Below are 54,759 nucleotides of genomic sequence, written 5' to 3'. Positions count from 1 at the left end.
TGGCGGCCTCATCCGTGGTGCCAGGCCCATCGATAATGCCGATCGCGCGCAGCTTCTGCGCCAAGCCATCGAGCGCCGTGGCCACCGCCTGAGTGGCCGTATGCCCCGGCGCGATCAACAGTCGCGGCTGGGCGTTAAACAGGCTTTTGCCATCGAGCAAGGCCTGTAGGCCAGTGCGCTTACCGGAAGCCAGAACCCCGCCAATGATCGCCGAGGTTTGCAGCGCCGCGTCTTCCAGCTTCGGCACACCGATGGCGACGATCACTGCCTTGGCCTTGGTGTAGATCGCCTGACAGGCCTTGGTGATCGCCGAATCGGGACCGAAGGCGGCAATGGCTTCGCGCTCGGTGGTGATCAACTTCAGCTCGCCGGCCAGTGCCGTACCGCCGCCGAGGATGCCCGGGGTGAAGGTGTCGCACAGGCCGATAATGGAAGACGACGGCAAGGAAATGGTGCGCGCCCCGGTTTTGATATCGGTGGTTGTGACGCCGTGAAAAAAACTCATAAGGCCAATCTCCAAAAAGCAAACAACCGCGTCCGGCGCGGTTGTCTGCACAAACAAAAACGCCCCGACAATGCGGGGCGCTCAAGGCGGTTGAATCAGGGGTTAGGCAGCGTTGCCGACCCCGGCGATGCTTTCGCGGATCTCTGCGATAGCAGCGTCAGTCAGCGCCTCAGCAGCGTCGTGACTGGTGGCCTTGAGCACCCTTTGCTTGCCCTTCAGGCGGGCCGCGCGGATCGCATACAGCGCCGACTGCCAGGCATCAGCCTCGGCAATGATGCTGTCGGTCGCGGCTTGCGGCTCCAGCTCGGCCGCATCGGCCCAGGCCTGCACCGAGGGCGGCATGGCGCCGGCATAACCGGCAGCGGCAAAGGCCTTGGCCTCGGCAGCGGCGCGCTCATACTCCAGGGCGCGCAGCGAGTCGCCCAGCACCGCACGACGAGCCACGTCGGCCGCCTGGTCAATTTGCTGCGCTGCAACAATCAGCGCAGCCGCCAACGGCAAGGCCAAAAAGGAAAAGCCCACATAGCTTTGGCCGCCATGTACGACGTTGATGTTTTGCAATTGCATAAAGTGCGCTCCGTATCAGCGGGGTTAAATGGTGACCAGATTGGTGGTGATTTGCGTCAGCGTGTTGGTGGCAGTGCCACCCGGCGAGCCCACGGTGCTGACATATTTACCCGCCATATCGCTCGGGAATGTCACCTGAAAGCAGCCAAGCGCCAGAGAAGAAACCGACAGACCAACCAGCGCGCCGTAAAAGTCCGCCGCCTTGGTCACCACTACCGTCTGCAACATAACCCCCACCGCCGGCGGCAAGGAGGAGGACGAGTTGGTCTTGATAAAGCTGTTGATGCGGGTCAGGGTCGGAACCGGCAACACACCCGCCACCGATGGCAACACAATGTCGATGTTACGAAACTCGACATTGTTGGCCTGGCTGTAACAGATAAAGCCCGCGAGCTGTGTAGCCCCATCCGTGCCTTGGTAATACTGCGGTCGGAATTTTGGCGTGATGCCCGACGACACCGCATAGATACCGTAAATCAACAGATAGGCGCACATGACCGGGATGTTCGCGGCCATCGGGTAGTCATTCATCAAGAAAACCGTGCACTGACCGCTCGACGGCGTCGAAGACATCGCCTTGCCGATGGTCTTAAATGGTGCGGCGACAGTGGTGCCGGCATTGGTGTCAAGGCCGTTGACCGGGTCCACCCACCAGGCGCGGGACGTTTCAGGGGCGGCGGCAATCGCCGCGTTAACCGCCGCCGTGATTTCGTTTTTCTTGCCGTTGAACGTGGCAATAAGGTCGGATGCAGCCTTGGTTAGATCAGCAATTACAGATTCGAGGCTCATAGGGTCAAGCTCCTAAGGTTGTTTTGGCGAAAAGGTTTTGCAGGGTGATTAACCCCGTGGCATTGGCCGCGATGGCCGTCAACAGGCTGTCGCGGTCAGTGTCCTGGCGCTGCTCGGCGGCCCGCATGCGGTCCATCAGGTTGAGGATCTGTTGGCCTTCCAACTGGTGCAGCTTGTCCTGGCTGTCGAGCGCGTCTTGCTGTTTAACGCTGCGCAGCATTCCGGCAATCTGCGCCGTAGCCAGCGCGGCCAGCTCGGCCGACAGCGTCAGGTTCAAGCCCGCGCCGGTCGAGGTGATGGTGACGCTATTGGCTGGCAACGCCGTCAGCGACAAGTCGTAGGCCAGTAGCAACTCGGCGTTGGCCGACTTGTAGGTCAGCGCCTCGGTGGGGTGCGACCAGACCGCCAACAGCGTGCCGTCCGACAGCAGAAAGCCCACCTCACGCGCCCAATAGGCCTTGGCATCGTCGGCCACCGCCGTGACGTGAATCAGGGTGTCACTCAGGCGCTGACCATCGGAAATGGCGTATTTCGCCACCTGGGCGCGCAAAGCGGTCTGCGTGTTGACCGGGCTATAGCCCGTGGTGCCCACCACGATATGGGTGATTTCGGCCGCCACACCGGTGTTGTCGGCGCGCCAGATGGCGGCCAACCCGGCCTTGGTGATCAGGGGTTGTAACGGGGTACTCATACGAGAACGGCCTCCATAGTGGCGCGAACAACGATACGGGTGCGGTGCGCGTTAGCGACCGCAAAACCCTGCTCTGCATGGATGGGAACGCCTAACAGCTCGGCGCTTAGATGAATCACACAGCGGACGCTGGACGCGTTGGCCAACCCCAGGGCTGACTCGGCGGTATCCATCGGCACGCCTTGGGCTTCCAGCGTCCGGCGGTCCAGTTGCCGGGTCTGGCTGGCATTGGCCAACCGCAACCCCCCGTCAAACCGTGCGCCGACCTTGAGCGTGTAGTGGCTGCGTTCGTTCTTCGTGGCATCGACCAGAGCGCGCAGTCGTTCGAACAGTTGCGGGGACAGAATCGACCCTTCGCCGCCCCGGTTGTCGTTGGCCCAGGCGATCAACTGGAAGGTGTAAGGCACCGCGCCGGGGATTTGCGTCCACTCCTTGAACTCGGCTTTCACCCCGACCGCCTTCAGCACGCGGCGCACCGCACCGACCGTGCCCTTGCGCTTGTGCACCGGAATCGACTCACGAATCAGCGCGCGCTGCTGCTCTTCGGTATCGGCGGCCTCCCAGCCTTCGACCGACATGGCCCAGGCCAACCACGGCAAGAAATCCACCGGACAGCGCGCCGAGTCGGCCACGCCACGGATAACTTCCGGGTCGATTCCCAAGTCACAAGCCGTGGCCAGCGCTCGTTCCAGCGGCGTGCTGTTCAGCGGTAACAGCCGGCTCATGAGACGACCGCTCCAGTGACCTTGATCGAGGTGCAGTTCGGGTAATGCCGCTTATCGCAAATCACATCCGCCGTGGGCTGCGTCAGCAACACCCGGCGCACGCCCGAAACGTGCAAGGCGGCATAGATCGCCGACAGCGACATTTCGCCCTCTAATTCCCGCGCCGCCTTCACCGCCGTCGCCAGGGCGGCATTGGCCGCCGCCAGCACCACCACCGAAGACGGACCGTCTAACAGCTCCAGAGCGGCGACGATGCTGAAGTTCGTCGGCTGCCCAAGCTGGCTGCGCGGCCGGTCCGTGATTGGGCGCACATCTTCGGCCGAGAGCGCCGTTTGCACCGTGGCCACCAGGGCCGCCGGCTCGACGGTGCTTTCAAATGTCGGCAGCACCGCCAACGACACATCGCCCGGCAATGGATTGCTGAGGCCGGCCGCGTAATCACACACCAGGACAATCGCCCCGAGAGGCAACTGATCGCGCAGCGCCTGACTGATCTCCGCCGCCTTGAACGTCGGGGAGTCCACCGAGATATTGGCCACGTTGGCCGACGCGCTCAGGCCGTGAAACTCATACGCCCCGCGACTGCCCGCTACCGAGAGGCCTTCCAATGAAAGCTGAGTGCGGTACAACAGCGCATCGTCTTTTTCCATCAGCTTCGGAATCGGCGGGAATGCATCAGGGTCCGCTTCGGTGATCGTTAAGCGCTCGACACCGTAGTCAGCTGCGCGATTGTCCAGATCCGTGCCCCGCGCATAGGCCAACAAACTGGACTTCGCCGCATCGTTGATGCGCGCCCGGCTCATCAGTTTCTGATAGGCCGCGACTTCCAGCAGCTTTACAACCGGGTCGGACTCCAGCAACGCCGTCCAGTTATCGCCCATCTGAAACCGGAAATCGGCCAGCACTTCCTGATAGATGTCTTCAAAATCCAGCGGCTCCAGCACATCCGGCGCCGGCAGCGCCGACAGGTTGACGACGCTCATACACTCACCTCCAGCAAGACACCTTCACCGAGGTATTCGCCGCTAATTTGAATATTGATTGCCCCATTCAGAACGGACAGCACGCGCACGCGCTCCAGCCGTAAGCGCGGCTCCCAGCGCCCCAACGCCCTCGCTACCTCGGCCTGCACCGCACTTTTCCAACCTTCGTTAACCGGCATGTCCACAAAGCGGCGGATCGTGCTGCCGTACTCCGGCCGGTATCGGCGACTTCCCAGCGGCGTGCCCAAGATGTCCGCAATGGACTGCCGCAGATGCTCGACGCCGGAAATGAGCAGGCCTGTATGGCGGTCCATTCCAATCATCTAAATCACTCCCTCAGCGGTTGGAACTCTGGGTTGGCCCGCAGAAAGCTGACGGCTTGGGTATCGGAGGACAGGACCTGTACAACGCCCTTGGCCACCGACAACGTTCGGCCATTTTCGGGAATGATCAGGGTGCGCGAGGTGTACACCTGGTCGCTGAAAGTCAGTTGCCGATCCGGCACGGGTTCAGCGACCGCCGGCACCTCGGCGGTAGGATTTTCGAGTTTGGCCATGTTTTCTCCAGGCATGAAAAAGCCCGCACTGGGCGGGCTGTCGAGGATTGAAATTAATGCGTGTGATGGTTGCTGTTGCCGCCGGCATCAATGATTGCGCCGGCACTGGTGATGCCCTTCGTGACGTGTAACGCACCGTCGATAGTGACTGCCGCTTTCAGGTTGATGTTGCCGGTGGTCACGTTGACGGCGCTGTCCGTTACGACCACCTCCGTGCTGGCAACTTTGATGGTCACCGTGCCGCTCGGCAGAGTGATGCTGTAGCTCTTCGCCTGCCAGTCGTAGATCAGCGAGCCGCCATCATCAAAGCGCCAGACTTCGACGTGGTCGCGGTTATCTGGTGGTGCGCCGGCATTACCGTACAAGCCCGGGATGAAGGTGCCTTGCGACACGTCACCGCTGGCACTGACCAACGTCCCCTGCTCGCCCATCGACGGCGCCCGCCAGTGCCTGGCCTTGCCAGCGGCGATGCTGTGCCAGCGCACCCAGGCGCTGGTCCACTCTCCATCCGAGACGCGACACGCCGGCGGGGAGGCGGCCAAGTCCAGACCGACCACATAACAAGCCTTGACCACTCCCGCGATCATGCGGTCATGCTGGGCGCTCGCGTAGCCGCTCACAATTCCGCCACCTGGACAAAGTCCTCTTTGGGGTCGTCGTTGAAGCCAACCCACAGCGAGCCCGGCGGCTGATCAGGCCAAGGCCACTCCTCAACACCGAGGTAAACCTGCTGAGTCCATTCCACCAGCCAGACGGTGTAGCCATCCAATGCCGGCTGGGTCCAATCCTGCAGGGCCTGAACGAACTCCGCCGGCTCGACCTCCAGCCCCCAGGTCTGTGCCCGCAGTATCACGGCGAGCTGGGTGGCCAACTGCACGGCCTGCTGCTGATGAAGAAGCTGGATCGGGTCAACGATGATGCGCGCCTCGAACTTGCACACCAGTGTCGTTTCGCCCGTGCCGATGTCGGTGCCCGGTTCAATCTCGGCCAGTTCCAGAAACACCGCCGGCAACGCAATGCGGTCTTGGATGTTCGGCCAGGCACTCACGGTCTGAACCCCCGGCAGATGAGTCGCCAGGTGCTGCTCGACCGCCAAGTAAAGCTGGTCCAGGCTAAAAGGTTGATCAGCCATTAAGCGATCCTCTTGAGGTACTTCTGCAGCTCAAAGTTGAGCTCCTGTTTCAGGATCTCCAGCAAGCGTTCATCGGCCTTTTGTACCCAGCTTTCAAAGTGCGGACGGGCTTGCTCCAGAGACACTTTGGCCTTGGCCAACGGAAAGCGACTGCCGTTTTCCGCGACCCACCCCGAACTCGGCCCGTGACCGGGTGACACCGTGCTATCGGGGTAATCGTCCGCGTTGAAATGCTTGCTCGCGGTGCGAATCCAGATGTCCGGCTTGTTGCCGTATACCTTCTTCAGGAACGCGCCCTGGTAACGCCGCCCCGCCACCGATACGCCGCTGCCGGTCTGCCGTGCGCGACCGATCCGGCTGGACTCGATGGCATTCAAACCAAACCAGAGCTTGCCGCTCGCTGCCCCGCCGGACACCGGGTAACTGCGCAAGCGTTGACGCACCGCCGCGACGGCGATGCGCTCCTGTCGACTGACAGCCCGGGCGATGTGCGTGCGCAACCACCCCAACGTTTTGTTGATCGCACGTCGGTGCGCAGTGGCTGCAGCCTTGGGCACCAACTTGGCAAAGTCCTGAAACGCCTGAAGGTCTGCGGCCGAAGACTGGATGGAGATCATCCCGCCGCCGGCCGAGGGTTTGAAATGGCTACCGACGCTCATGGGCGTAACCTCAGGATCAAGGCGACCAGACCGTCGCCGCTCGGCTCCAGCTGCAGCAGATCGTAATCGCCGCCGCCATCCAAGGCAGGCAAATCGATGCTGACCAACAGCCCACGAACAAGGCCCTGCGAATCGCTGACACGGATCTCGAACCGAGGCTCACGTAAGCCGGTGTTCAGCTTGCCGAGTTTCGGCTGCAACCAGGGCGCGGCAAACATGCCGAACACCGGCTCTTCGCGACCCTCGATCCGTGCGGTATCGCCCAGCGTTTCGAACACCACCGCGTCGACCTCGGCGACCAGGTCACGAAAGCCCACGGTCAGAGTTCCAGCAGGATCTGGGCGCGAGGTCGAGTGCACAAATGCAGCGGGTTGGACTGAGCTTCGCCAGCCATGCCTTTATTGAAAGGCAGCGGCTCGATCATGCTGTAGTACGGAAGGCCCTGTGTGTTGACCGTCTCCATGTAGTCGGCCGGCGCGAACACCGAGATGTACAGATCCGGCACACCTTCAGGGACCAGCAGCGCCTTATCGTCGTGGACGAAAGACACACCGGCCACTTTGCCACGGTAGCGCTCCCAGATGATTCCACCGAACTCGAAGCTCTCCCGGGCGTCACCCCGCAGAGCCGCCGCCTGTTGGCTGTTGAGGTAGGTCTCCTTGACCGATTTGTGAACGATCAGCTTGTTCCAGAAGTTCTTGCCGCAGAAGGTGCGGGAACTGGTGCTGGTCACGCTGCCAAGCGCGTCTTCTTGCATATCCAACGCTTCGCCGCATTTGACCCGCAGCTCCGTGCTCGGGTCGGCCAAGCCCATGGACAGTTCCTGTCGTTCCACACCGAAGCGGTCATACAGGTTCAGCAGCACCGTAGAACCATCGGCATCCAGGATCAGGCCGTTGAGTGCGCCCATGCGCTGGAACTCGTGGGTTGCATCCAATTGACGGCGCGCTTTGGCCAGACGGGTATTGACCACGTCTTGCACCGCCTGCAGCTCGGTGCGGGTACCGAAGGCACGAATGCCCTGAATCTCATCCGCCTTGATGGTGAAGCGTTCAGGCAGGTGCACGGTGTTGAACGGGATTAGGTTGCGCTTGCTGGCTGCGACCACCAGACCAGAACCGCCCCGCTCACCAGCCGGCACCAGCGCCAGGGTGTCGCCGTCCTTTTCGATCTGAACGGTCAGGGTGGTGATGCCTTCCTCGCGAAACAGGCCCAGGTTGCTGATGCGGCCCGGCAGGTAAGGTTGATCGTTGAGTGCAGCGGTCAACGCGGTAACGGTAAACGCTTCGTCGTCAAAAATGGCGATGTCGGCCATGGGTACTCTCCAGAAATTGAAAAGCCCGCTCAAGGCGGGCTGGGGAAACGTGACTGAGGGTCTTAACGAACGATCAGGAAATGGGTGGCCAGATCCTTTTCGGCCTCTGGGTCCAGCCCGGTCAGATGCACTTCGCTGACTTCCGCCAGCCGCACCACCGCGCGACCACGGCGCACAATGTCCGACTCGCCCAGCGGCCCGTAGAGAATCGCCACGGCAGCCTGAGTCCCGTCTTCGGCGTTCGGGTCATACGGCGCGAATTCCCGCGAAGCCGTGACCAGGCCGAGTACCTGGCCCGAGTTCAGCGCGGGGCCAGCGGCGACGTTGATCGTTTCCCGCGAAATGTTCCCGGCGCCTTCGGACAGGAGAAACTCGCCCGTGTGGATCGGCTCTTTTTTGATGGTCATGCTCTTGCTCCTTTCGCGCCGCGCGCAGTGCCAGATTGAGCCGCTTGTCGCGAGGCCCAGATCGAGGTGGGATCAGGTTGTTTGGCCAGCACCGTAGGCACTGGGTCGTCGTCCAGCGGCAGACTGTTGTCGATTTCAAAGCCCTTGCCGCTGGTGACAATCTTGTCGAACAGACGAGCCCGGACCGCCGCAGCATCCAGCCCCGCCGCAACGTACTCGGCGCTGAACTCCGGCAAGCGGGCAGCCACGCAGAGGTCATTCACCGCCTTGGCCCGAGTCAGGCCGGCCAGGACGATCTCTTCGCTTTCGAGCTGGGTCGAGCTAAGCAGCGGCTCGACCAGGTTACTGATGCCCGCCGCCGTACAGCGCTGGGTGATCATCAGTGCCAACTTGGCCGAGTCGACCACCACTGGCACCAACGGCGGATCGATAGGCTCCAGCTCCGGATCCTCTTCGGGTGGTTCGTCGAGCTGAGCCAGCAAGTCAGCGGGCGCGTGCTGGTAACGCTGCAACACTGCGCCTTGGCCGAGGCAGGCCTTGACCGTGATGCCGTCGCCGACTTCGTCAGCCAAACCCAGGGCCACGGCTTCATTCGCCGTCAGCCAGGTTTCGGCGCTGACCATACGCCGCAGCTCGGCGTCATCGATGTCGGGCGCCTTGGCCTTGTAGGCCGCAATGATCGCCTCCAGGGTCTGATCCAGCACATCAGCAACTCGGCGGAAGTCCTCTGCATCCCCACCAGCATAGGTGTAGGGGTTGTGGATCATCAGCATGGCGTTGGCCGCAATCACCACTCGATGCGCACCGCACACCGCCACGCTGGCGGCACTGGCAGCCAAGGCATCAATCCGGCCGGTGCAACGCTCGCCCAGACGCGACAGCGCGTTATGCATCGCCAGCCCGTCAAACAAATCCCCGCCGATGCTGTTGAATGCCGCGATCACCGGGGAGACGCCGTCGTCCATGGCGCGCAGGTCTTGAACAAATTGATTGGCGGTAATGCCCCAGGTACCGATCTCGCCGTAGACAAAGACTTCGATTACCCGCTCGACGGCCTCACCGCTGGCCTGCAACGCATACCAGGTCTTGTCCTGAACCTGCACCCGCTTGCCTGCCCGGTTGTAAACGCGCGGTCGCGCTTTTTTGCTCATGGTTGCTCCTTGTCGTCGGTTGTATCGACGGCATCCAGGGTGTTGTAGTTGAGGCCCAACGCCGTGGCCCGCGCCAGATCGGCGGCGTTTTCCAAGTCGACCGTTTCGGCGTCGTAGCCGGTGCGCAGGACCATCTCGCTGCGTGAGGCAAAACCGGCCTGCACTTCCATCCGACGAGCCTGAACGTCCTGCACCGGCTGGATGTAGGCCCAACCTTGCGGCACCCAACGGGTACGCAGGTAGTCACGGCGCTTTTGCGCGTAATCGCCCAGCACCAGGACACCGGACAACACGGCCATGTCCATCCAGGCGGCCCGCACTGGGCGGCAAAGCTGGTGGACGTAAACGCCGAATTGCAGTTGTTCCAGACGGCGCCGAAACTCGTTGAGCACCACCCGCAGCGCTCGGTCGTTGATCCCGCGCATGTCGCCGGTGAGGATCTCGTAAGGCGTGCCGGAACCGGCTGCTGCAGCCATCAGTTGTTGCCGCATGAAGTCCGGATAGTTGTTGCCCGCGTCCGGTGGTTTGGAGAATTCCACCTCTTCACCTGGCCCCAGCTCCTGCATGGTGCCCGGCTCCAGCGCGACCATCGGCGTGAAACCATCGCGATCCAGGCTCAGCGGCGCCCCGGTCACCGGATCTCTGGGAACCGGTCCCGACTCCGGTGTCGGCCGCTTGATAAAGCCGGCAAACAGGTTGGCCACCTCCTGGCGAAACAACACCGCGTCATCGTAGTTGTCGAGACTGCGCAGACGCTTGAGCACCGGTGACAATCGCGGCACCCCGCGCAGTTGACCGGGTTCTACGGGCTCGAAGATGTGTAGTACCTGGGCGGCCGGCACGCGGACCAACTGGTTGTAGCCGGCGTTCAGCGAGGCCGCATCGCGTGGATGCGACAGGTACATCCAGTACGCCACCCGCTTGCCCCCCGGGTTGAACTCGATCCCGGCGCGGATGGTGTTACCGCTTTTGGTGCTCTCGTACTTGTCGTGCGGGACAAACTCCGGGGCCAGAATCTGTAACTGCAGCGGAACCGCCAAACCCTCGTCCAGGCTGCGCGGTCGCAGCCGTACAAAACACTCGCCCGAGGTTTCAACCGTGCGCGCCACCAGAGCCTGCTGGCCGTAGAAGTCAGTGCGATCATCCGCATCCGATTCATCGACCCAATCCCCCCACAGCTCCTGCAGCAACTTGCGTAACGCGTCATCGTCGGTCGTCGGCCGAGGGGTGATGCCCGTGCCGATCAGGTTGCTGACGCGCTTGTCGATCACATTGAAGGCATACGGATCATTACGAACCGCTGCCCGCGAACGCGAGCGCAGGTTGCGCAATGCCGGGGTGTTGATGCTGTTGATTCCATTGTCGGGAGCATCCCAGCCAGTGGAACGGCGCCCTTCGCCGGCGCCTTCGTAACTGGCCTTGATGTTCGATGGCAGCACGAATCCATTACGGGTCAGCGTCGGATAGTGACGGGCCATTAGACTCCTTTGCCTCCGTGGTACAGCCTGACCACGCGCGAGCGCGGGCCAGCTGAGTTGACCAGCGAAGTGCGGATCTGATCGCGCGCCTTGAGCAGTTCATCGATGGTGCGGTATTCCACGGTGCGGTCGGTGTAGCGCACGACTTTTTCACCACGTGCGATGGCCGCCTCAACCGCGTCGAGGTGCTTTTGGGTAAAGGACATATCAGCGTCTCTTCAGATAACCGCTGGTGGAGCTGCGGCGTTGAGGTGGCGGTGCTGCCGGTCGCAATGGCACGACCGGAGCAGTAGGTTGTGGAGCCGATTGCAGTGCAGCAACCGGTGTTGCTGGGCCGGTGACACGTTCGCCTTGAACAGGCTTGATGCCCAATGCGTCGTCGAACAGACCAGACTGCGCCAGGGACTGACGCACTCGCTCCCAGTCGTGTTCCTTGTAACGGTTGAGACCCAGGTAGTGCGCCATGGCCAGGCAATACACCATCAAGTCGAGTGCTTCGTTACGCTCGGCCTTACCCTTGACCCACTCAATGCGCTTGTGTCCGCGTATGTAGCGCGCAACCTTGCGCTCCGCGACGCACTGGTCGAAGAAATCGTCCGGCAGGTCATTGGCAAAGTGCAGTGCACCCGGTCCAGATTCGAACGGGTAGCGGTTGTAGATCCAGTCCTTGGCCGTGTCGGTACCGACGAACCACAGCTCGGCGCCGTTGCGTTCGGTCTGACCTTTCCATGTCACGTCGACCATCGACGGGCGTTGAGCAATGACCGGCTTGCCGGGCTTGCTCGCCCCCTTGATGGCGAACACGTTCCGCCAGCGGCGTACGCGGCAGAACTGATAGACCTCATCGGTGTGGTGACCGCCGGAGTCGACGGCCACCGCGAGAATGCCGAGGCCGACACCGCACGGATGGCGATATTTGGCCTTGAGCAATTCGTCCAAGGCCGCCCAGGTGCGCTCATCTGCGGGATCACCCGAGACCACCTGGTAGTCGACGACCCAGCGCTCCATGCCGGCGCCCCACCCCATCGCCATGAACTCCAAGCGGTTCGCCTGGACGTCGACGGAGCCGGTAATCATCAGCACCGCCGCCGGCAGTGAGCCGAGGGTGAAGCCTTCCAGCCGCGCCCGTTTTCTCAGCACATCGGCTTTGGTTTGCTCTTGGGCTGCGTCCCAGACCTTCGCCAGGCGGGTGTTGTAGAACACCTGCATGGGCTCTAGATCGCCTTTAGCCTGGGCCTTTTTGGCCTTCTCGAATTGCTTGGCCAGCGACTTCCAGTCCATCCAACCAAGCGGCGAATACAACGCGTTGAGGTGGAAGCCAACGGTCTCGCCGTCGCCTTCGGCATGGGCACGCCACTCGCCGTTGGCGAGCATTTCGCCCTTGTGGTACTCCTCGATCAGCACGTCACACTCAGGCCCAGCGCACTGGTAGTGCACCACGCTGTAGTCCTTCGAGTAGTGAAGGCGTTCCCATTCCAGGGTCTGCATGTGCCCACAGGTCGGGCATGGTACGTAGTAATAACGCTGGTCGCTGCCCTCGAACAGGTCGGAGATCCGCGAGGCGCCCTTGATGGTCGGTGAGCTGGAGAAGTAGAACTTGGCGTTGCGGCCGAAGGTACTGCCTCGGGTTTCCGCCAGCTCGATAGGGTCGCCCTCCTCACCGATGTCCACTTCCCAGCGGTCGATTTCATCACCGTAAACGTAGCGTGCCGACAGCTCCGAAAGGTTGGCCGCAGAACCGGCGGTGGTGACGTACAGAGAACCACCCTCGAACTCCTTGGTGTCCATGGTGTTGCGTGAGTCTCGTGAACGGCTAGACGCCACCCGTTCACGCAGAACCGGGGTCGCCTTAATGGTTTTGCCGATCCGAGATGACACCCGTTTGGCCAGGCCGAGGCTCGGTAGCAGGGTCAGGATGTTCGACGGCGCCATGTGAATCAGACCGCCGATCCAGTTCAAGGCGATCTGGGTTTTCATCAACTGCGACGCGACCATGGTGATCACGCGTTTGCAGGGGTGAGCCGGCGACAGGCAGCGCATCGGCTCGCGGGCATAGGGCGTGCGGGACGTGCGGTACTGGCCCGGCTCAGCGGCACCGGTGTCACGCGGGATACGCATGTACTCGTCAGCCCACTCATCGACCCAGACATCTGGGTCAGGATGCAGCCCACGAAAATACGCCTCCCGGTACACCTCAGCACCGTCAGGGATTTCCGTGGGCATGGGTTTAACTCGTGGTCAGGGCGTGTTCAAGATCCGCTGAGGACAAGCGTTCTGCATCCTCAAGCGAGCGACGGATAGCCGCCGTCAGGTGCTTTTCGATTTGCCAGGGGTCGGTCATGACGGCCAGTTCCGGTGCCAGTTGCGGGGGCATGCCCAGCAGTTGGTCCCGCAACAGGCGACCTGCGTTGAAGGCGCCGGTTTCCACCGCGATACGCTCGACCAAGGTGCCCTGCTGTTTGTGAAAGTTGGCTTGCTCTTGCAGAGCCAGGTAGTGCTCGCGCAGAGCCCGAGACTTTTGAAAGTCCACCGCCTGCCCTACTTGCGGCACCGCAGGTTCTTCGACGGCGATTTCAGCCTCCCTTTGAAGGCGAAGCCGTTCGTGGCGGTTCGCGACGGCGGCTTTGCTGGGGTCGGCGGACTCAGCCAGTAACGCTTCGGTGGCTTCCAACTCGACCTTGCCATCGTCAGTCAGTACCAACCGATCCTGATTGGCCAACTTGGAAACATACGATTTAGCCCAGCCTCGCCGTGCCGCAAACTCCGTTTTGCTGATTACAGTCATGATGGAATGTCCTGTTCACCTAATGAATACAGGGGGGTTCACCTGTTCGCCCCAGTTCACTAAGCTGGTGAACTGTCCGCTAACACTTTCCCGCGGGTTTCCGACCCCGTACCCTCCGAATACCCCCAGGGTCCCCGGCAGTTTTCGGCGCCCCAAACCGGTGCATCACCCCTGCTCCCCGCCTGCGGGTGGCACTTCGCAGACGCCCAGCCGCTTGGCGGCCCAGCGTTCGTACAACCCGATGGCAACATCGGCACCGGCCATTGCGGTGAGGCAGCCCAAGCTGCCCGCCGTCCAGATCGTCATGCCCGCGCCTATCATCAACATCATCGCCGACACGCCGCAGACAATGCAGGCACCGGACCGAAGCGCCAATCGCCGCAACAATGCCCAGCCCCGCGCCCCGTCCTTGTCGGCTCGCCACATCTCGCCGGATACACCGCCGACCAGAGCCAGGACGATCACTAACCAAATTGGCATCTCTGCCAGCGCTTGCTGTTCGTTCGTCATCGCCCTACCCCATAAACGCAAAAACCCGGCGCAATGGCCGGGTTTGGTGTGTAGTGCCTGCCGCTCTCTGCGGTCGCACGTATCGAAGATGGGTACTTTTTACAGGTGGATTATCATGGCAGCAAGCTAGTTTTAATGCCATGGAGCAATATGGGTACAACGTGGGTGTGACGCAGGTGCAACGTGGGTGCAATGCATTCAATCGGCTATCGCTTCTGCTGCCTCGTCCTACCTGTCCTACTATCCATCGTCGAAGTAGGACAGCTACAAGCGCCTAGAATCGGGGCTCTGCCCTACTGTCCTACTTTATTTATTCTTTTCTTGTGTATAGAGATAAAGCTAAAAGCACGCGTGCGCGCCATGGCGCGACTACGTACCCGCTACGCTTACGTGTGCATGTGGCGGGCAAAGGTTGGACAGTAGGACAGCCCAGCAACAGCGCGGCCTCCACCTGTCCAACTGCATTAAATGGCAGTTGGACAGGGGCGGACAGTAGGACAGCGGCGCTGGGAGTAATACCTGGGGTCACGCAGCCTTCCCCATCAACAAACCGCCGATGCTCACATGCGCGTCGTGCAGGCGACGGTAATAAGTTGGCGCGCTGCACCCGCAGTGCAACATCTTCTGCGAGAGAAAGCTTTCGTGATTGCAGTAGTGCTCCATCACCACTAGGGCGAGTTCAGGCGCCAGGTGCTTATTGACGATCAGCTCGATATCGACCGATTCATCCAGCAGCACCCGACTGCCTCGAGTTCCACGTATCAGCTCACCTTTGCACTCCATCAACATGGCAATCATGTTACCGCCACCAGATCCGGCGCAGTCGGGGTTCATCGGAGAATGCAGATCCTGAGCCCAGAGCTTGAGCATCTCATCAATTCGCTTAATCAAAGCAAGGCTCCTCGAACTGCTCCTGTACAAGGGGCGCAGCCCTTCCCCAACCATCGGGTTTCTTGTATGCCCAAGGCCGCACACCGCTTTTGGGCAGTGCCGGTTGCCGGACCTTGCGCCACTCCAGCCGGTGCATGATGGCTCCGACCCGCATCTGCTCAGGCTTGCCCCAATGGCCGAAGTCCAACTTCAACGCACCAGAGAGGATCTCGCTGCCCGTGGCGGTCTCGCCGATCTGCGACTCCTCCAACCAAGTCAGGATTGGACCTTCCCACTCATCGACTACAAAGCGCTCTTCTTGAGCTTGGGCAAATAGCGGCGCCTCCTCGCGGATGACCCACCAAATATCACCAGCCTCATAGCAGAACATCGCCTCAGCCCAGAGCTGGTCGCGGATCTCTCGAAGTTGCTCCAGATCCACCTTGGTACACGCCACCGGCCAATAGCGACGGTTGCCGGTGGCATCCTTTAGGTATTCGTCCTGGTTCGTGGTACCGGCGAACACACACTGGCGTGGCACGTCCATCGATCTGCGGCCATAGCTTTCGCGGTAGGTGTCGGTCGAGGCCGAGAAAAACTGTTTGGCCTTGGTCGACTCGGCCTTGTTGAAGCTATCCAGCTCCCCCAGCTCAATAATCCACTTGCCGCGAATGGCCTGAAACGCCTCCTTGTCACCCAGGGTGAAAGGCGTATCCATAAACCATTCGCCGCCCAGAATACCCAGTGCCGTGGATTTACCGGCGCCTTGCGCGCCTTCCAGGATCATCACTGAGTCCGCTTTGCAGCCAGGCTGCATCACCCGCCCTACCGCCGACACCATCCAGCGTTTACCAACCTTGCGGCTGTAGTCGGTTAGTTCTACACCCAGTATGTCTGTCAACCAGGTATCGAGGCGCGACACACGATCCCACTCCAGCGCCTCCAGATACTTACACACTGGATGAAAGGAGTTGTCATGGGCTACGACGCTGACAGCCTCGATCACATGAGACGTCTTGACCCGCAGGTTGTATTGCTGCGCAAGCCACTTCATCACCCGCATGTCATCAATGTCAGCCCACTCACCCAGGCTCCCGCCGTATGGAGGGACACGCAGCTTTACGATCTTGGAGCTGAAGGAGCTGAAGCCAATCACACCGGCCCAACGCTCGTCGTTGCCCAAGATCAGCTCTACGTTTTGCATGTGTGCGATCAACATGCCGTTTTCGGTGCGGGCGAACATATCCTTCCAGCCACCCGCTGCTGGTGGCTTGACCACGGCCAGCACTTGGCGACGGACAGCGTCCAACCCCTCAGCGCAATGCAGGTCATTGAAGTCGGTCCACTTGTCCTCTCGTTCGACAGTGAACACCGGCGCAACCACCTGGCCACCGACCACCGTAGCCGCGTTGGCGGCCTTCTCTTCACCTGGGTTCCAGGCGTCACCATTCGGGCGCTTGGTCATCCAGTCATCGTCCCGACAGATGATGATTGGGCGCCCTGGGAACTCGTCACGCATAGCCTTAGAAACAGCCATTAGGTTGCCGGCATCGAAAGCCACAGCGACCGCCATGGACGTCGCCATGTGCAAGCTAGCGCCGGTGGCGTACCCCTCACACACCAGCACTGGCTCACCGGGTTCAGGGTGTCCACCGATCAGGTGAAAGGCGCCTTCCTTCGACATACCGTAGGGCCAGTAGGACTTGTCCCGACCAGTATCCTGTTGCTTCTCTGGGAAGATCACCTGCAAGCCGACAATCTGTCGGCGAGCATTAATCATAGGTACCAAAACCGCGCCCGAGCGCGGCGCATAGCGAACACCAAAGCCGACGATCTGCTTTCGATCCAGGTAAGCGCTACGCCCCTTATCGGGCATACGGCTGAACATCCCTTCTGCGCGCTTGGCCGCTCGACGAGATGCATTGGCAGCGACTTCAGCCGCTCGACGCTTGGCGTCTTCCTGTCGAGCGCGCATAACCTCACGCTCTTCAGGACTCATCCTGCCGGCCTTGACCTTGATCTTCTGCGTCTCACCGGAACGCCAATCACCGAAGCTACCGAATATCAGCGTTTCGTTCTTCTCGGTCCGATGCTCGTGGACGACATACCAACCGTTTTTTTCCTTGCCCTTGTCTTGAACGGTTTTGCACCGAGTCAGTTTGCCGAATACCAAAGGCTGATCCGGTTCCAGGCCGTAATCGGAGAACTGATTGATGACCTCATCGAGCATAACGGGCTCTCCTTGCTTCAGTGATGGACTGGCAATTCACACACTGGGTGCACCCCAGTTCGGCGAGTCGACGAGCTTCTGGGATTGCTTCGTCACAGGCTTCGCAAAACAGAAATGAATGCGCCGCCAAGGCTGGTTTGACGGCGCTACGCACAGCAAGAGCCTGATCCAGATGCTCCTGCACCAAGCCATTCGCAAAATCGGCGATATCAACCATGGTCTGTGCTCCGCGTTGTCTGGTTGACGTACACGGCGCGGTTGAACATACCCAGCAGCCCTTGAATACCGCGAAACACCTGCAGGCGGATCTCGGCCAATTCGCGATCATTCACCACCCCATCGCCAATGCTCTTGGCCCAGGTATCCGCCAAATCAGCGACCTGCCGAAAATACTCAGCAATGCCGGTGGTCAACGTTTCAGGCATGTCGTTGGTGTATGCCTCAGCAAGTTCCTGCCAAGTCGTATCCCCAACCAGCGCATGCACCGCATCGAGAATGCGGCGATCCTTGGTCAGCTCGAGGATTTCGCCAAACTCCTGAATGTTCACGGAGTGGCTGGGGTGCGTGGGTGACAACTTGTGCTGCAGCGTGGTGGGGTTGCGGCCTGTGGTGGCGGCGATTGCAGCGGCGCCACCGGGATAATCCCGAGCAGCGTGGTAGAGCGCCAAATCGAGCGGCAGGATTTCCCGCTTTGCTCGATCAACGCAACTCAGAGCGATTCGGCTCATGGCATTAATCCTTATAAGTTGCCAGTGCCGCGCGACATGCAGTGGTGATACATTTGCCGCGTGGCTTGAAAGGGCCCAAACGCCGGCTAGATCCTCAAGATCGAAACCGGCACCGTGCCGAGGCAAATGATCCGTCGTTTACCTCTGGCGCAACAGCTGCTCTATCTGTGGTGGAGAAGGCAGCAACCCAAGGCATCCGTGCCTTGGCAGCGCGGTAAAGGGAGGCGGTTTAGCATGTGGTGTGCCCGCCTACCTATATCGCGACCCGACAGCACTGTGGTGGTGTGTGCCGGGAGGAACTGGGCGGCCCTTGGGTCGCCTTTTTTCTAAATGAGTTTTGGTTTATGTGGTGCTGCCGCCTCTAGCAACCAAGACGATTTGAACGGGTTTCCGTTCTGCCCTGCTGCCATAGCTAGACGCTGTGCGTAGTTGGTTTCACCGGTGTAGTCCGTACGAGGCAAACACCCAGCTAAGCGCCATTTGTTCAATGCTTGATAGCTTCTTCCACAAGCCTTTGCAGCAGCACCGATACCTCCAACAGCTTCGAAAGCGAACGCAATAGCGTTCGGAAAATCAGCGGGCTGCAACATGGCAACCTCCATTTATCAACTCGGAGTTGATATTATAGATCAACTGACTTTTGCGCAAGAACCGTGTAACTCTCAACCCATGGTTGATAAAAACGAATTGCGCGCAGCTTTCAGCAAGCGCTTACATGAAGCTCTCGACGACGCCGGCGTTCGCAGCCGAGGCCGTGGCGTGGACATCCACAAACAATTGAAGTTTGTCGGCGTCGTCAAAACGACCCAAGCCATAAGCAAATGGCTGAACGGCGAAGCTATTGCTGAAGCCGATAGCATGACCGCGCTTTGCTCATGGCTGAAAGTGCGCCGCGAATGGTTGGAATATGGCGTACTCCCCAAGGAACAAGAAGGTACAGGCAACGTACACCAGCTTCGGGTAGGGGATCAGAGTAATGTCAGTGGAATGCTTGAGCGCTTCGGGAAGGTGCCATTGATTTCATGGGTGCAAGCAGGGGCTTGGAACGAGGCCATCTCAAATTTTGAGCCGTATCATGCGGACAGCTGGCTATCCTGCCCAGTGCCCATAAGTGATCACGGCTATGCGTTGAAGGTTTTAGGCGACTCAATGACAAATCCAGGCCCTGGGCGAAGCTACCCTGCGGGCTGCATTATTTTTGTCGATCCCGAAGTCGAAACTCATACTGGAGACAGAGTTATCGCCCGGGTCCCTAGAACGAACGAGGTAACATTTAAGGTCTTGGTGGCCGACGCGGGCCGCCAATATTTGAGACCGATCAATCCGCAATATCCGATCATAGACATAACAGAAGAAACTCACATTTGCGGAAAAGTCGTAGGAGCGTTCATGCCGGAATAAAAGCGCGCCCCCCATAAGCCCGCAAACCCGGTAAATCAATCGACAGTTGACACAAATCAACCAGTAGTTGATATTTGCCTCACTCTCCCACCACAGAGCGAGGCAACACCATGCACACCACAGCATCCCTGCACGTCCACCCGACCGTCGCTGACCTGAACCGCGTCTTCGAGGTGCGGCAATTGGCCCGCGACTTCGGCTGCGTCTTCTTCCCCAGCAAACCCAAGCCGAAAGCCCGCACCATCCCCATCCCCTTCGATCCAAACGACGGGGGCCGGGCAGCATGAGCAAGTTCAAACTCGACAACCGCACCCTGACCTTGCTCAGCGCCCAGGTGAACCTGAGCGAAACCTTCAACCACACCCTGCGCTCGACGCCACAACGCGTGGCGCTGCCATTCCGGTTGAAGGTTGAGCGTAACCAGACGGACAGCACATTCACCGTTGAGCTGAGTAGCGAACGCCACACGCTGACCCTACCCCACGGCAAGAAAACCCACCTCAAGCTGGCCGACTTCATCGAAGAGATCGCCAACGGCCCAATCGACCCGACAGCCGAACTGCTCCCGCAACTGCATGCCGAACGCCAATACGGCGTTTTCAGCACCCAGCAGCGAGAGCAGGTTTTCGGTCTGGTTTGTCTTGGCGGCTTTCTCGACCTGGACCTGGGTTTCGAGCTGCCCATCCGCCTAGCAGTGCACCGCACTCGGACCCGCACAGGCGTCACTGTCGTCATGAGCATCGGCGTCAAGAGTCCACGCACCAAGTGCTTCACCGTGTGCGGCACAGACACTGAGATGTACGGAGAGGTCTGCGAGTCCATCACCCACCTGGCTGCGTTGGCGACACCCGCCGCGCACGCAGCATAAGGAGGCAGACATGGAGCGCAACCTCGAAAAAACCGCCAAATATTTCGGCATCACCCGCCCTGCTCTGATCAAGTTGATGCGTGACAAAGGCCTGCTCGTCGGCAACCTGCCCGCATTCCCGGTTCGCGACCGCGAGTATCTACGCGTCAAAGACAGTAGCTGGTACCACGGCGAGTTGGGCATGCAGTACAGCCAGTCAACACGGGTTCGTCAGGCCGGCATCCGCTGGCTAGCCGATCAGCTTGGTCTGGACCTTCCTGCCATCCCGGCAGACCACCGTGACGTGGCCTAGGCAATACGCCCGCCAGATCATCGCTATGCGGACACGAGAGGTGCGCAACGCCGCGCTTCTCGAAGTGCCCGAGCATCTGCGGGAACTGACCAAACGTCACTGCCTGAACGCCTGGAACCATCCCTCAAGATCAAAGAGCAAGGAGGCCCTGCAAGCCAATGAGTAGCTCGAGCCAACCACCACTGCGACTTCAACCGGCCCCGGATTCGGCCACCGTCGAGATGCTTCACCAAATTTTTGGCGACGTGCTTATCCCCCTTGAGGAGCTGCGCGAGCGTTACTTCAGAAACCTCAGCGAGAAGACGTTCTCGGAAGCGATCAACAGCGGACGGATTCAACTCCCGGTGACCACGATTGACCACAGCGTGAAGGCGTTGAGGTATGCCCATATCAGGCATGTAGCCGCATTGATCGACATCCGCGCCTATCAGGCAGACGAAGACATGCCACGACCACCAACCGACAGCAAGGCCCAGCGAAATGTCACTTCGCAATGAATGCAGGAATTGCCAGACACCTCTATCAGCCGAAGAAACACCCAACCGACTGTGCGACGAGTGTTGCTACCTGGCCGTCGACTATCGCCGTTACGACGACTTGCGGGAAGAAGGGCGCATGCCCTACCAGGCGAAACTGATGTGCGGGTTAGCCGATCCACCCGATCCTGACGACGAATAAACAACCACCAAACGGCTGCCACCACCAGCCAAACAAATCAACGGAGCACACCACATGACTGCTATTCAAATCTGCGCACTGATTGTCCTCACTTTGCTCGTCAGCCTCACCTATTGGGCGGGCTATCGAGGCGGCCTGATCGATGGCCGCATTGAAGGTATCGACGAAGGCAAGGCCATTCAGCAATCAGATAATTCAGGGACTATCCAGGACCTGAAGCAATCGCTTGATCAGGCCCAAGCCCACCGAAAACAACTGTATTCCCACTACGAGCGCGCATTGGCCGCCTCAAAACTGGGGGAACCAGCACGCCAAACCCTACTGGAAATCGCGGAAAAACTACGAATCGCCGCTGAGACATTCAGCGCATTCCGTACCGGCAAAAAACTCGAACGTGATTCACTCGCTCTCCGCGATCGAGCGCTCACCATCGCGGACCTTTTAAAGCCGGTAGCGCTGGAGGATGCGGCATGAGTCGGATCACTCCCATGCTTCGCCTGACCCCACAGGCTGCCGGCGAGCTGCACCGCCAATGCACCAAAGCCACCACAGAACTGAGCGAGATGACTCGCTATCGCAAAGAGTTCGACCGCCAGCTAAAGAAACTGATCGGCTACGAGGCCTTGCGCAAACTGCACAATGGCACTGGCAACGCTTTGCTGCTGGTTGACCTGGTCAAGGAGGCTGCGTGATGAGCCAGATCCTAACCGCAACCGGCAAAAGCTTCGACCTCTACCAGCCCGACCCAGATCGCATCGACCCTAGGGATATTTCCCATGCGCTGGCACATCTGTGCCGCTTCAATGGCCACACCCGCGAATTCTACAGCGTGGCCCAACACAGTGTTCTCGTCGCCGAACTGGTGCCCGAAGAACACAAGCTCGCCGCCTTGCTCCATGACGCGACCGAGGCCTACATCGGCGACATGGTGCGGCCACTCAAGCAGTGGATGCATGCCTATCAGGACGTAGAAGACTGGCTCTGGACATGCGTCTGCGCACGCTTCGGCCTCGACACCGAACTGCCCGCAGACGTGCGCCATGCCGACCTGATAGCGCTCGCCACCGAGCGACGTGACCTCATGCCAACCGATCCGGCCATCTGGGATTGCTTGGTCGGCATTGAACCCATGGTTGAAATCATCCGCCCATGGTCGGCCACCGAAGCCCGGCTCACCTACCACCAGCGCCTGATGGATCAACTGGCTATCGAACACCGGAGGAAAGCGGCATGAAGCAATCACAGGACAACATGCAGGTGCAGGCCGCTTTGCTCCGCAACGACAGCAGGATCGACACGCCCGTAAAAAACAGTCTCTGCTGCGTAGCAGTAGGCATTACTGCTTCTGTCAGAGCCACCGCCGAGGAGCTTATACCCCACGAAAAGCTGCGCGAGGCAGCCACACCTGATGCAACGCTAATCGCTCAGGATCGCCCGCCCGCGCAGCCTGTCTTGGGGTATACGCACCCTTCGAGTGGCGCGAACGCACTGCCTGTGACACAGGATGGCCGGGCGATTGGGATGCCCGCCTGCGCGCAGGAGGCTTCGGCATGACCGCCTTCAATCAAACGCCAATCCACACCGCCGTTATCACCCAGTTCGGACTGGACCTCGCCGGCGAGATTCGCGTCGACCTGTTCGCAGGCGGTGGCGGCGCGACCATGGGCCAGGAAATGGCAACGGGTAAGGCCGTTGATATCGCGATCAACCACAATCCCAAAGCTATCAGTATGCACAAGCGCAACCACCCAGGCGCCGAGCACTACATCACTGATGTCTACGAGGTCTGCCCGCGCAAGGCCACGCGCAACCGCCCGGTCGCGCATCTGCATGCCAGCCCCGAATGCACCCACCACAGCCTTGCGGCCGGGGGCCAGGCACGCAGCAGCACCAGCCGCTCGTTGTCGTGGGTCATCATCAAATGGGCGGGCCAGGTCAAGCCGCGCATGATCACCATGGAAAACGTCTGGCAGATCCTGCAGTGGGGACCGCTGATTGCCAAACGCTGCAAAGTGACTGGCCGGGTGGTCCGCCGTGATGGCAGCGTGGCAGCTCCAGGCGAGCGCGTTCCCGTGCAGGATCAGTACCTGGTGCCTGATCCGAAGCGCAAGGGCCGGACCTGGCGCCGTTTCGTGCAGATCCTTAAAGGCTTGGGCTACGACCTGATGCACGGGAAACTCAAGGCCTGCGACTTCGGCGCCGCAACCACCCGCGAACGGCTTTACATGATCGCTCGATGCGACGGCAAGCCACTGCGCTGGCCGGAACCGACCCACTTTAAGAACCCAGCGAAAGGCCAAAAGGGATGGCAAACCGCCGCCAGTTGCATCGACTGGTCGATCCCCTGTCCAAGCATTTTCCTCAGCAAAGAAGAAGGCCGCGCTGCAGGCGTCCGACGCCCTCTGGTGAACAAAACCATGGAACGTGTCCGCAAGGGAGCGCGCCGCTACGTGGTCGAACATGCAGACCCCTTCATCGTCAGCGTCAACCACTCAGGCAATGACCTGGCTCGCTGCCAATCCGTGCAGGATCCAACCAAGACCATCACAGGCGCGCACGGCTTCGCACTGGTAACACCGCAACTGGCGCCCTTCCTCACCGAACACGCCAACGCGACCACCCAGCGCACCATGTCCGCCGACGCTCCGTTGGGCACTATCTGCGCCCAGGTCAAGGGCGGGCATTTCGCCGTGGCCGTGGCCTACATCGCGCAGCACAACGGAGGCTTCAACGAAACACCTGGCCATCACCCAAAACAGCCTCTGACAGCCATTACCACAACCGGCAGCCAGCAACAGTTGGTGACCGCCAATCTACTCACCCTGCGCAAAAACTGTGTGGGCAGCGCGATGGACGAGCCGGTATCAACCATCTGTGCCGGCGCCGAGCACCATGCGCTAATCGAGTACGCACTGGCACCCGAGGCCGAGGAAGGCGCACTGCGCGTGGCCGCGTTCCTGATGGGCTACTACGGCTCCGACAACATCTACGACCTGCGCGACCCAGCCGCCACCATTACAACGCGGGATCGGCTGGCCCTGGTCACCGTGGTGATCAAGGGTACGCCGTATGTGATCGTCGACATCGGCATGCGCATGCTGACACCTCGTGAGCTATACCGCGCCCAAGGCTTCCCCGACAACTACGTCATCGATTACGGCCACGACGGCGCCAAGTTCAACAAGAAGGACCAGGTGCTGATGGTCGGCAACTCGGTGTCCCCCTGGCCGATGATGGCCCTGATCAGCGCTAACGCAGATCGGGATGAAGACGAATTGCTGGAGGTGGCGGCATGACAACCCTTCGCCGAACAGTCCGGCTACGCCACGGGCAAATGGCGGCCCTCGACCTGAACACCATCTGCGAGAAATGCGCCAAGTCGCGGGCACATGGCAACCACGATAAATGCAGCAAGCAGCGCCAAGCCGAAGGCATCGCGCGTCGTGCACGGGAGCAACAGCAATGAGCCTTCCACGCTGGGTAATGATCAATCGCGCATCCGAACTGACTGGCTACAGCGAAGACGCCATACGCCACAAAGTGAAGAACGGGACATGGGCACAGGGCCGCATCTGGCGAAAAACACCAGACGGCCGCATCGCAATCAACATGACGGAGTACGACAAGTGGGCCGAGAGCGCACCGCAGGAAGCGGCCTAGAAGCCGAGCTGGCCAAACACAAAGGGATTGAGGTACACGGCGGCAACATTCGCGTCGTGTTCATGTGGCGCCGAGTGCGCTGCCGCGAATCCCTCGGCCTGCCGGTAACCAAAGCCAACATCAAACATGCAGCCCTACTCAGGGCGGCAATCATTCATGAGATCAAAACCGGGCACTTCGATTACACACGCCACTTTCCCAACTCGAAGAACGCGATCAACTACAGCAACGTAAAGGACGAACGCCTGGCCGCGCTGATGGCTCGCTACAAACCACTGAAGGCCGTCGATATCACCCCGATGACCGAAGAGAAATACGGTTACGCACTGGATATCTGCACCGAACTCTTGGGGCCAGACCGATTGGCAGGCATTCTTTTACCCGAAGACATCCAACTGCTCAGAACGCAATTGATCGCGACCCGGGCACCTTCAACTGCAAATCACTATCTGGCTACTTTCTCCGGCTTCCTGGCCTGGTGCGAGAACAACAGCTACTGCCGCAAAGGCCTATCCAACGCCTGCATTCGATTCGCGATGATCGGCCGCGAACCGGATCCGCTTACAAAGGGTGAGTTCGAACAACTGCTCACCAAAGGATGCCTGCACCTGCAGGACTCAGCGGCGATCACCCTCGCGGTTTACACAGGGCTTCGCCCTGGCGAGATGTGCGCGCTGGCTATCGAAGACATCGACCTGGTCGCGGGACAGATAAACATCACCCGGGCAATCACAGCAGATGGCACATTCAAAGTCCCCAAGACTGGAAAGCCTCGAGCCGTACTGCTGATGCCGCCAGCTGTGGACGCCTGCAAAATTCTGATGGGATTGGTGGCCGACCACGCACCGCGTGAGATCGAGGTGTACATGAACCGACACGAAAGCCGCGTCGAATCAGTCACCCCGCTGCTGTCCCCAACAACGCAAGCCCGGAAGAAAATCATCAACCACTGGTTTATCCCCACGTCGTGGAACACAAAGTGGGCAGCCATACAAAAGCGTTCAGGGATTCGCCCGCGCCGACCGTACCAGACTCGGCACACCTACGCCTGCTGGTGCCTGACTGCCCGTGGCAACCTTGCATTCATTGCAAAGCAAATGGGCCATAAGGACTTCACCATGCTGGTCGAGGTATACGCCAAGTGGATGGATGACGAGTCGCCAAGCGAGCTAGTTCACATCTGGCGAGGCATTCAAAAAGCAGGTCTAAAAACAGCACACAAGTAGGCCGCTGTTCAGAATAGGAAGGGAAATAAAACCCCCGCCGGCGAACCGGCGGTTAGGGTCTGCTATCGCAAGGAAAGCATCATTGTCAGCGGGGATAAATCTGGGCAGCGTTGAAAACCCGCATGTTTCGCATAGAATTCCGCGAGTTTATCGTCAAGTGGATGAACCAGCACAGCCGAAGTACCGACCGAATCTGATGCGATCATGCACCGACTGATTGCGTTCTTCAGGAGGTCTACGGCGAAACCGTGCCCCTGCGCAATCATGGTCACCCCCATACGTCCAAGGATAGTAGCTGGGTGCGCGCTAGGCGAATTCCGCTGATAGCTTTTGGGCGTAACGTGTTGCCGAGCAATCGATCCATTTGACAATGTGTAGTAACCAGCAACGCGATTGGTTCCCGCGAAGCAGCTTACATAAACGACCGCTTGCTTGCGGTCTTGCGCTTTCCGAGCGTCCTTATGAAGGTAGTCATTGATAGACGACTCTCCACAGTCAAACTCAGTGAAATCATGGAACTTGGTAAGCTTTTCGGGCTTGCTCAGCTCCACCGGTCGGGTCTGGACATCAATTTCTGTAGGCACTTGTTATTCCTTATTGAGTTGGCATCGAGTGCCTGCTCAAAGCGGTCAAATGCTTCGTCACTGAGAATGAACAACTGCCGTTCCATGATTACATCTTCGGCCCGTTTGCAAGCAGCATCCAAAATAAAGCTGGTTCGATCTGTTCCCAACAACTCCACTGCCGCATCGATCAGGCTTCGTTTTTTTGTATCAACCCGCATATTTATAGGTACGGGCTTCTCGCGTTCTATTACTTGAGCGTTCATTACTTGAGCGTTCATTACTTTTACCCCAGTTCTTGCATTGTCTATTTCTGCCTCTGATCTACCTCCTTACTGGGATCTTCGCCCACGGACACTGCGATAATTTTTCAGCATTTTGTATTCCTCGCATCTCGGGCCCTCGTATAGGGCCACGCATCTTGGTTAGGTGCTCGCATGGCACCCACAAATCAATATACCACGACGTATAGCTAACGTATAGCTGTGTATGAAAATGACTTACCGCTCACATCAGTTACAAACAGGTCCCCCAGCTGTAAAAACCTTGCCCTGCTGGCATACGACCACCCGTGGTAACCTTGCACTCACTACAATGCCCATAGGCAGTGAGGACTTCATCGCGCAAGCTTGTTAACTGACTCAAAAAACAGTCGACCGGCAAATAACGCAACCCACGAAGCCCCATTTTTGCCCCACACTTTCGAACGCTCACTCCTAAACTACTGATGAATAAAGCAATTTCAGATTTATCCAGCCACACGCCAATGATGCAGCAGTACTGGCGCCTGAAAAACCAGCACCCTGACCAGCTGATGTTCTACCGCATGGGCGACTTCTACGAGATCTTCTATGAAGACGCGAAGAAGGCCGCCAAATTGCTGGACATCACCCTGACCGCCCGTGGGCAGTCGGCCGGTCAGGCGATTCCGATGTGTGGGATTCCTTACCACGCCGCGGAAGGTTACCTGGCGAAACTGGTCAAGCTCGGCGAGTCGGTGGTGATCTGTGAGCAGGTCGGCGACCCGGCGACCAGCAAAGGGCCGGTGGACCGTCAGGTGGTGCGCATCATTACGCCGGGTACGGTCAGTGATGAAGCGTTGCTGGATGAGCGTCGGGACAACCTGATCGCGGCAGTGCTGGGTGATGAGCGTCTGTTCGGTCTGGCGGTGCTGGATATCACAAGTGGCAACTTCAGCGTGCTGGAGATCAAGGGCTGGGAAAACCTGCTGGCGGAACTGGAACGCGTCAATCCGGTAGAGCTGATGATCCCGGATGATTGGCCGAAGGATCTGCCGGCGGAGAAACGTCGTGGGGTTCGTCGCCGTGCGCCGTGGGATTTCGAGCGTGACTCGGCACTGAAAAGTCTTTGCCAGCAATTTTCTACCCAAGACCTGAAAGGCTTCGGTTGCGAGAACCTGACCCTGGCCATCGGCGCCGCCGGTTGCCTGCTCAGCTACGCCAAGGAAACCCAGCGCACTGCCCTGCCCCATTTGCGCAGCCTGCGCCATGAACGCCTGGACGACACCGTGGTGCTGGACGGCGCGAGTCGTCGCAACCTGGAACTGGACACCAACCTGTCCGGCGGTCGCGACAACACGTTGCAATCGGTGGTCGACCGCTGCCAGACCGCCATGGGCAGCCGCCTGCTGACCCGCTGGCTGAACCGTCCGCTGCGGGATCTGACCGTATTGCTGGCGCGCCAGACCTCGATCACCTGCCTGCTCGACGGTTACCGCTTCGAGAAACTGCAACCGCAGCTCAAGGAAATCGGCGATATCGAGCGAATCCTGGCGCGGATCGGCCTGCGCAATGCCCGCCCTCGCGACCTGGCTCGCCTGCGCGATGCGCTCGGTGCATTGCCTGAGTTGCAAGTGGCGATGACTGAGCTGGAAGCCCCGCACATCATCCAACTGGCGAAGATCACCAGCACCTACCCGGAGCTGGCGGCCCTGCTGGAAAAAGCCATCATCGACAACCCACCGGCCGTCATCCGTGACGGCGGCGTGTTGAAAACCGGTTACGACGCCGAGTTGGACGATTTGCAATCGCTCAGCGAAAACGCCGGGCAATTCCTGATCGACCTCGAAGCCCGCGAGAAGGCCCGTACCGGTCTGTCGCACCTGAAAGTCGGTTACAACCGCATTCATGGCTACTTCATTGAGTTGCCAAGCAAGCAGGCTGAGTCGGCGCCGGCAGACTATATCCGTCGCCAGACGTTGAAAGGTGCCGAGCGCTTCATTACGCCGGAGCTGAAGGCGTTCGAAGACAAGGCGTTGTCAGCGAAGAGCCGCGCCCTGGCGCGTGAGAAGATGCTTTACGAAGCACTGCTCGAAGATTTGATCGCCCAGTTGCCACCGTTGCAGGACACGGCCGCGGCACTGGCCGAGCTGGACGTGCTGAGCAACCTTGCCGAACGTGCGCTGAACCTCGATCTGAACTGCCCGCGCTTCGTCAGTGAGCCGTGCATGCGCATCAGTCAGGGTCGTCACCCGGTGGTCGAGCAAGTGCTCACCACGCCGTTCGTGGCCAACGACCTGAGCCTCGACGACAACACCCGAATGCTGGTGATCACCGGTCCGAATATGGGCGGTAAATCCACCTACATGCGCCAGACCGCTCTGATCGTGCTGCTGGCACACATCGGCAGCTTCGTGCCAGCGGCCAGTTGCGAGTTGTCTCTGGTGGACCGGATCTTTACCCGGATCGGTTCCAGCGATGACCTGGCCGGCGGGCGCTCGACCTTCATGGTCGAAATGAGCGAAACCGCGAACATTCTGCACAACGCCACCGAGCGCAGCCTGGTGCTGATGGACGAAGTCGGTCGCGGCACCAGCACCTTTGACGGTTTGTCCCTGGCGTGGGCTGCCGCCGAGCGCCTGGCGCATCTGCGAGCTTACACGCTGTTCGCCACCCACTACTTCGAGCTGACGGTGCTACCGGAGGCGCAACCGCTGGTGGCCAACGTTCACCTTAATGCCACCGAGCACAACGAACGCATCGTGTTCCTGCACCACGTGCTGCCAGGGCCTGCCAGCCAGAGCTACGGCCTCGCGGTTGCACAGTTGGCCGGTGTGCCGAGCGAAGTGATCGTGCGCGCTCGCGAACACCTGGGCCGGCTGGAAGCGACCGCCCTGCCTCATGAAGTTCCCAAGACTGCCAAAGGCAAACCGGCCGCGCCGCAGCAGAGCGACATGTTCGCCAGCCTGCCGCATCCGGTGCTGGATGATCTGGCCAAACTTGATCTGGACGACATGACACCGCGTCGCGCGCTCGAAATGCTCTATACACTAAAGACACGGATCTAACGCACTTGCCTGCAAGCTGTTAGAATCTCGCGCGGTTTGGGATGCTGCTGGCTTATAGCCTGACCAGCAGACTATCGCTCCCAAACCTGGCGACCCCAACGTGAAGGGGCTCCGCTGCCGCCGCCTGAGGAGAAAATTAGAAATGACCTTCGTCGTCACCGACAACTGCATCAAGTGCAAGTACACCGACTGCGTAGAAGTCTGTCCGGTGGACTGCTTTTACGAAGGCCCGAACTTCCTGGTGATTCACCCGGATGAGTGCATTGACTGCGCATTGTGCGAACCAGAATGCCCTGCCGTGGCCATCTTCTCCGAAGATGAAGTCCCGGAAGACATGCAGCAATTCATTCAGCTGAACGTTGAGCTGGCGGAAATCTGGCCCAACATCACCGAGAAGAAAGAATCGTTGCCCGACGCCGAAGAGTGGGATGGCGTCAAAGGCAAGATCAAAGACCTCGAACGCTGATTATTTCCGCGCTCTCGAAAAGGCCCCTCGCGGGCCTTTTTGCTTTTCTGCAGGCAAAAAAAGGGGCGGTTTGACCCGCCCACATTTTTTCCCTATTCCCTGTGTTCCTTTTCATCGTCCTGATGAATCGCTTCCTGCGATGTCCTTTCCCCTCGTCCTTGAAGGGCGTGTCTGTCCGTCGACACAGTTCAGATACTAGAGAGTTCCCTACCAAGAGCAATCTCCCCCGATAGCTGAAACTGCTTGTCACAAGCTATTAATATAAAAAAATAAGCATATAAATCAATTAGTTAATCTTATCTCACGTAGGAATATGTACTGCTGCTACCCATGAAAATAGCGAACACTTACGAAAGAGTAAGCAAACACTTACAGCGAGAGACTACAAACCAGAGATGATGACGAAGGAAACTCCCAGCCTGTCTCCCGGGCAATAAAAAACCCCGAACCGGTCGGGGCTTCTTAATGCCAGTCAGCAAATTACTTATTGAAACAGCGACTCGCTCGACAGGCCATTCTTCTCGAGAATCTCCCGAAGACGCTTCAGGCCTTCAACCTGAATCTGTCTGACCCGCTCCCGGGTCAGGCCAATCTCCAGGCCTACATCTTCAAGCGTGCTGCTCTCGTGACCACGCAGGCCAAAGCGGCGTATCACCACTTCGCGTTGCTTGTCGGTCAGCTCCGAGAGCCATTGATCAATGCTCTGCGACAGGTCGTCATCCTGCAACAGTTCACATGGATCGGTTGGACGGTCATCGGTAAGGGTGTCCAGCAGGGTTTTATCCGAATCCGGACCCAGCGAGACGTCGACCGAAGAAACCCGCTCGTTCAGGCCGAGCATGCGCTTGACCTCTCCCACTGGTTTTTCCAGCAGGTTGGCAATTTCTTCGGGTGAGGGTTCGTGATCGAGTTTTTGCGTCAGCTCCCGTGCAGCCCGCAGGTACACGTTGAGCTCTTTGACCACATGAATCGGCAACCGGATAGTCCGGGTCTGATTCATGATCGCGCGCTCGATGGTCTGACGAATCCACCAGGTTGCGTAGGTCGAAAAGCGGAAGCCGCGTTCGGGGTCGAACTTCTCTACCGCCCGGATAAGACCGAGGTTGCCCTCTTCGATCAGGTCCAGCAGCGACAGACCACGATTGACGTAACGCCGGGCGATTTTCACCACCAGCCGCAGGTTACTTTCAATCATGCGTTTGCGCCCAGCCGGATCTCCACTTTGCGACAACCGCGCAAAATGAACTTCTTCTTCGGGGGACAGCAGAGGGGAAAAGCCAATCTCATTGAGGTACAGCTGCGTGGCATCGAGTGCACGCGTGTAGTCAATGTACTTGTGTTGCTTTAACGAGGCGGAGTGTTTGGATTTGGCACGAACGGAAGGTGGAGCAGCCCCTTCATCATTCGACATCGAATCCGTACCGATGCCGGTCTCCATCAGGAGAACCTCATCGTCGATGTCAAACTCCGGCACTTCTTTACTGAGAGCCATTGTTATAGTCCTTTGGTGAGTTCGACCTCAGGCTCAAGCGGCGCCTTTATCCCTGGCAACGCTGGAGCCTGTTCCCTCTACGTGACGGAACAGGCTGGAAAGCGATCAACGACGTGGCAGGAATTGCAGCGGATCTACAGGTTTACCTTGTCGGCGAATCTCAAAATGCAGCTTCACCCGGTCTGTACCCGTTGACCCCATTTCGGCAATTGTCTGTCCGACTTTGACCTGCTGCCCCTCCCGAACCAACAGCCTGCGGTTATGTCCGTAGGCACTGACGTAGGTGTCGCTGTGTTTGATGATGACTAATTCGCCGTAGCCCCTTAAGCCACTCCCGGCGTATACCACCGTCCCATCAGACGCAGCTAAAACAGGCTGTCCCAAATCCCCAGCGATATCAATTCCTTTATTCAAACTGCCGTTTGAAGAGAATTTTCCAATAAGAATGCCATTAGATGGCCACCCCCAGCCGGTCGGGGCCGGACCGGCAGGAGGCATCGGAGCAGGGGTTGGCTTGCTGGCGACGGACGGTGCAACCACTACTGTGCTCGTGGTTGCGCCATTCGCCTGGCGCCGGATTACCGTGGTTTTCAGCGACGAAGAAGGCGTTGAATCGGTGGCGCTGACCACCGGCGTCGGCGTTGATCCGGTGCGACCATCAAAGCGAATCGTCTGACCCGGATGGATCGTGTAAGGCGCAGGAATGTTGTTACGTGCCGCGAGGGCCTTGTAGTCCCAACCGTAGCGAAAGGCGATGGAGAACAAGGTGTCTTTAGGTCGGACGACGTATTGACCCGTGGTCACCGCCGGACGCTGGGGGACGGCGTTGTTGCGATCGACAACGCGTACATCGCTCGACTTGTTGCTGGAGCAACCTACCAGCAAGGTGCTCAAGACAAGGCCAGTCACCAGGCGCTGAAAGCTCGTTTTACCCATTCGCTGCGCAATGACTGTGAGACTCACCCGCCGCTCCCTTTGTGGTGGCTGAAAATGTGGATTGCCGTGTTCCGGCATGAAATGTCGCAAGTATAACGGGCCGTGCAGGCTTTACCTTTAATGAAGCGAAATGGCTTCGCGCACACGTTTGCTGCCTGACGATGAATCCCGTTTAACTGATCGATGCCGCTGTAAGACAGGAGCAATCGAAGAGAATTCAGCGCGCTGAAACAAATGCTCAGGCGAGCGGCCCATTGAGTAACGGGACGAAGCGAACAGCCCCCAGAACACGCCTGGAAAAGCCCTGCTCTTCCCGGATGATCAGCATCAATTGTTGAACCTCACCCGATCCGACCGGGATCACCAGCCGCCCTCCTGGCGCTAATTGATCAAGCAGCGCCTGAGGTACATCGGTCGCGACCGCAGTCACGATAATGCCGTTGTAAGGTGCCAGCGCCGGCCAGCCTTCCCAACCATCGCCCCAGCGGAACACCACGTTGCGCAGGTTCAGTTCCACCAGGCGTTCCTTGGCCCGGTCCTGCAGAACCTTGATGCGCTCGACGGAAAATACCCGTTCGACCAGTTGCGACAGTACCGCCGTCTGATAGCCCGACCCGGTGCCGATTTCCATCACCTTGTCGAGAGGACCTGCCTCCAGCAGCAACTCGCTCATGCGAGCCACCATATATGGCTGCGAGATGGTCTGGTTATTGCCGATCGGCAGCGCCGTGTCTTCGTAGGCACGGTGAGCCAGCGCCTCGTCGACAAACAGGTGACGCGGTGTACGGCGAATGACTTCCAGCACCTTGGCGTTGGAAATTCCCTCTTCATACAGGCGCTGAATAAGGCGCTCACGGGTCCGTTGTGAGGTCATCCCGATGCCACGACGCAGAATATCGTCTTGTTCACGAGCCATTAGTTCAGCCCCTCCAGCCAGCCATCGAGACTTCTGAAGGCATCATTAAAGGTGCGATCCAGTTGCAGTGGAGTGATTGAAACATAGCCTTGCATCACCGCATGAAAATCGGTGCCCGGGCCGCCGTCTTCGGCATCCCCCGCCGCCGCAATCCAGTAACCGGATTTACCGCGCGGATCGACCACTTTCATCGGCGCTGCAGCACGTGCGCGATGTCCGAGGCGGGTCAGCTGGATACCGCGGATGTGGTCCAGCGGCAAATTGGGAATGTTCACGTTCAGTACCGTGCGCGGCGGCAGTTCAAGGTCCGCGTGAGCCTCTACCAGTTTGCGCGCAAAGTACGCGGCTGTGGGAAGGTTCTCCACTTGCCGTGAGACCAACGAAAAGGCAAACGAAGGATGCGCCAGGAAACGTCCCTCAAGGGCCGCCGCCACGGTGCCGGAATACAAAACGTCATCCCCAAGGTTTGCGCCCAGGTTGATGCCCGAAACCACCATGTCCGGCTCGCGCTCCAGCAAGCCATTGAGGCCCAGGTGCACGCAATCGGTCGGTGTGCCATTGAGGCTGATAAAGCCGTTGGGCAGGGTTTGCGGGTGTAACGGACGGTCGAGTGTCAGCGAGCTGCTGGCGCCGCTTTTGTCTTGGTCCGGGGCGATAACCACGCATTCGGTGTAATCCGCCAGCGCAGCATAAAGCGCGGCGAGACCGGGTGCGGTTACCCCATCGTCGTTAGAAATCAGAATACGCATGGGCTGTCCGTCTGCCCCACCGGCACCAGATCAACGAGCTCGCGCACCAATACGGTGGCGAAGCATCCGGCCGGGAGGACGAATTCCAGTTGCAGAATGTCAGGTTCGGGATAATGCCACGTCAACCCACCAATGGGCAGCCGCAGGATGCGACGTTCGTGGCTCATACCGGCGTTAATCAACCAATCACGCAAGTCCGCTTCGCGAGTGGCAATTGCCTGCTCCAGTTCATGGACAGCGCCAGTGGCCGGCGAGTCACCTTCGCCCCACTGCGGACCGGTCGGGTGCAGATCGAGAATCGCCAGACGCGGGTCGCTGCATTCCGCTTCACCGGCGGGGAAAAAGCTGCGGCTATCGGTGAAGGCCAGCAGATCGCCGACCTGAGCACGCTGCCAGCTGCCATCGGCAACACGCGCCGCCAACACCTGATTAAACAGAAAACTGCGCGCCGTAGAGAGCAGACGCGAACGCACGTTGCGCTGCTCCGGCAACGCTTTACGCGCAGCCCAGGCACGGGCATCGACCACGTTACCGCCGTCAAACCCAAAACGCTGGGCGCCGAAATAGTTGGGAATACCTTGCTTGGCAATCAGTTGCAGACGCTCCTCGATCGCCGCTTTGTCGCCAGCGAATTGTGTCAGTCGCAACGTGAAGCCATTGGCCGAGTGAGCGCCGCGTTGCAGCTTGCGCTTGTGCCGGCCAGTCTTGAGGATTTTCAGGGTGTCGTTTTCGGCCGCCGACAGATCAGGATCAGCCTTGCCCGGCAGCTGCACACTGAACCACTGGCGAGTCAGCGCCTGACGATCCTTGAGGCCCGCGTAACTGACGGTGCGCAACGGCACGCCCGCCGCCTTGGCGATCCGCCGTGCTGCTTCTTCGGTATTCAGACCGCGCTTTTCCACCCAGATCCACAAGTGTTCGCCGTCGCCACTGAGGGGGATATTGAGGACTTCATCGACCTGAAAATCTTCCGCCGTGGCTTTCAATACTGCGGTGCCGAGGGCTTCGCCATAGGCACGCGGGCCGAGCAATTGCAGTTCGTTCATGCGCGCAGCAACAAGGCAACGGAGTGCACGGCAATACCTTCTTCGCGACCGACAAAGCCGAGCTTTTCGGTGGTGGTAGCTTTCACGTTCACTTGATCCAACTCAACTTGAAGATCCGCGGCAATCAGCGCGCGCATCGATTCGATATGCGGGGCCATTTTCGGCGCCTGGGCGACGATGGTGTTATCGACGTTGCCGACTTTCCAGCCCTTGGCATGGATCAGTGTGACGACGTGACGCAACAGCACTCGGCTGTCGGCGCCCTTGAATGTCGGGTCGGTGTCCGGGAAGTGCTTGCCGATATCACCCAGCGCAGCGGCGCCGAGCAAGGCATCGCTCAAGGCGTGCAGCAGGACGTCACCGTCGGAGTGAGCGAGCAGCCCAAAGCCGTGTGCAATGCGCACGCCGCCCAGAGTAATGAAATCGCCTTCAGCGAAACGGTGCACATCATAGCCGTGGCCAATACGCATAAAAAACGCCCCGATTTTTGTCAGGGCGTGATTCTACCTGCTTTGTCGGACATTAGGCGCTTAGAGCGCGCCCATGATGTTGCAGGTGGTCGGCGATGAAGCTGGCGATGAAGAAATAGCTGTGATCGTAGCCGGGTTGCAAGCGCAATGTCAGCGGATGACCGGCCAGTTTGGCGGCCTGTTGCAAGGCTTCAGGCTTGAGCTGGGTGGCCAGGAAATCGTCGCGATCACCTTGGTCGACCAACAGCGGCAACTTCTCGTCCGCCTCGGCAATCAGGGCGCAGGCATCCCACTCGCGCCATTTCGATCGGTCTTCCCCCAGGTAGCGGGAAAAGGCCTTCTGCCCCCAAGGACAGTCCATCGGATTGTTGATCGGCGAGAACGCCGACACCGACTGATAGCGTCCCGGATTACGCAACGCGCAGACCAGCGCGCCGTGGCCGCCCATGGAATGACCGCTGATGCCGCGTTTGTCCGACGCCGGGAAATGGGCTTCGACCAATGCGGGCAATTCCTGCACGACATAGTCATGCATCCGATAATGCCGGGACCAGGGTTCCTGCGTGGCGTTCAGATAGAACCCGGCGCCGAGACCGAAGTCCCAGGCGCCATCCGGATCACCCGGCACATCGGGACCGCGAGGACTGGTGTCCGGTGCAACGATGATCAGCCCAAGCTCGGCAGCCATGCGCATGGCGCCAGCCTTTTGCATGAAGTTTTCGTCGGTGCAGGTCAGGCCGGACAACCAGTACAGCACCGGCAACTTGCCGCCCTGCTCCGCTTGCGGCGGCAGGTACACGGCAAACACCATGTCGCAGCCAAGCACATCGGAGCGGTGCCGATAGCGTTTGTGCCAGCCGCCGAAGCTTTTCTGGCAGGAGATATTTTCCAGGCTCATGACCGACCTCAGAAATGGATGACGGAACGGATGCTCTTGCCTTCATGCATCAGGTCGAACGCCTTGTTGATATCTTCCAGGCCCATGGTGTGGGTGATGAAAGTATCCAGTGGGATTTCGCCGGTCTCGGCCATTTCGACGTAGCTTGGCAACTCGGTACGGCCACGCACGCCACCGAACGCCGAACCGCGCCAGACGCGACCGGTGACCAATTGGAATGGACGGGTGGAGATTTCCTGGCCGGCACCGGCCACACCGATGATGACCGACTCGCCCCAGCCCTTGTGACAGCACTCAAGTGCGGCGCGCATCAATTGCACGTTGCCGATGCATTCGAAGGAAAAGTCGACGCCGCCGTCGGTCATGTCGACGATGACTTCCTGGATCGGACGGTCGAAATCTTTCGGGTTCACACAATCGGTTGCACCCAACTGTTTGGCGATCTCGAATTTGGCCGGGTTGATGTCGATGGCGATGATCCGCGCAGCCTTGGCTTTGACGGCGCCGATCACCGCCGACAGACCGATGCCGCCGAGGCCGAAAATGGCGACGGTATCACCTGGTTTTACCTTGGCGGTATTGAGGACTGCACCGATGCCGGTGGTGACACCGCAGCCCAGCAGGCAGACTTTTTCCAGTGGCGCTTCTTTTGGAATTTTGGCGACGGAGATTTCCGGCAGCACGGTGTACTCGGAGAACGTCGACGTCCCCATGTAGTGGAAAATTGGCTGGCCTTTGTAGGAAAAGCGCGAAGTGCCATCCGGCATCAGGCCTTTACCCTGAGTCGCACGAATCGCCTGGCACAGGTTGGTTTTGCCCGACAGACAGAATTTGCACTGGCGGCATTCCGGGGTGTACAGCGGGATCACATGATCGCCGACTGCGACGGAGGTCACGCCTTCACCAATCGCCTCAACCACCGCGCCACCTTCGTGACCGAGGATCGACGGGAAGATACCTTCCGGGTCCGCGCCCGACAGCGTGTAGGCGTCGGTATGGCAGACACCGGAGGCAACCACACGCAGCAGGACTTCACCGGCCTTGGGCATGGCGACATCGACTTCAACGATCTCGAGGGGTTTCTTGGCCTCGAAGGCAACGGCAGCGCGCGACTTGATCATGTGGATTCTCCAGTGAATAAAAACGAGACAGGGAGTGTAATACACCGCCTGACGGTGAATAATCCGGACAAAAGCAAAACATTATTGCCATACAGGGATAATCCTTGATGTCCGAAAACCGCTGGGAAGGTATCGACGAGTTCGTCGCCGTGGCCGAGTGCAGCCAGTTCACGGCTGCCGCGGAACGCCTCGGCGTTTCGTCCTCCCACATCAGTCGACAAATAGTACGCCTCGAAGAGCGCCTGCAAACCCGCCTGCTTTACCGCAGCACCCGCCGGGTCACCCTGACCGAAGCCGGGCAAACATTTCTGCAACATTGCCAGCGCTTGCAGGACGGCCGCGAAGAAGCCTTGCGCGCGGTCGGTGACCTGACCAGTGAACCCAAAGGTATGCTGCGCATGACCTGCGCCGTGGCGTACGGTGAACGATTCATCGTGCCGCTGGTAACCCGTTTCATGGGGCTCTATCCACAACTGCGAATCGACATCGAACTGAGCAATCGTCAACTCGACCTCGTGCACGAAGGGCTGGACCTGGCGATCCGTCTCGGTCGCCTGCAGGACTCGCGGCTGGTAGCGACACGCCTGGCACCACGCCGCATGTATCTGTGCGCATCACCGTCCTACCTGGAACGGTATGGTCGCCCACATAGCTTGTCGGAACTCAGCCGCCACAACTGTCTCATCGGCAGCTCGGACGTGTGGCAACTGGAACAGAACGGGCGGGAATTTTCGCAGCGGGTACAGGGAAACTGGCGCTGCAACAGTGGGCAAGCAGTGCTGGATGCTGCGCTACAAGGGGTTGGATTGTGCCAACTGCCGGATTACTACGTGCTGGAGCATCTGAAAAACGGCGAATTGATTTCGCTGCTGGAAGCCCACCAACCGCCGAACACTGCCGTGTGGGCGCTTTATCCACAGCAACGGCATCTGTCACCCAAGGTGCGCAAGTTGGTGGATTATTTGAAGGAGGGGTTGGCATTAAGGCCGGAGTACAGCGTTTGAAGATCAAAAGATCGCAGCCTCGTTGCACTCGACAGCTCCTACATTGCCTGCGTTCACCGCAATATCTCGTAGGAGCTGTCGAGTGAAACGAGGCTGCGATCTTTTATCGGCGGTTCACCCAACGCTGACGTAGCCACTCGAGGTCTTCGGGACGAGTTACTTTGAGGTTGTCGGATCGACCTTCGATCAAGCGCGGCGACTGACCGGACCATTCCATGGCCGAAGCTTCATCGGTAATCACAACATCCGCCACCAGACTGTCGGCCAACGCCCGATGCAATGCACCAAGGCGAAACATCTGCGGCGTATAGGCTTGCCAGATCACACTACGATCCACGGTTTCGACCACGCGACCGTGCTTGTCGACCCGTTTGAGGGTATCGCGTGCCGGAACCGCCAGCAGTCCGCCAACCGGATCATCTGCGAGTTCACCCAGCAACTTGTCCAGATCATCACGACTCAGATTCGGCCGCGCGGCATCGTGAACCAATACCCAATCCTCATCGTCAGCGCCTTGTGCATGCAAATGCAGCAACGCATTGAGCACCGACCCGGAACGCTCGGAACCACCTTCAACCCGCTGGATTCGCGGATCGCAAGCACATGCCAGGTTCGGCCAATAAGGATCATCAACGGCAAGACTGACCACCAACCCCTTCAGGGAAGGATGATCAAGGAAACAGCCGAGGCTGTGTTCGAGAATAGTGCGCCCGCCCAGTTGCAAGTATTGCTTGGGACGGTCCGCGGCCATACGGGCACCGACGCCCGCGGCAGGAATTACAGCCCAGAAGGCCGGTAACGAGGGATTCATTGAGCCAACTGGTAAAGGGTTTCACCGTCCTTGACCATGCCCAACTCATGACGAGCCCGCTCTTCAACGGTCTCCATGCCCTTTTTCAATTCACTGACTTCAGCGTCCATCACCCGATTGCGCTCAAGCAGCCCCTCGTTCTCAGCGTGTTGATCTGCGATCTGCTGAGTCAGTTCGGCCACTTGCGCCAGACTGCCATTACCCACCCACAGGCGGTATTGCAGGCCAGCCAGCAGCAGGAGCAAGACGAGGAACAACCAATTGGGACTGCGCATCGAATATCAGGTATCCAGTGAAAAAAGACAGCCATGCCAAAACTTTGAAGCTACTGATAGCACGAAGCCTGGAAGACCCAGGCTTGTGCTTATAAGGCATCAGATTAGTGGCAAATCCATCGCTGTAGCGATCTTTCCGACACAATCCGGTGTCTTTTTACCAATTAACGATTAACCGCGAAATTCGCTGCGACCGTTGTACTTGGCTTTGCCATTCAACTGCTCTTCGATACGCAGCAGTTGGTTGTACTTGGAAACACGGTCCGAACGGCACAGGGAGCCGGTCTTGATCTGGCCAGCCGCGGTGCCCACAGCCAGGTCGGCAATGGTCGAATCTTCGGTTTCGCCGGAGCGGTGCGAGATCACAGCAGTGTAACCAGCGGCCTTGGCCATCTGGATAGCTTCCAGGGTTTCGGTCAGGGTACCGATCTGGTTGAACTTGATCAGGATCGAGTTGGCGATCTTTTTATCGATGCCTTCTTTCAGGATCTTGGTGTTGGTCACGAACAGGTCGTCGCCCACCAGCTGAATTTTCTCGCCGATCTTGTCGGTGAGGATTTTCCAGCCAGCCCAGTCGGACTCGTCCAGACCGTCTTCGATCGAGATGATCGGATAACGCTCGGTCAAGCCTTTCAGGTAGTCAGCGAAACCTTCAGCGGTGAACACCTGGCCTTCGCCGGACAGGTTGTATTTACCGTCTTCGTAGAATTCGCTGGCAGCGCAGTCCAGCGCCAGGGTCACGTCGGTGCCCAGCTTGTAACCGGCGTTGGCCACGGCTTCAGAGATCACTTTCAAAGCGTCTTCGTTAGAAGCCAGGTTCGGTGCGAAACCACCTTCGTCACCCACTGCAGTGCTCAGGCCACGGGCCTTCAGAACAGCTTTCAGGTGATGGAAAATCTCGGTGCCCATGCGCAGACCTTCCGAGAAAGACTTGGCGCCTACTGGCTGAACCATGAACTCCTGGATGTCGACGTTGTTATCGGCGTGTTCGCCACCGTTGATGATGTTCATCATCGGAACCGGCATCGAGTAAACACCCGGGGTGCCGTTCAGGTTGGCGATGTGAGCATACAGCGGCAGGTCCTGGTCCTGTGCTGCGGCCTTGGCGGCTGCCAGGGAAACGGCGAGGATCGCGTTGGCGCCCAGGGACCCTTTGTTTTCAGTGCCGTCGAGCTTGATCATCGCGTGATCCAGCGCTTTCTGGTCGCTTGGGTCTGCACCTTTTAAAAGGTCGCGGATCGGACCGTTGATGTTGGCGACGGCTTTGAGAACGCCTTTGCCCAGGTAACGGCTCTTGTCGCCATCACGCAGCTCGAGCGCTTCACGCGAGCCAGTGGAAGCACCGGACGGCGCGCAAGCACTGCCGATGATGCCGTTATCGAGAAGCACATCCGCTTCCACGGTGGGGTTGCCACGGGAGTCGAGAACTTCACGACCTTTGATGTCGACGATTTTTGCCATTGTTGTAAACACTCCAAAGTTGACGAAGACGACGCAGCTGAAGGAAATCTTGTATCGGCGGCAAGTGATGTGCAGCGGGCAGACTTGCGGACGATAAGGCTCAGACCCTAGGGCCTGAGCATTAATTCGTGCGGTACTTTACCGGAGAAATGAGGATTACGCGGTTTCTACCGTCGGAAAACTCTTCACCAGTTCGTCCAAAGCTTTGAGCTGGGCCAGGAATGGCTCCAGTTTGTCCAGACGCAAGGCGCAAGGGCCGTCGCATTTGGCGTTGTCCGGGTCCGGGTGGGCCTCAAGGAACAGGCCGGCCAAAGACTGGCTCATACCGGCTTTCGCCAGGTCGGTGACCTGACCGCGGCGACCGCCGGCGGAATCGGAGCGACCGCCAGGCATTTGCAGCGCGTGGGTCACGTCGAAGAACACCGGGTATTCGAACTGCTTCATGATGCCGAAGCCGAGCATGTCGACGACCAGGTTGTTGTAGCCGAAGCTCGAACCGCGTTCGCAGAGGATCAACTGATCGTTACCCGCTTCCACGCATTTGCTCAGGATATGTTTCATTTCCTGAGGTGCGAGGAACTGGGCTTTCTTGATGTTGATCACCGCACCGGTCTTGGCCATCGCGACCACAAGGTCGGTCTGGCGCGACAAGAAGGCTGGCAGCTGGATGATATCGCAGACTTCAGCGACGACCGCGGCCTGATCAGGCTCGTGGACGTCGGTGATGATCGGCACACCGAACGCTTGCTTGATGTCCTGGAAAATCCGCATGCCCTCTTCCAGGCCGGGGCCACGGTAAGAGGTCACGGAGGAACGGTTGGCCTTGTCGAAGCTGGCCTTGAACACGTAAGGGATACCGAGTTTCTCGGTGACCTTCATGTACTCTTCGCAGACCTGCATCGCCATGTCGCGGCTTTCCAGCACGTTCATGCCACCGAAAAGCACCATTGGCTTGTCGTTGGCAATCTCGATATCGCCTACGCGGATGATCTTCTGTGCCATCAGATTTATGCCTTCTTCTGGTGTTGAATCAATGCTGCTTTAACGAAACCGCTGAACAACGGGTGACCGTCGCGTGGTGTCGAGGTGAACTCAGGGTGGAACTGGCAAGCGACGAACCATGGATGATCCGGGGCTTCAATCACTTCTACCAGGGCGCCATCACCGGAACGACCGGTGATTTTCAGACCGGCTTCCATGATTTGCGGCAGCAGGTTGTTGTTCACTTCGTAGCGGTGACGGTGACGCTCGACGATCACGTCCTTGGCGTAGCAATCGTGCACCAGGGAACCTGGCTCCAGCAGGCAATCCTGAGCGCCAAGACGCATGGTGCCGCCCAGATCGGACGCTTCGGTACGGGTTTCGACGGCGCCGGTGGCATCTTCCCACTCGGTGATCAGACCCACGACCGGATGACCGCTGGCACGATCGAACTCGGTGGAGTTGGCGTCTTTCCAGCCCAGCACGTTACGAGCGAACTCGATCACGGCCACTTGCATGCCCAGGCAGATGCCCAGGTACGGAACCTTGTTTTCGCGAGCGTATTGAACGGCAGTGATCTTGCCTTCCACGCCACGCAGACCGAAGCCGCCAGGTACCAGAATCGCGTCGACACCTTCGAGCAGCGCAGTGCCCTGGTTTTCGATGTCTTCGGAGTCGATGTAGCGCAGGTTGACCTTGGTGCGGTTGCTGATGCCGGCGTGACTCATCGCTTCGATCAGCGACTTGTAGGCGTCCAGCAATTCCATGTACTTGCCGACCATCGCGATGGTGACTTCATGCTCAGGGTTGAGCTTGGCGTCGACCACGGCTTCCCACTCGGACAGATCGGCACCGCCACATTGCAGGCCGAAACGCTCGACAACGAAATCATCCAGGCCCTGGGAATGCAGAATGCCCGGGATCTTGTAGATGGTGTCGGCGTCTTCCAGCGCAATTACCGCACGCTCTTCAACGTTGGTGAACTGAGCGATCTTGCGACGCGAGGAGATGTCGATCGGGTGATCGGAGCGGCAGACCAGCACGTCTGGTTGCAGGCCGATGGAACGCAGTTCCTTGACCGAGTGCTGGGTAGGCTTGGTTTTGGTTTCGCCGGCAGTGGCGATGTACGGCACCAGCGTCAGGTGCATCAGCATCGCGCGCTTGGCGCCGACTTCGAAACGCAATTGGCGGATCGCTTCGAGGAACGGCTGGGACTCGATGTCACCCACGGTGCCACCGATCTCGACCATGGCCACGTCAGCATCGCCAGCGCCCTTGATGATCCGGCGCTTGATTTCGTCGGTGATGTGCGGGATCACCTGAATGGTGGCGCCCAGGTAATCACCACGGCGCTCTTTGCGCAGGACGTGTTCGTAGACACGACCGGTGGTGAAGTTGTTGTTCTGAGTCATGGTCGTGCGGATGAACCGCTCGTAGTGGCCCAGGTCCAGGTCGGTCTCGGCGCCGTCGTGGGTGACGAACACTTCACCGTGCTGGAACGGGCTCATGGTGCCCGGGTCAACGTTGATGTACGGGTCCAGCTTCAGCATGGTGACCTTAAGTCCCCGCGCCTCCAGGATGGCCGCCAATGAAGCCGATGCGATGCCTTTCCCCAATGAAGAAACAACACCGCCCGTGACGAATATGTAGCGCGTCATGAAAAACCCTAGAAGTCTGCGTTAAAGCGGTCCGAGCCGCCGGGGAAAGCGAAGAAAGGCCGAAGCCCCCGATCACCTGCATTAATCACAGTGCACCTTTCAAAAAAACCGCCGCGTTGGGACAGACCGGAAGATGAAACACCGGTACGTTGCTCGCTACACATTTTTTGGAATCGCCCAGCAAAGACTGCTTGGTAATCGGCAACTCCTGCAATTCAGGCGAATCCACAGAAGTTGTATCAAGAAGGGAGCGTAGTCTACCGGAAAGCCCCTTTCAGCTCAAACCTTGATCTTCGCTCGGTGGCTGCCAATGCAAATTCCAACGATCCTTTGCACTGCCGTCCAAGCCCCGCAGGTTGGCCACCGCCAGCAATTGCTCGTCTCGGTAGAGCAGCGGCAATCTGCCACGGACGAACGCCGGCACACCGCTTTCATTGAGCAATCGCTTCAGATCGCGATGGCCGCGAACGGGCAGATTCATCACCTCACCTCCCTCACGATAGCGGATATGCAGCAGGCCATCGGGGATTTGGCCGGCGAGTGTGAGCACGCCGTTGTCCGGCAACACCAGCAAAAGCGAGGGGTCGGGCCAGTTTGCGACGGCGAGCGGCGGGCGCAACCAGCTACCGGATAACCACCAGATGCGTCCACCCGCGCGATGCAGTTCACCATCCGCCAGCCGCCAGATCGGGCAGGCATCGCCGGTGGCATCACGTAAATTCTCCCAACCCGACCAATGGTCACTGTCCGGCAGTCGCGTCAGCGGTTCGAGCCAATGACTTAAGGCATTTCGCTGACGAGCAGCGGACAGCGTTTCCAATGCCCCCAGTTCCAGGGACGGCAATCCCAGCCAATCAAAATCATTGGCAGTCCTGGCGCCGGCCAGGTCGATTTGCGCAAGCTCATCGAGCAATTCCTGCGCTTCACTCAGATGTGCAGCGCTGCGGGCCATGGTTGTTACTGCTTGCGGCCAGCGCTCGGTCAATACCGGGAACACCTGATGGCGCAGGTAGTTTCGCGAGAATTGCCGATCCTGGTTCGATGGGTCTTCGATCCAGCTCAGCCGATGCTCCGCCGCATAGGCTTCAAGTTCAGCCCGCGTGACATCGAGCAATGGCCGCAGCAGCTGCCCTTTACCAAGCGGGCGCTGTCGTGGCATCCCCGACAATCCCCTCACCCCTGCCCCACGCAACAGCCGGAATAACAACGTTTCCGCCTGATCGTCACGGTGCTGGGCGGTCATCAATACTTCATTGGCCTGAGTCGCCTGGGTGAACGCGGCATATCGCGCATCCCGGGCTGCGCGCTCAATACTGGCGCCGGGTTGAACCTGCACACGAACAACCTGCAGCGGCACACCCAGCGCATCACAGACCGACTGACAATGGTCCGGCCACCCATCAGCCACAGCCTGAAGGCCGTGATGAACATGGATGGCGCTTAGCGCCGGCAGGGATTCGGTTTTTGCGAGGTGTACGAGAAGGTGCAGCAGAACGGTGGAGTCGAGACCACCGGAGAAGGCGATGCGCCAGGTTGCGGCGTTGCGCCAAGGGGCTAGATTCAGTAGAAGCCTGGAATGCAGATCAATCTTGGATGAGCTCATAGTGTTCACTTCGCCCAAATCAAATGTGGGAGCGAGCCTGCTCGCGATTGCGGTGTAACAGCCAACTTATTTGTTGAATGTTAAGCCGCCATCGCGAGCAGGCTCGCTCCCACATGGGTATAGCGAGGTCAGATCAGAGACCGTAGCTCATCAGACGCTCGTAACGGCGAGCCAACAGCGCTTCGTTATCGAACTTCTTCAACATCGCCAGTTGCGAGCTCAGCTCGGCACGGATCGATGCAGCCGCAGCGGCCGGATTACGGTGCGCGCCGCCCAAAGGCTCGCTGATTACTTTATCCACAATGCCCAAGCCTTTCAGGCGCTCGGCAGTGATGCCCATGGCTTCTGCAGCGTCCGGCGCTTTCTCGGCGGTCTTCCACAGAATCGAGGCGCAACCTTCCGGCGAAATCACCGCGTAAGTCGAGTACTGCAGCATGTTCAGTTGATCGCAAACGCCGATCGCCAGAGCACCACCGGAACCACCTTCACCGATCACGGTGGCGATGATTGGGGTTTTCAGACGCGACATGACACGCAGATTCCAGGCGATCGCTTCGCTCTGGTTACGCTCTTCAGCGTCGATACCAGGGTAGGCGCCCGGGGTGTCGATGAAGGTCAGGATCGGCATCTTGAAGCGTTCGGCCATTTCCATCAAACGGCACGCCTTGCGGTAGCCTTCCGGACGCGGCATGCCGAAGTTGCGGCGAACTTTCTCGCGCACTTCACGGCCTTTCTGGTGACCGATGATCATCACCGGCTGGTCGTCCAGACGGGCGATACCACCCACGATGGCAGCGTCATCGGAGAAGTGACGGTCACCGTGCAGCTCGTCGAACTCGGTGAAGATGTGTTCGATGTAGTCCAGGGTATAAGGACGTTTCGGGTGACGCGCCAGACGTGCGATCTGCCAGCTGGTCAGCTTGCCGAAGATGTCTTCGGTCAGCGTGCTGCTTTTGTCCTGCAGGCGGGAGATCTCATCGCCGATATTCAGCGAATTGTCATTACCGACCAAGCGCAACTCTTCGATCTTGGCTTGCAGGTCGGCGATCGGCTGTTCGAAATCTAGAAAATTCGGGTTCATAGGCGTCCGTCTTGGGTCGACCTCCAAGAGAGCTTGGGCCGGCCGGTTGTCTATTCGCGCCCTACCTTAAGGGAGAGGCGCGTTCAGGTCGAGATTAAAAATTCAGGTCGAGATCAGGGAGTTCAGAAGGCACCTGACCGTCAACGGTATTGGAGGAAGACGTTGTCTCGCCCGAACTGGTCACGCAGGGCTTGAATCAACGCATCCGCCGGATCGATTCGCCAGGTCTCGCCAAACTGCAGCAAGGCCTTCGCATCGGGACTGGTGTACTCCATGGTGATCGGACACGCCCCGCGGTGACGCTTGAACAACTCACCCAGCCAGCGTAGCTGATCGCCTTTCAAATCCTGGGTCTGCAGCTTCAAGCGCAGGCTTTCGGCCAGGTTGGTACGCGCATCTTCCATGCTCATCACCCGCTTGACCCGCAGCCGCAAGCCACCGGAGAAATCGTCGTTGCTGACTTCGCCTTCGACCACCACCATCGCGTCGGTCTGCAACAACGATTGCGCCGAATGGAATGCTTCGGCGAACAGCGACGCTTCGATCCGTCCGGAGCGGTCGTCGAGGGTGATGAAACCCATCTTGTCGCCCTTTTTGTTCTTCATGACCCGCAAGGCGATGATCATGCCCGCGACGGTCTGGGTATCACGGGCCGGTTTCAGGTCGATGATGCGCTGACGGGCGAAACGGCGGATCTCACCTTCGTATTCGTCGATCGGGTGACCGGTCAGGTACAGGCCCAGGGTGTCTTTCTCCCCTTTCAGGCGTTCCTTGAGGGTTAGTTCCTTGGCCTTGCGGTGATTGGCGTAAACATCGGCGTCTTCTTCGACGAACAGACCGCCAAACAGGTCGACATGACCGCTGTCGTGGGTACGCGCGGTTTGTTCGGCCGCCTTGATCGCCCCTTCCATGGCGTTCAGCAAGACCGCCCGGTTGCGGTCGATATTGGCCTGATAGGCTTTCTGTTCGTCATGGAAGTAAGGCCCCAGACGATCCAGCGCACCGCTGCGGATCAAACCGTCCAGGGTGCGTTTGTTGATACGTTTGAGGTCGACACGGGCGCAGAAATCGAACAGATCCTTGAACGGACCTTCCTGGCGCGCCTCGGTGATGGCTTCCACCGGGCCTTCGCCCACACCTTTGATCGCACCGAGGCCGTAAATAATCCGGCCTTCGTCATTCACCGTGAACTTGAACTCCGAAGTATTCACATCCGGCGCGTCGAGACGCAGCTTCATGGTGCGAATTTCTTCGATCAAGGTCACGACCTTGTCGGTGTTGTGCATATCCGCCGACAGTACCGCGGCCATGAATGGCGCCGGGTAGTGCGTTTTCAGCCAGGCGGTCTGGTATGACACCAGGCCATAAGCGGCGGAGTGGGATTTGTTGAAGCCGTAACCGGCAAACTTTTCTACCAGGTCGAAAATGTTACCGGCCAGGTCGGCGTCGATATTGTTGGTCTTGCAACCGTCAATGAAACCGCCGCGCTGCTTGGCCATTTCTTCGGGTTTCTTCTTACCCATGGCTCGACGCAGCATGTCCGCGCCGCCGAGGGTGTAACCGGCCATGACCTGGGCAATCTGCATCACCTGTTCCTGATACAGGATGATGCCGTAAGTCGGTGCCAGAACCGGTTTGAGGCCTTCGTACTGGTAGTCCGAGTGCGGGTACGCGAGTTCGGCGCGACCATGCTTACGGTTGATAAAGTCGTCCACCATGCCCGATTGCAACGGACCCGGACGGAACAGGGCCACCAGTGCGATCAAGTCTTCCAGGCAGTCGGGCTTGAGCTTTTTGATCAGCTCTTTCATGCCGCGCGACTCAAGCTGGAACACTGCGGTGGTTTCGGCTTTTTGCAGCAACTGGTAAGTCGGTTTGTCATCCAGCGGGATGAACGCGATATCCAGCGGCGGCTCATCGACCTTGGCGCGGTCGCGGTTGATGGTTTTCAGCGCCCAGTCGATGACCGTCAGGGTCCGCAGACCGAGGAAGTCGAACTTCACCAGGCCCGCCGCCTCAACGTCATCCTTGTCGAACTGGGTGACCAGACCATCACCGGCCTCATCGCAATAAATCGGCGAAAAGTCAGTCAGCTTGGTCGGGGCAATAACAACACCACCGGCGTGCTTACCGACGTTACGCACAACGCCTTCAAGCTTGCGGGCCATTTCCCAGATTTCTGCGGCCTCTTCATCGACCTTGATGAAGTCACGCAGGATTTCTTCCTGCTCGTAGGCCTTTTCCAGGGTCATGCCGACTTCGAACGGAATCATCTTCGACAGACGATCCGCCAAACCGTAGGACTTGCCCTGCACCCGCGCCACGTCACGGACCACAGCCTTGGCCGCCATGGAACCGAACGTGATGATCTGGCTTACCGCGTTGCGGCCGTATTTCTCGGCCACGTAATCGATCACGCGGTCACGACCGTCCATGCAGAAGTCGACGTCGAAGTCGGGCATGGATACCCGTTCCGGGTTAAGGAAACGTTCGAACAGCAGGTCATATTCCAGCGGATCGAGGTCGGTGATCTTCTGCACGTAGGCCACCAGCGACCCGGCACCCGATCCACGGCCTGGACCTACCGGCACGCCGTTGCTCTTGGCCCACTGGATAAAGTCCATAACGATCAGGAAGTAACCGGGAAAACCCATCTGGATGATGATATCCAGCTCGAAATTCAGCCGGTCGACGTAGACCTGACGCTTGGTTTCGTAGTCTTCGGTGGTGTCCTTGGGCAGCAGAACACTGAGGCGATCTTCCAGGCCATCGAAGGAAACCTTGCGGAAATACTCGTCGATGGTCATGCCATCGGGGATCGGGAAGTTGGGCAGGAAGTGGGTGCCCAGCTTCACTTCGATGTTGCAGCGCTTGGCGATCTCGACGGTGTTTTCCAGCGCTTCGGGAATGTCGCTGAACAGCTCGGCCATTTCCTCGGCGCTTTTGAGGTATTGCTGGTCGCTGTAATTTTTCGAACGCCGCGGATCGTCGAGAGCACGGCCCTCACCGATGCAAACGCGAGTTTCGTGAGCGGCGAAGTCTTCCTGCTTGATGAAGCGCACGTCGTTGGTCGCGACCAGCGGCGCACCGATTTTTTCAGCCAGGGCCACGGCACCGTGCAACTGTTCTTCGTCGTTGGGGCGGTTGGTGCGCTGGATTTCCAGGTAGAAGCGATCCGGGAACACGGCCATCCATTCACGTGCCAGGGTTTCCGCTTCGGCCGGGTTGCCACTGAGCATCGCCAGACCGATCTCACCTTCTTTTGCCGCCGACAGCATGATCAAGCCTTCGCTGGCTTCGGCCACCCACTCGCGTTCGATGATGACCGAGCCATTACGCTGGCCGTCGATGAAGCCGCGAGAGATCAGTTCGGTGAGGTTGCGATAACCCACGGCGTTCATCGCCAACAGGCTGATCCGGCTCAGTGCGTTATCCGGATCCTTGTTCGACAGCCACAGGTCGGCGCCACAGATCGGCTTGATCCCGGCGCCCATGGCGGCTTTATAGAACTTGACCAGGGAGCACATGTTGTTCTGATCGGTGACCCCTACGGCAGGCATGTTCATGCCGACCAGGGTCTTGACCAGCGGTTTGATCCGCACCAGACCGTCGACCAGGGAATACTCAGTGTGCAGGCGTAGATGAACGAATGAAGCCGGCATAGTGATCCTGTCTAGAAACTAGAAACGTGAAGACAACAAGGCCCGGATTGTACCGGGCCTTGGCAAAAACATCAGCCTTGCGACTAACTCTCGATCAGGTTTTCCCGCGCCTCGTAAGCCAGGCGTACCGGGGCGAACGAGCGGCGGTGAATCGGCGTTGGCCCCAAGCGGGCCAGCGCCTCAAGGTGAACGGGCGTCGGGTAGCCTTTGTGGCCACCGATGCCGTACCCCGGGTAAATCAATTCGAACGCTGCCATCTCGCGGTCGCGGCTGACCTTGGCCAGAATCGACGCGGCTGCGATGGCCGGTACCTTGCCGTCGCCCTGCACCACCGCTTCGGCACGCATGGACAGTTTCGGGCAACGGTTGCCGTCGATCATCGCCAGTTTCGGCGTGATGTGCAGACCTTCGACGGCGCGCTGCATGGCCAACATGGTGGCGTGGAGAATGTTCAGCTCGTCGATTTCTTCGACTTCGGCGCGAGCAATACACCAGCTCAGGGCTTTTTCGCAGATCTCGTCGTAGAGTTTTTCGCGGCGTGCTTCGGTGAGCTTCTTCGAATCATTCAGGCCCAGAATCGGACGGTTCGGATCGAGGATCACCGCGGCTGTCACCACTGCACCACAAAGCGGGCCGCGACCCACTTCGTCAACGCCGGCGACCAGATCTTCAACTTCGGCGACCAGGGTGAAATCCAGGCCCATCTGAATGCTTGCTTTGCTCATTGTGTTTTGCCGATCAGGTTCAGTACCGCGTCCGCCGCCTGATTGGAGGCGTCCAGACGTAAGGTACGGTGAATTTCATCGAAGCCGCGGGTTTGTTCTTCACCGCCTTCGATCAGTGGCGACAGCGTTTGGGCCAAGGCTTCAACCGTAGCATCGTCCTGCAACAATTCGGGCACCAACAGACGCTGGGCAAGCAGGTTCGGCAAGGAAATGTAGGGACTTTTCACCATGCGCTTGAGAATCCAGAACGTCAGCGGTGCCAAGCGGTATGCGACCACCATCGGCCGTTTGTACAACAACGCTTCCAGGGTCGCCGTCCCGGAGGCAATCAACACGGCGTCGCAGGCCGCCAGGGCCAGATGGGATTTGCCGTCAAGCAGGGTCAGCGGCAGATCGCGGCCAGCCAGCAATTCTTCAAGCTGCTGGCGACGCTGCGGGCTGGCGCAAGGCATAACGAACCGTACGCCGGGGCGCAACGCCCGCAGGCGTTGGGCAGTATCGAGGAACAACGCACCGAGACGGCCGACTTCGCCGCCGCGGCTGCCCGGCATCAGCGCAACCAGCGGCCCGTCAGGCAAGCCGAGTTCAGCCCGCGCGGCGGCGCGATCCGCTTCAAGCGGGATCGCATCGGCCAGTGAGTGCCCGACAAACCGCACCGGCACGCCCTTCTCTTCATAGAATTTCGCTTCGAACGGGAACAGCGTCAACATCAGATCGCAGCCTTCGCGAATCTTCAGCACCCGCTTCTGCCGCCACGCCCAAACCGACGGGCTAACGTAATGCACGGTCTTGATCCCGGCCTGACGCAGCTTGAGTTCGATATTGAGGTTGAAGTCCGGGGCATCGATACCGATGAACACGTCCGGCTTCTCGGCGATCAGGTCGGCAACCAGCTTCTTGCGGCGTGCCAGCAACTCACGCAATCGGCCCAGCACTTCCACCAGGCCCATGACCGAAAGACGCTCCATCGGAAAGTACGAGGTCAGGCCTTCGGCCTGCATCAGCGGACCGCCGACACCGATGAACTCGACTGCCGGGTGCTGTGCCTTGAGTGCACGCATGAGACCCGCACCAAGAATGTCGCCGGAAGCCTCACCCGCCACCAGCGCAATACGCAGATTAGCCATGATTAACGAGTGATGCCGCGGGTCGAAGACTGGATGGAATCACGGAACACCGCGACTTCCGGAAACTGGGCAGACGGTTCAGCCAGCTCGGCGAGCGCCTGTTCGACCGTCAGCCCCTGGCGGTAAACCACCTTGTAGGCACGACGCAGCGCGTGGATCGCATCTTCGCTGAAACCGCGACGACGCATGCCTTCGAAGTTCATGCTGCGGGCTTCGGCCGGGTTGCCGAACACCGTAACGTACGCCGGGACGTCCTTGCCGATAGCCGTGCCCATACCGGAAAAGCTGTGGGCGCCGATATGGCAATACTGATGAACCAGGGTAAAACCGGACAGGATTGCCCAGTCTTCAACGTGCACATGGCCCGCCAACGCGGTGTTGTTGACCAGGATGCAGTGATTGCCGATGACGCTGTCGTGGCCGATGTGGGCATAGGCCATGATCAGATTGTGATCACCCAGGGTTGTTTCAGAACGGTCCTGAACGGTCCCACGGTGAATCGTCACGCCTTCACGGATGACGTTGTGGTCACCGATGACCAGCCGGGTTTCTTCACCCTTGTATTTCAGATCGGGCGTGTCCTCGCCGACCGAAGAAAACTGGTAGATGCGATTGTGCTTTCCGATTCGGGTCGGGCCTTTGAGAATCACATGCGGCCCGATCACTGTCCCCTCGCCGATTTCCACACCTGCACCGATGATCGACCAAGGGCCGACCTCGACGCCGTCGGCCAGGATAGCCGTCGGATCGATGATTGCGCGAGGGTCAATCAAACTCATAGTTTGCGTTCCGCGCAGATGATTTCAGCAGAGCAGACTGGCTTGCCATCGACCGAAGCCTGGCACTCGAACTTCCAGATCTGGCGCTTGCAGCTAATGAAGCGGGCTTCGAGGATCAATTGATCGCCTGGAGTGACAGGCTGGCGAAAACGCAGCTTGTCGGAGCCGACGAAGTAGTAGAGCGTGCCGTCGGCAGGCTTCACGTCAAGCATTTTGAAGCCAAGGATGCCGGCAGCCTGAGCCATCGCTTCGATGATCAATACGCCCGGCATGATTGGATGCGCGGGGAAGTGACCATTGAAGAAGGGTTCGTTGATGCTGACATTCTTGTAGGCGCGAATGCGCTTGCCTTCCACATCCAGATCCACGACCCGGTCCACCAGCAGGAACGGGTAACGGTGAGGCAGGTATTCGCGAATCTCGTTGATGTCCATCATTTCGGGGGGAAGCCTATGTAAAGATTGGGAGGCGCGACTGACGCGCACCCCTCTAGCAAATCAAGGAGGCAGTCTAGCGGCTGTGCACACTTGATATGGAAATGGTATCAGCCATCTGATGAAGCATTACCGTCAGGGGTCACTTCCCCTACACGCTTTTCCAGCTGTCGCAGACGCCGCGCGATGTCATCGAGCTGACGGATACGGGCCGCGCTTTTGCGCCATTCGGCCGCCGGTTGCATGGCCGTGCCGGAAGAATAGGAACCCTTTTCGGTAATCGAGTGGGTCACCATGGTCATCCCGGTGATAAAAACGTTGTCGCAAATTTCGATATGCCCCACCAGCCCTACGCCACCGGCGAGCATGCAATGCTTGCCGATTTTGGTGCTGCCGGAGATCCCCACGCACGCGGCCATGGCGGTGTGATCACCGACCTGGACGTTGTGGGCGATCTGAATCTGGTTGTCGAGTTTCACACCGTTACCCAGAACGGTATCGGCCAGTGCACCGCGATCGATAGCGGTGTTCACGCCAATCTCCACGTCGTCGCCGACCAGCACACCACCGATCTGAGCGATCTTCTGCCAGACACCTTTCTCGTTGGCAAAACCGAAACCTTCGCCACCGAGTACGGCACCGGATTGAATCACCACCCGTTTACCGATGCGAACATCGTGGTACAGCGTGACTCGCGGGGCCAGCCAGCCGCCCTCGCCAATCTCGCAGCGGGCACCAATGAAGCAGTGCGCGCCAACGGTCACACCCGCAGCAATACGTGCGCAGCTTTCGATCACCGCAAAAGCACCAATGCTCGCCGCTGGATCGATCACTGCATCCGCTGCCACAACGGCTGTCGGATGAACACCGACAGCGGCCTTTGGCTTGGGATCGAACAGATGGGAAATCCGCGCGTAGGCCAGATACGGATCAGGCACCACCAGCGCATTACCTGTAAAACCTTCAGCGTCAGCGGCCTTCAGCAACA

The 54,759-nt window shown here is 59.1% G+C and carries 65 protein-coding genes (2 of these 65 running past the window's edge); 17 read left to right on the top strand and 48 right to left on the bottom strand.

Annotated elements, in window-relative coordinates; genetic code table 11:
• From MO767_RS22720 to MO767_RS22600, 25 genes are all read right to left on the bottom strand, one after another.
• Positions 1–505, bottom strand: partial view of a phage tail sheath family protein gene (locus MO767_RS22720; RefSeq protein WP_282482330.1) — the 5' end (the start) only. The gene continues 662 nt to the left of window position 1, outside the view; only the first 505 of its 1,167 coding nucleotides appear in the window; it begins with the start codon at positions 503–505; its stop codon lies off the left edge, out of view.
• 102 nt (positions 506–607) lie between these two features.
• A complete protein-coding gene (locus MO767_RS22715; RefSeq protein WP_282482329.1) occupies positions 608–1,072 on the bottom strand; it encodes a hypothetical protein in 465 nt (154 codons plus the stop codon).
• 24 nt (positions 1,073–1,096) lie between these two features.
• Entirely contained in the window at positions 1,097–1,861 is a 765-nt protein-coding gene (locus MO767_RS22710; RefSeq protein ID WP_282482328.1) for a hypothetical protein, read from the bottom strand.
• 4 nt (positions 1,862–1,865) lie between these two features.
• Positions 1,866–2,552 (bottom strand): phage tail protein, encoded by a 687-nt coding sequence (locus MO767_RS22705; RefSeq protein ID WP_282482327.1) that lies wholly within the window; start codon positions 2,550–2,552, stop codon positions 1,866–1,868.
• Positions 2,549–3,277 (bottom strand): phage tail protein I, encoded by a 729-nt coding sequence (locus tag MO767_RS22700; RefSeq protein ID WP_282482326.1) that lies wholly within the window; start codon positions 3,275–3,277, stop codon positions 2,549–2,551. Before MO767_RS22700 ends, MO767_RS22705 begins: the two co-directional genes overlap by 4 nt.
• Entirely contained in the window at positions 3,274–4,260 is a 987-nt protein-coding gene (locus MO767_RS22695) for a baseplate J/gp47 family protein (protein WP_282482325.1), read from the bottom strand. Before MO767_RS22695 ends, MO767_RS22700 begins: the two co-directional genes overlap by 4 nt.
• Positions 4,257–4,583 carry a GPW/gp25 family protein gene (locus MO767_RS22690; protein WP_282482324.1) on the bottom strand — a complete coding sequence of 109 codons (327 nt, stop codon included), beginning with the start codon at positions 4,581–4,583 and terminating at the stop codon, positions 4,257–4,259. The genes MO767_RS22695 and MO767_RS22690 overlap by 4 nt, the downstream gene beginning before the upstream one ends.
• Before the next feature lie 5 nt (positions 4,584–4,588).
• Positions 4,589–4,816 carry a hypothetical protein gene (locus MO767_RS22685; protein ID WP_282482323.1) on the bottom strand — a complete coding sequence of 76 codons (228 nt, stop codon included), beginning with the start codon at positions 4,814–4,816 and terminating at the stop codon, positions 4,589–4,591.
• Between the two features lie 53 nt (positions 4,817–4,869).
• The gene (locus tag MO767_RS22680; protein ID WP_282482344.1) at positions 4,870–5,403 is read right to left on the bottom strand and encodes a phage baseplate assembly protein V; all 534 of its coding nucleotides are present in this window, start codon (positions 5,401–5,403) and stop codon (positions 4,870–4,872) included.
• Positions 5,404–5,432: 29 nt separating this feature from the next.
• A complete protein-coding gene (locus tag MO767_RS22675) occupies positions 5,433–5,948 on the bottom strand; it encodes a hypothetical protein (RefSeq protein ID WP_282482322.1) in 516 nt (171 codons plus the stop codon).
• Positions 5,948–6,607 carry a hypothetical protein gene (locus tag MO767_RS22670; protein WP_282482321.1) on the bottom strand — a complete coding sequence of 220 codons (660 nt, stop codon included), beginning with the start codon at positions 6,605–6,607 and terminating at the stop codon, positions 5,948–5,950. The genes MO767_RS22675 and MO767_RS22670 overlap by 1 nt, the downstream gene beginning before the upstream one ends.
• Positions 6,604–6,924, bottom strand: a complete 321-nt coding sequence (locus tag MO767_RS22665) for a hypothetical protein (RefSeq protein WP_282482320.1) — start codon at positions 6,922–6,924, stop codon at positions 6,604–6,606. The genes MO767_RS22670 and MO767_RS22665 overlap by 4 nt, the downstream gene beginning before the upstream one ends.
• Positions 6,925–6,926: 2 nt before the next feature.
• Positions 6,927–7,922 (bottom strand): major capsid protein, encoded by a 996-nt coding sequence (locus MO767_RS22660; protein ID WP_282482319.1) that lies wholly within the window; start codon positions 7,920–7,922, stop codon positions 6,927–6,929.
• A 62-nt stretch (positions 7,923–7,984) separates the two neighbouring features.
• The gene (locus MO767_RS22655; RefSeq protein ID WP_282482318.1) at positions 7,985–8,329 is read right to left on the bottom strand and encodes a head decoration protein; all 345 of its coding nucleotides are present in this window, start codon (positions 8,327–8,329) and stop codon (positions 7,985–7,987) included.
• Positions 8,326–9,480, bottom strand: a complete 1,155-nt coding sequence (locus tag MO767_RS22650) for a head maturation protease, ClpP-related (protein ID WP_282482317.1) — start codon at positions 9,478–9,480, stop codon at positions 8,326–8,328. Before MO767_RS22650 ends, MO767_RS22655 begins: the two co-directional genes overlap by 4 nt.
• Entirely contained in the window at positions 9,477–10,958 is a 1,482-nt protein-coding gene (locus MO767_RS22645) for a phage portal protein (protein WP_282482316.1), read from the bottom strand. The genes MO767_RS22650 and MO767_RS22645 overlap by 4 nt, the downstream gene beginning before the upstream one ends.
• On the bottom strand, positions 10,958–11,164 hold the full coding sequence (locus tag MO767_RS22640) for a hypothetical protein (protein WP_282482315.1): 207 nt from the start codon (positions 11,162–11,164) through the stop codon (positions 10,958–10,960). The genes MO767_RS22645 and MO767_RS22640 overlap by 1 nt, the downstream gene beginning before the upstream one ends.
• Before the next feature lies 1 nt (position 11,165).
• Positions 11,166–13,181: a phage terminase large subunit family protein gene (locus MO767_RS22635; RefSeq protein WP_282482314.1), complete on the bottom strand. Its 2,016-nt coding sequence runs from the start codon at positions 13,179–13,181 to the stop codon at positions 11,166–11,168.
• A 4-nt stretch (positions 13,182–13,185) separates the two neighbouring features.
• Positions 13,186–13,743, bottom strand: a complete 558-nt coding sequence (locus MO767_RS22630; RefSeq protein ID WP_282482313.1) for a terminase small subunit — start codon at positions 13,741–13,743, stop codon at positions 13,186–13,188.
• 165 nt (positions 13,744–13,908) lie between these two features.
• The gene (locus MO767_RS22625) at positions 13,909–14,253 is read right to left on the bottom strand and encodes a phage holin family protein (RefSeq protein ID WP_282482312.1); all 345 of its coding nucleotides are present in this window, start codon (positions 14,251–14,253) and stop codon (positions 13,909–13,911) included.
• Between the two features lie 525 nt (positions 14,254–14,778).
• The gene (locus MO767_RS22620; RefSeq protein ID WP_282482311.1) at positions 14,779–15,144 is read right to left on the bottom strand and encodes a hypothetical protein; all 366 of its coding nucleotides are present in this window, start codon (positions 15,142–15,144) and stop codon (positions 14,779–14,781) included.
• Complete coding sequence (locus MO767_RS22615) at positions 15,137–17,353, bottom strand: VapE domain-containing protein (RefSeq protein WP_282482310.1); 2,217 nt, start codon at positions 17,351–17,353, stop codon at positions 15,137–15,139. The genes MO767_RS22620 and MO767_RS22615 overlap by 8 nt, the downstream gene beginning before the upstream one ends.
• Positions 17,343–17,570, bottom strand: a complete 228-nt coding sequence (locus MO767_RS22610) for a TraR/DksA family transcriptional regulator (protein ID WP_282482309.1) — start codon at positions 17,568–17,570, stop codon at positions 17,343–17,345. The genes MO767_RS22615 and MO767_RS22610 overlap by 11 nt, the downstream gene beginning before the upstream one ends.
• A complete protein-coding gene (locus MO767_RS22605; RefSeq protein ID WP_282482308.1) occupies positions 17,563–18,081 on the bottom strand; it encodes a phage regulatory CII family protein in 519 nt (172 codons plus the stop codon). The genes MO767_RS22610 and MO767_RS22605 overlap by 8 nt, the downstream gene beginning before the upstream one ends.
• Positions 18,082–18,407: 326 nt before the next feature.
• A complete protein-coding gene (locus MO767_RS22600; RefSeq protein ID WP_282482307.1) occupies positions 18,408–18,671 on the bottom strand; it encodes a hypothetical protein in 264 nt (87 codons plus the stop codon).
• A 79-nt stretch (positions 18,672–18,750) separates the two neighbouring features.
• Here MO767_RS22600 and MO767_RS22595 point away from each other — a divergent pair, with 79 nt between their 5' ends.
• The 14 genes from MO767_RS22595 to MO767_RS22530 all read left to right on the top strand — a co-directional run bounded on the left by MO767_RS22595 (position 18,751) and on the right by MO767_RS22530 (position 26,206).
• Positions 18,751–19,482: a S24 family peptidase gene (locus MO767_RS22595; RefSeq protein ID WP_282482343.1), complete on the top strand. Its 732-nt coding sequence runs from the start codon at positions 18,751–18,753 to the stop codon at positions 19,480–19,482.
• Positions 19,483–19,592: 110 nt separating this feature from the next.
• Complete coding sequence (locus MO767_RS22590) at positions 19,593–19,769, top strand: hypothetical protein (protein WP_282482306.1); 177 nt, start codon at positions 19,593–19,595, stop codon at positions 19,767–19,769.
• Positions 19,766–20,350 (top strand): hypothetical protein, encoded by a 585-nt coding sequence (locus MO767_RS22585; protein WP_282482305.1) that lies wholly within the window; start codon positions 19,766–19,768, stop codon positions 20,348–20,350. Before MO767_RS22590 ends, MO767_RS22585 begins: the two co-directional genes overlap by 4 nt.
• Positions 20,351–20,360: 10 nt before the next feature.
• Positions 20,361–20,642 (top strand): phage antirepressor KilAC domain-containing protein, encoded by a 282-nt coding sequence (locus tag MO767_RS22580; protein WP_282482304.1) that lies wholly within the window; start codon positions 20,361–20,363, stop codon positions 20,640–20,642.
• A 158-nt stretch (positions 20,643–20,800) separates the two neighbouring features.
• Positions 20,801–21,139, top strand: coding sequence for a pyocin activator PrtN family protein (locus MO767_RS22575; protein WP_282482303.1), 339 nt, complete (start codon positions 20,801–20,803; stop codon positions 21,137–21,139).
• Positions 21,123–21,320, top strand: a complete 198-nt coding sequence (locus MO767_RS22570; RefSeq protein WP_282482302.1) for a hypothetical protein — start codon at positions 21,123–21,125, stop codon at positions 21,318–21,320. The genes MO767_RS22575 and MO767_RS22570 overlap by 17 nt, the downstream gene beginning before the upstream one ends.
• A 54-nt stretch (positions 21,321–21,374) precedes the next feature.
• Positions 21,375–21,794 carry a hypothetical protein gene (locus MO767_RS22565; protein WP_282482301.1) on the top strand — a complete coding sequence of 140 codons (420 nt, stop codon included), beginning with the start codon at positions 21,375–21,377 and terminating at the stop codon, positions 21,792–21,794.
• Positions 21,791–22,012, top strand: a complete 222-nt coding sequence (locus MO767_RS22560) for a hypothetical protein (RefSeq protein WP_282482300.1) — start codon at positions 21,791–21,793, stop codon at positions 22,010–22,012. Before MO767_RS22565 ends, MO767_RS22560 begins: the two co-directional genes overlap by 4 nt.
• Positions 22,012–22,554 carry a phosphohydrolase gene (locus tag MO767_RS22555; protein WP_282482299.1) on the top strand — a complete coding sequence of 181 codons (543 nt, stop codon included), beginning with the start codon at positions 22,012–22,014 and terminating at the stop codon, positions 22,552–22,554. Before MO767_RS22560 ends, MO767_RS22555 begins: the two co-directional genes overlap by 1 nt.
• Positions 22,551–22,874 carry a hypothetical protein gene (locus MO767_RS22550; RefSeq protein WP_282482298.1) on the top strand — a complete coding sequence of 108 codons (324 nt, stop codon included), beginning with the start codon at positions 22,551–22,553 and terminating at the stop codon, positions 22,872–22,874. The genes MO767_RS22555 and MO767_RS22550 overlap by 4 nt, the downstream gene beginning before the upstream one ends.
• Positions 22,871–24,616, top strand: a complete 1,746-nt coding sequence (locus MO767_RS22545; RefSeq protein WP_282482297.1) for a DNA cytosine methyltransferase — start codon at positions 22,871–22,873, stop codon at positions 24,614–24,616. Before MO767_RS22550 ends, MO767_RS22545 begins: the two co-directional genes overlap by 4 nt.
• On the top strand, positions 24,613–24,786 hold the full coding sequence (locus tag MO767_RS22540) for a hypothetical protein (protein WP_282482296.1): 174 nt from the start codon (positions 24,613–24,615) through the stop codon (positions 24,784–24,786). The genes MO767_RS22545 and MO767_RS22540 overlap by 4 nt, the downstream gene beginning before the upstream one ends.
• The gene (locus MO767_RS22535) at positions 24,783–24,980 is read left to right on the top strand and encodes a hypothetical protein (RefSeq protein ID WP_056856218.1); all 198 of its coding nucleotides are present in this window, start codon (positions 24,783–24,785) and stop codon (positions 24,978–24,980) included. Before MO767_RS22540 ends, MO767_RS22535 begins: the two co-directional genes overlap by 4 nt.
• Positions 24,947–26,206 carry a site-specific integrase gene (locus MO767_RS22530; protein ID WP_282482295.1) on the top strand — a complete coding sequence of 420 codons (1,260 nt, stop codon included), beginning with the start codon at positions 24,947–24,949 and terminating at the stop codon, positions 26,204–26,206. Before MO767_RS22535 ends, MO767_RS22530 begins: the two co-directional genes overlap by 34 nt.
• 62 nt (positions 26,207–26,268) lie before the next feature.
• On the opposite strand, the gene MO767_RS22525 is transcribed toward MO767_RS22530, so the two are convergent.
• Complete coding sequence (locus MO767_RS22525) at positions 26,269–26,790, bottom strand: hypothetical protein (RefSeq protein WP_282482294.1); 522 nt, start codon at positions 26,788–26,790, stop codon at positions 26,269–26,271.
• Complete coding sequence (locus MO767_RS22520) at positions 26,748–27,050, bottom strand: DUF1778 domain-containing protein (RefSeq protein ID WP_282482293.1); 303 nt, start codon at positions 27,048–27,050, stop codon at positions 26,748–26,750. The genes MO767_RS22525 and MO767_RS22520 overlap by 43 nt, the downstream gene beginning before the upstream one ends.
• A 458-nt stretch (positions 27,051–27,508) precedes the next feature.
• Between MO767_RS22520 and mutS the strand changes: the two genes are divergently transcribed.
• Entirely contained in the window at positions 27,509–30,076 is a 2,568-nt protein-coding gene (gene mutS, locus MO767_RS22515) for a DNA mismatch repair protein MutS (RefSeq protein WP_282482342.1), read from the top strand.
• Between the two features lie 142 nt (positions 30,077–30,218).
• A complete protein-coding gene (gene fdxA, locus MO767_RS22510) occupies positions 30,219–30,542 on the top strand; it encodes a ferredoxin FdxA (protein WP_008154011.1) in 324 nt (107 codons plus the stop codon).
• A gap of 484 nt (positions 30,543–31,026) precedes the next feature.
• Here fdxA and rpoS read toward each other — a convergent pair whose 3' ends face one another.
• From rpoS to MO767_RS22470, 8 genes are all read right to left on the bottom strand, one after another.
• Positions 31,027–32,034: an RNA polymerase sigma factor RpoS gene (gene rpoS, locus MO767_RS22505; protein WP_008154012.1), complete on the bottom strand. Its 1,008-nt coding sequence runs from the start codon at positions 32,032–32,034 to the stop codon at positions 31,027–31,029.
• Positions 32,035–32,139: 105 nt separating this feature from the next.
• Complete coding sequence (locus MO767_RS22500; protein WP_282482292.1) at positions 32,140–32,997, bottom strand: peptidoglycan DD-metalloendopeptidase family protein; 858 nt, start codon at positions 32,995–32,997, stop codon at positions 32,140–32,142.
• A 211-nt stretch (positions 32,998–33,208) separates the two neighbouring features.
• Positions 33,209–33,844, bottom strand: coding sequence for a protein-L-isoaspartate(D-aspartate) O-methyltransferase (locus MO767_RS22495; protein ID WP_173860469.1), 636 nt, complete (start codon positions 33,842–33,844; stop codon positions 33,209–33,211).
• Positions 33,845–33,885: 41 nt separating this feature from the next.
• On the bottom strand, positions 33,886–34,635 hold the full coding sequence (gene surE, locus MO767_RS22490) for a 5'/3'-nucleotidase SurE (protein ID WP_282482291.1): 750 nt from the start codon (positions 34,633–34,635) through the stop codon (positions 33,886–33,888).
• Complete coding sequence (gene truD / locus MO767_RS22485; RefSeq protein WP_282482290.1) at positions 34,623–35,681, bottom strand: tRNA pseudouridine(13) synthase TruD; 1,059 nt, start codon at positions 35,679–35,681, stop codon at positions 34,623–34,625. The genes surE and truD overlap by 13 nt, the downstream gene beginning before the upstream one ends.
• Positions 35,678–36,151 carry a 2-C-methyl-D-erythritol 2,4-cyclodiphosphate synthase gene (gene ispF / locus MO767_RS22480; RefSeq protein WP_282482289.1) on the bottom strand — a complete coding sequence of 158 codons (474 nt, stop codon included), beginning with the start codon at positions 36,149–36,151 and terminating at the stop codon, positions 35,678–35,680. Before ispF ends, truD begins: the two co-directional genes overlap by 4 nt.
• Before the next feature lie 52 nt (positions 36,152–36,203).
• Positions 36,204–37,049: an S-formylglutathione hydrolase gene (fghA, locus tag MO767_RS22475; RefSeq protein WP_282482288.1), complete on the bottom strand. Its 846-nt coding sequence runs from the start codon at positions 37,047–37,049 to the stop codon at positions 36,204–36,206.
• Between the two features lie 8 nt (positions 37,050–37,057).
• Positions 37,058–38,170, bottom strand: coding sequence for an S-(hydroxymethyl)glutathione dehydrogenase/class III alcohol dehydrogenase (locus tag MO767_RS22470; protein WP_033059912.1), 1,113 nt, complete (start codon positions 38,168–38,170; stop codon positions 37,058–37,060).
• A gap of 107 nt (positions 38,171–38,277) precedes the next feature.
• Here MO767_RS22470 and MO767_RS22465 point away from each other — a divergent pair, with 107 nt between their 5' ends.
• Positions 38,278–39,174 (top strand): LysR substrate-binding domain-containing protein, encoded by an 897-nt coding sequence (locus MO767_RS22465; RefSeq protein ID WP_282482287.1) that lies wholly within the window; start codon positions 38,278–38,280, stop codon positions 39,172–39,174.
• Between the two features lie 103 nt (positions 39,175–39,277).
• Here the strand turns inward: MO767_RS22465 and ispD are convergent, their stop codons facing one another.
• The 13 genes from ispD to lpxD all read right to left on the bottom strand — a co-directional run.
• Positions 39,278–39,985 carry a 2-C-methyl-D-erythritol 4-phosphate cytidylyltransferase gene (gene ispD, locus MO767_RS22460; protein WP_282482286.1) on the bottom strand — a complete coding sequence of 236 codons (708 nt, stop codon included), beginning with the start codon at positions 39,983–39,985 and terminating at the stop codon, positions 39,278–39,280.
• Entirely contained in the window at positions 39,982–40,260 is a 279-nt protein-coding gene (gene ftsB, locus MO767_RS22455; RefSeq protein ID WP_008028992.1) for a cell division protein FtsB, read from the bottom strand. The genes ispD and ftsB overlap by 4 nt, the downstream gene beginning before the upstream one ends.
• Before the next feature lie 171 nt (positions 40,261–40,431).
• Entirely contained in the window at positions 40,432–41,721 is a 1,290-nt protein-coding gene (gene eno, locus MO767_RS22450; protein WP_056739170.1) for a phosphopyruvate hydratase, read from the bottom strand.
• A 156-nt stretch (positions 41,722–41,877) separates the two neighbouring features.
• Entirely contained in the window at positions 41,878–42,723 is an 846-nt protein-coding gene (kdsA, locus tag MO767_RS22445; RefSeq protein WP_282482285.1) for a 3-deoxy-8-phosphooctulonate synthase, read from the bottom strand.
• Between the two features lie 5 nt (positions 42,724–42,728).
• Positions 42,729–44,360, bottom strand: a complete 1,632-nt coding sequence (locus tag MO767_RS22440) for a CTP synthase (RefSeq protein WP_140677631.1) — start codon at positions 44,358–44,360, stop codon at positions 42,729–42,731.
• Positions 44,361–44,634: 274 nt separating this feature from the next.
• On the bottom strand, positions 44,635–45,963 hold the full coding sequence (tilS, locus tag MO767_RS22435; RefSeq protein WP_282482284.1) for a tRNA lysidine(34) synthetase TilS: 1,329 nt from the start codon (positions 45,961–45,963) through the stop codon (positions 44,635–44,637).
• A 133-nt stretch (positions 45,964–46,096) separates the two neighbouring features.
• A complete protein-coding gene (locus tag MO767_RS22430; RefSeq protein WP_282482283.1) occupies positions 46,097–47,044 on the bottom strand; it encodes an acetyl-CoA carboxylase carboxyltransferase subunit alpha in 948 nt (315 codons plus the stop codon).
• 140 nt (positions 47,045–47,184) lie between these two features.
• Positions 47,185–50,706, bottom strand: a complete 3,522-nt coding sequence (gene dnaE / locus MO767_RS22425; protein ID WP_282482282.1) for a DNA polymerase III subunit alpha — start codon at positions 50,704–50,706, stop codon at positions 47,185–47,187.
• A gap of 83 nt (positions 50,707–50,789) precedes the next feature.
• Positions 50,790–51,416, bottom strand: a complete 627-nt coding sequence (gene rnhB / locus MO767_RS22420; RefSeq protein ID WP_161990825.1) for a ribonuclease HII — start codon at positions 51,414–51,416, stop codon at positions 50,790–50,792.
• An 11-nt stretch (positions 51,417–51,427) separates the two neighbouring features.
• Positions 51,428–52,558, bottom strand: a complete 1,131-nt coding sequence (lpxB, locus tag MO767_RS22415; RefSeq protein WP_282482281.1) for a lipid-A-disaccharide synthase — start codon at positions 52,556–52,558, stop codon at positions 51,428–51,430.
• A 2-nt stretch (positions 52,559–52,560) separates the two neighbouring features.
• Positions 52,561–53,337, bottom strand: coding sequence for an acyl-ACP--UDP-N-acetylglucosamine O-acyltransferase (gene lpxA / locus MO767_RS22410; protein WP_282482280.1), 777 nt, complete (start codon positions 53,335–53,337; stop codon positions 52,561–52,563).
• A complete protein-coding gene (gene fabZ, locus MO767_RS22405) occupies positions 53,334–53,774 on the bottom strand; it encodes a 3-hydroxyacyl-ACP dehydratase FabZ (protein ID WP_008154051.1) in 441 nt (146 codons plus the stop codon). The genes lpxA and fabZ overlap by 4 nt, the downstream gene beginning before the upstream one ends.
• Before the next feature lie 107 nt (positions 53,775–53,881).
• Positions 53,882–54,759, bottom strand: the 3' portion of a protein-coding gene (gene lpxD, locus MO767_RS22400) for a UDP-3-O-(3-hydroxymyristoyl)glucosamine N-acyltransferase (RefSeq protein WP_282482279.1). 178 nt of this gene lie beyond the right edge of the window; the window shows 878 of its 1,056 coding nt (coding positions 179–1,056); its start codon lies off the right edge, out of view — the gene reads right to left on this strand; the stop codon is at positions 53,882–53,884.

The sequence above is a fragment of the Pseudomonas sp. UYIF39 genome, from assembly GCF_029963765.1.
GTDB lineage: Bacteria > Pseudomonadota > Gammaproteobacteria > Pseudomonadales > Pseudomonadaceae > Aquipseudomonas.
Note: the sequence above shows the minus strand (reverse complement) of the source record. Positions and strands in the feature narration are given on the sequence as shown.

What these genes read in the sequence shown, in the direction of transcription:
- MO767_RS22715 (WP_282482329.1), bottom strand. Translation starts at nt 1,072, where the DNA reads ATGCAATTGCAAAACATCAACGTCGTACATGGCGGCCAAAGCTATGTG.
- MO767_RS22710 (WP_282482328.1), bottom strand. Translation starts at nt 1,861, where the DNA reads ATGAGCCTCGAATCTGTAATTGCTGATCTAACCAAGGCTGCATCCGAC.
- MO767_RS22705 (WP_282482327.1), bottom strand. Translation starts at nt 2,552, where the DNA reads ATGAGTACCCCGTTACAACCCCTGATCACCAAGGCCGGGTTGGCCGCC.
- MO767_RS22700 (WP_282482326.1), bottom strand. Translation starts at nt 3,277, where the DNA reads ATGAGCCGGCTGTTACCGCTGAACAGCACGCCGCTGGAACGAGCGCTG.
- MO767_RS22695 (WP_282482325.1), bottom strand. Translation starts at nt 4,260, where the DNA reads ATGAGCGTCGTCAACCTGTCGGCGCTGCCGGCGCCGGATGTGCTGGAG.
- MO767_RS22690 (WP_282482324.1), bottom strand. Translation starts at nt 4,583, where the DNA reads ATGATTGGAATGGACCGCCATACAGGCCTGCTCATTTCCGGCGTCGAG.
- MO767_RS22685 (WP_282482323.1), bottom strand. Translation starts at nt 4,816, where the DNA reads ATGGCCAAACTCGAAAATCCTACCGCCGAGGTGCCGGCGGTCGCTGAA.
- MO767_RS22680 (WP_282482344.1), bottom strand. Translation starts at nt 5,403, where the DNA reads ATGATCGCGGGAGTGGTCAAGGCTTGTTATGTGGTCGGTCTGGACTTG.
- MO767_RS22675 (WP_282482322.1), bottom strand. Translation starts at nt 5,948, where the DNA reads ATGGCTGATCAACCTTTTAGCCTGGACCAGCTTTACTTGGCGGTCGAG.
- MO767_RS22670 (WP_282482321.1), bottom strand. Translation starts at nt 6,607, where the DNA reads ATGAGCGTCGGTAGCCATTTCAAACCCTCGGCCGGCGGCGGGATGATC.
- MO767_RS22660 (WP_282482319.1), bottom strand. Translation starts at nt 7,922, where the DNA reads ATGGCCGACATCGCCATTTTTGACGACGAAGCGTTTACCGTTACCGCG.
- MO767_RS22655 (WP_282482318.1), bottom strand. Translation starts at nt 8,329, where the DNA reads ATGACCATCAAAAAAGAGCCGATCCACACGGGCGAGTTTCTCCTGTCC.
- MO767_RS22650 (WP_282482317.1), bottom strand. Translation starts at nt 9,480, where the DNA reads ATGAGCAAAAAAGCGCGACCGCGCGTTTACAACCGGGCAGGCAAGCGG.
- MO767_RS22645 (WP_282482316.1), bottom strand. Translation starts at nt 10,958, where the DNA reads ATGGCCCGTCACTATCCGACGCTGACCCGTAATGGATTCGTGCTGCCA.
- MO767_RS22640 (WP_282482315.1), bottom strand. Translation starts at nt 11,164, where the DNA reads ATGTCCTTTACCCAAAAGCACCTCGACGCGGTTGAGGCGGCCATCGCA.
- MO767_RS22635 (WP_282482314.1), bottom strand. Translation starts at nt 13,181, where the DNA reads ATGCCCACGGAAATCCCTGACGGTGCTGAGGTGTACCGGGAGGCGTAT.
- MO767_RS22630 (WP_282482313.1), bottom strand. Translation starts at nt 13,743, where the DNA reads ATGACTGTAATCAGCAAAACGGAGTTTGCGGCACGGCGAGGCTGGGCT.
- MO767_RS22625 (WP_282482312.1), bottom strand. Translation starts at nt 14,253, where the DNA reads ATGACGAACGAACAGCAAGCGCTGGCAGAGATGCCAATTTGGTTAGTG.
- MO767_RS22615 (WP_282482310.1), bottom strand. Translation starts at nt 17,353, where the DNA reads ATGCTCGATGAGGTCATCAATCAGTTCTCCGATTACGGCCTGGAACCG.
- MO767_RS22610 (WP_282482309.1), bottom strand. Translation starts at nt 17,570, where the DNA reads ATGGTTGATATCGCCGATTTTGCGAATGGCTTGGTGCAGGAGCATCTG.
- MO767_RS22605 (WP_282482308.1), bottom strand. Translation starts at nt 18,081, where the DNA reads ATGAGCCGAATCGCTCTGAGTTGCGTTGATCGAGCAAAGCGGGAAATC.
- MO767_RS22600 (WP_282482307.1), bottom strand. Translation starts at nt 18,671, where the DNA reads ATGTTGCAGCCCGCTGATTTTCCGAACGCTATTGCGTTCGCTTTCGAA.
- MO767_RS22595 (WP_282482343.1), top strand. Translation starts at nt 18,751, where the DNA reads ATGGTTGATAAAAACGAATTGCGCGCAGCTTTCAGCAAGCGCTTACAT.
- MO767_RS22590 (WP_282482306.1), top strand. Translation starts at nt 19,593, where the DNA reads ATGCACACCACAGCATCCCTGCACGTCCACCCGACCGTCGCTGACCTG.
- MO767_RS22585 (WP_282482305.1), top strand. Translation starts at nt 19,766, where the DNA reads ATGAGCAAGTTCAAACTCGACAACCGCACCCTGACCTTGCTCAGCGCC.
- MO767_RS22580 (WP_282482304.1), top strand. Translation starts at nt 20,361, where the DNA reads ATGGAGCGCAACCTCGAAAAAACCGCCAAATATTTCGGCATCACCCGC.
- MO767_RS22575 (WP_282482303.1), top strand. Translation starts at nt 20,801, where the DNA reads ATGAGTAGCTCGAGCCAACCACCACTGCGACTTCAACCGGCCCCGGAT.
- MO767_RS22570 (WP_282482302.1), top strand. Translation starts at nt 21,123, where the DNA reads ATGTCACTTCGCAATGAATGCAGGAATTGCCAGACACCTCTATCAGCC.
- MO767_RS22565 (WP_282482301.1), top strand. Translation starts at nt 21,375, where the DNA reads ATGACTGCTATTCAAATCTGCGCACTGATTGTCCTCACTTTGCTCGTC.
- MO767_RS22560 (WP_282482300.1), top strand. Translation starts at nt 21,791, where the DNA reads ATGAGTCGGATCACTCCCATGCTTCGCCTGACCCCACAGGCTGCCGGC.
- MO767_RS22555 (WP_282482299.1), top strand. Translation starts at nt 22,012, where the DNA reads ATGAGCCAGATCCTAACCGCAACCGGCAAAAGCTTCGACCTCTACCAG.
- MO767_RS22550 (WP_282482298.1), top strand. Translation starts at nt 22,551, where the DNA reads ATGAAGCAATCACAGGACAACATGCAGGTGCAGGCCGCTTTGCTCCGC.
- MO767_RS22545 (WP_282482297.1), top strand. Translation starts at nt 22,871, where the DNA reads ATGACCGCCTTCAATCAAACGCCAATCCACACCGCCGTTATCACCCAG.
- MO767_RS22540 (WP_282482296.1), top strand. Translation starts at nt 24,613, where the DNA reads ATGACAACCCTTCGCCGAACAGTCCGGCTACGCCACGGGCAAATGGCG.
- MO767_RS22535 (WP_056856218.1), top strand. Translation starts at nt 24,783, where the DNA reads ATGAGCCTTCCACGCTGGGTAATGATCAATCGCGCATCCGAACTGACT.
- MO767_RS22520 (WP_282482293.1), bottom strand. Translation starts at nt 27,050, where the DNA reads ATGAACGCTCAAGTAATGAACGCTCAAGTAATAGAACGCGAGAAGCCC.
- fdxA (WP_008154011.1), top strand. Translation starts at nt 30,219, where the DNA reads ATGACCTTCGTCGTCACCGACAACTGCATCAAGTGCAAGTACACCGAC.
- rpoS (WP_008154012.1), bottom strand. Translation starts at nt 32,034, where the DNA reads ATGGCTCTCAGTAAAGAAGTGCCGGAGTTTGACATCGACGATGAGGTT.
- MO767_RS22495 (WP_173860469.1), bottom strand. Translation starts at nt 33,844, where the DNA reads ATGACCTCACAACGGACCCGTGAGCGCCTTATTCAGCGCCTGTATGAA.
- surE (WP_282482291.1), bottom strand. Translation starts at nt 34,635, where the DNA reads ATGCGTATTCTGATTTCTAACGACGATGGGGTAACCGCACCCGGTCTC.
- truD (WP_282482290.1), bottom strand. Translation starts at nt 35,681, where the DNA reads ATGAACGAACTGCAATTGCTCGGCCCGCGTGCCTATGGCGAAGCCCTC.
- ispF (WP_282482289.1), bottom strand. Translation starts at nt 36,151, where the DNA reads ATGCGTATTGGCCACGGCTATGATGTGCACCGTTTCGCTGAAGGCGAT.
- fghA (WP_282482288.1), bottom strand. Translation starts at nt 37,049, where the DNA reads ATGAGCCTGGAAAATATCTCCTGCCAGAAAAGCTTCGGCGGCTGGCAC.
- MO767_RS22470 (WP_033059912.1), bottom strand. Translation starts at nt 38,170, where the DNA reads ATGATCAAGTCGCGCGCTGCCGTTGCCTTCGAGGCCAAGAAACCCCTC.
- MO767_RS22465 (WP_282482287.1), top strand. Translation starts at nt 38,278, where the DNA reads ATGTCCGAAAACCGCTGGGAAGGTATCGACGAGTTCGTCGCCGTGGCC.
- ispD (WP_282482286.1), bottom strand. Translation starts at nt 39,985, where the DNA reads ATGAATCCCTCGTTACCGGCCTTCTGGGCTGTAATTCCTGCCGCGGGC.
- ftsB (WP_008028992.1), bottom strand. Translation starts at nt 40,260, where the DNA reads ATGCGCAGTCCCAATTGGTTGTTCCTCGTCTTGCTCCTGCTGCTGGCT.
- eno (WP_056739170.1), bottom strand. Translation starts at nt 41,721, where the DNA reads ATGGCAAAAATCGTCGACATCAAAGGTCGTGAAGTTCTCGACTCCCGT.
- kdsA (WP_282482285.1), bottom strand. Translation starts at nt 42,723, where the DNA reads ATGGCACAGAAGATCATCCGCGTAGGCGATATCGAGATTGCCAACGAC.
- MO767_RS22440 (WP_140677631.1), bottom strand. Translation starts at nt 44,360, where the DNA reads ATGACGCGCTACATATTCGTCACGGGCGGTGTTGTTTCTTCATTGGGG.
- tilS (WP_282482284.1), bottom strand. Translation starts at nt 45,963, where the DNA reads ATGAGCTCATCCAAGATTGATCTGCATTCCAGGCTTCTACTGAATCTA.
- MO767_RS22430 (WP_282482283.1), bottom strand. Translation starts at nt 47,044, where the DNA reads ATGAACCCGAATTTTCTAGATTTCGAACAGCCGATCGCCGACCTGCAA.
- dnaE (WP_282482282.1), bottom strand. Translation starts at nt 50,706, where the DNA reads ATGCCGGCTTCATTCGTTCATCTACGCCTGCACACTGAGTATTCCCTG.
- lpxB (WP_282482281.1), bottom strand. Translation starts at nt 52,558, where the DNA reads ATGGCTAATCTGCGTATTGCGCTGGTGGCGGGTGAGGCTTCCGGCGAC.
- lpxA (WP_282482280.1), bottom strand. Translation starts at nt 53,337, where the DNA reads ATGAGTTTGATTGACCCTCGCGCAATCATCGATCCGACGGCTATCCTG.
- fabZ (WP_008154051.1), bottom strand. Translation starts at nt 53,774, where the DNA reads ATGATGGACATCAACGAGATTCGCGAATACCTGCCTCACCGTTACCCG.